The 57,671-nt window shown below is 46.6% G+C and carries 48 protein-coding genes and 2 tRNA genes (1 of these 50 running past the window's edge); 30 read left to right on the top strand and 20 right to left on the bottom strand.

The features are described from left to right. The 4 genes from B5F77_RS03760 to B5F77_RS03745 all read left to right on the top strand — a co-directional run. Positions 1-264, top strand: partial view of a hypothetical protein gene (locus B5F77_RS03760; protein ID WP_087327851.1) — the final stretch only. The gene continues 543 nt to the left of window position 1, outside the view; 264 of the gene's 807 nt are visible here — the last part of the coding sequence; its start codon lies off the left edge, out of view; it ends in the stop codon at positions 262-264. Between the two features lie 149 nt (positions 265-413). After that, positions 414-4,388: a hypothetical protein gene (locus B5F77_RS03755; protein ID WP_087327848.1), complete on the top strand. Its 3,975-nt coding sequence runs from the start codon at positions 414-416 to the stop codon at positions 4,386-4,388. Between the two features lie 169 nt (positions 4,389-4,557). Then, a complete protein-coding gene (gene ung / locus B5F77_RS03750; protein ID WP_087327845.1) occupies positions 4,558-5,220 on the top strand; it encodes a uracil-DNA glycosylase in 663 nt (220 codons plus the stop codon). A gap of 63 nt (positions 5,221-5,283) precedes the next feature. Continuing rightward, positions 5,284-6,243, top strand: a complete 960-nt coding sequence (locus B5F77_RS03745; RefSeq protein ID WP_087327987.1) for a FimB/Mfa2 family fimbrial subunit — start codon at positions 5,284-5,286, stop codon at positions 6,241-6,243. An 88-nt stretch (positions 6,244-6,331) separates the two neighbouring features. On the opposite strand, the gene B5F77_RS03740 is transcribed toward B5F77_RS03745, so the two are convergent. From B5F77_RS03740 to B5F77_RS03730, 3 genes are all read right to left on the bottom strand, one after another. Continuing rightward, positions 6,332-7,546 (bottom strand): PNGase F N-terminal domain-containing protein, encoded by a 1,215-nt coding sequence (locus B5F77_RS03740; RefSeq protein ID WP_239445722.1) that lies wholly within the window; start codon positions 7,544-7,546, stop codon positions 6,332-6,334. Between the two features lie 385 nt (positions 7,547-7,931). Continuing rightward, positions 7,932-10,307, bottom strand: a complete 2,376-nt coding sequence (locus B5F77_RS03735; RefSeq protein ID WP_239445721.1) for a glycoside hydrolase family 3 N-terminal domain-containing protein — start codon at positions 10,305-10,307, stop codon at positions 7,932-7,934. 71 nt (positions 10,308-10,378) lie between these two features. Continuing rightward, positions 10,379-11,536, bottom strand: coding sequence for an FN3 domain-containing metallophosphoesterase family protein (locus tag B5F77_RS03730; protein ID WP_087327984.1), 1,158 nt, complete (start codon positions 11,534-11,536; stop codon positions 10,379-10,381). Positions 11,537-11,761: 225 nt separating this feature from the next. Here B5F77_RS03730 and uxaC point away from each other — a divergent pair, with 225 nt between their 5' ends. From uxaC to uxuA, 4 genes are all read left to right on the top strand, one after another. Next, on the top strand, positions 11,762-13,165 hold the full coding sequence (gene uxaC / locus B5F77_RS03725; protein ID WP_087327836.1) for a glucuronate isomerase: 1,404 nt from the start codon (positions 11,762-11,764) through the stop codon (positions 13,163-13,165). A gap of 24 nt (positions 13,166-13,189) precedes the next feature. Next, entirely contained in the window at positions 13,190-14,602 is a 1,413-nt protein-coding gene (locus tag B5F77_RS03720) for an MFS transporter (RefSeq protein ID WP_087327833.1), read from the top strand. A gap of 461 nt (positions 14,603-15,063) precedes the next feature. Next, positions 15,064-15,876 (top strand): SDR family oxidoreductase, encoded by an 813-nt coding sequence (locus B5F77_RS03710; protein WP_087327827.1) that lies wholly within the window; start codon positions 15,064-15,066, stop codon positions 15,874-15,876. 13 nt (positions 15,877-15,889) lie between these two features. Next, on the top strand, positions 15,890-17,062 hold the full coding sequence (gene uxuA, locus B5F77_RS03705; protein ID WP_087327824.1) for a mannonate dehydratase: 1,173 nt from the start codon (positions 15,890-15,892) through the stop codon (positions 17,060-17,062). A gap of 220 nt (positions 17,063-17,282) precedes the next feature. On the opposite strand, the gene pdxA is transcribed toward uxuA, so the two are convergent. The 11 genes from pdxA to hisH form a co-directional block, all read right to left on the bottom strand. Continuing rightward, positions 17,283-18,386: a 4-hydroxythreonine-4-phosphate dehydrogenase PdxA gene (pdxA, locus tag B5F77_RS03700; protein WP_087327822.1), complete on the bottom strand. Its 1,104-nt coding sequence runs from the start codon at positions 18,384-18,386 to the stop codon at positions 17,283-17,285. 13 nt (positions 18,387-18,399) lie between these two features. After that, entirely contained in the window at positions 18,400-19,416 is a 1,017-nt protein-coding gene (locus tag B5F77_RS03695; RefSeq protein ID WP_087327819.1) for a DUF4837 family protein, read from the bottom strand. Between the two features lie 35 nt (positions 19,417-19,451). Further along, the gene (gene rlmN, locus B5F77_RS03690; protein WP_087327816.1) at positions 19,452-20,486 is read right to left on the bottom strand and encodes a 23S rRNA (adenine(2503)-C(2))-methyltransferase RlmN; all 1,035 of its coding nucleotides are present in this window, start codon (positions 20,484-20,486) and stop codon (positions 19,452-19,454) included. Positions 20,487-20,552: 66 nt separating this feature from the next. Continuing rightward, positions 20,553-21,719 carry a glycosyltransferase gene (locus B5F77_RS03685; RefSeq protein WP_087327813.1) on the bottom strand — a complete coding sequence of 389 codons (1,167 nt, stop codon included), beginning with the start codon at positions 21,717-21,719 and terminating at the stop codon, positions 20,553-20,555. Between the two features lie 9 nt (positions 21,720-21,728). Continuing rightward, positions 21,729-22,886 carry a diaminopimelate decarboxylase gene (lysA, locus tag B5F77_RS03680; RefSeq protein ID WP_087327981.1) on the bottom strand — a complete coding sequence of 386 codons (1,158 nt, stop codon included), beginning with the start codon at positions 22,884-22,886 and terminating at the stop codon, positions 21,729-21,731. Positions 22,887-23,090: 204 nt separating this feature from the next. Then, on the bottom strand, positions 23,091-24,407 hold the full coding sequence (locus B5F77_RS03675; protein WP_087327810.1) for an aspartate kinase: 1,317 nt from the start codon (positions 24,405-24,407) through the stop codon (positions 23,091-23,093). A 69-nt stretch (positions 24,408-24,476) separates the two neighbouring features. After that, on the bottom strand, positions 24,477-25,154 hold the full coding sequence (locus B5F77_RS03670; protein ID WP_087327807.1) for an ATP-binding cassette domain-containing protein: 678 nt from the start codon (positions 25,152-25,154) through the stop codon (positions 24,477-24,479). Between the two features lie 6 nt (positions 25,155-25,160). Beyond that, positions 25,161-25,760 carry a bifunctional phosphoribosyl-AMP cyclohydrolase/phosphoribosyl-ATP diphosphatase HisIE gene (hisIE, locus tag B5F77_RS03665; RefSeq protein ID WP_087327804.1) on the bottom strand — a complete coding sequence of 200 codons (600 nt, stop codon included), beginning with the start codon at positions 25,758-25,760 and terminating at the stop codon, positions 25,161-25,163. Positions 25,761-25,774: 14 nt separating this feature from the next. Beyond that, positions 25,775-26,533 (bottom strand): imidazole glycerol phosphate synthase subunit HisF, encoded by a 759-nt coding sequence (gene hisF / locus B5F77_RS03660; RefSeq protein WP_087327801.1) that lies wholly within the window; start codon positions 26,531-26,533, stop codon positions 25,775-25,777. A 2-nt stretch (positions 26,534-26,535) separates the two neighbouring features. Further along, positions 26,536-27,261 (bottom strand): 1-(5-phosphoribosyl)-5-[(5-phosphoribosylamino)methylideneamino]imidazole-4-carboxamide isomerase, encoded by a 726-nt coding sequence (gene hisA, locus B5F77_RS03655; RefSeq protein ID WP_087327797.1) that lies wholly within the window; start codon positions 27,259-27,261, stop codon positions 26,536-26,538. 12 nt (positions 27,262-27,273) lie between these two features. Next, positions 27,274-27,864, bottom strand: a complete 591-nt coding sequence (hisH, locus tag B5F77_RS03650) for an imidazole glycerol phosphate synthase subunit HisH (protein ID WP_087327794.1) — start codon at positions 27,862-27,864, stop codon at positions 27,274-27,276. A 153-nt stretch (positions 27,865-28,017) separates the two neighbouring features. Between hisH and B5F77_RS03645 the strand changes: the two genes are divergently transcribed. From B5F77_RS03645 to B5F77_RS03640, 3 genes are all read left to right on the top strand, one after another. Beyond that, positions 28,018-28,521 carry a hypothetical protein gene (locus tag B5F77_RS03645; RefSeq protein ID WP_087327791.1) on the top strand — a complete coding sequence of 168 codons (504 nt, stop codon included), beginning with the start codon at positions 28,018-28,020 and terminating at the stop codon, positions 28,519-28,521. Positions 28,522-28,537: 16 nt separating this feature from the next. Then, complete coding sequence (locus B5F77_RS15675) at positions 28,538-28,699, top strand: hypothetical protein (RefSeq protein ID WP_162607945.1); 162 nt, start codon at positions 28,538-28,540, stop codon at positions 28,697-28,699. A 274-nt stretch (positions 28,700-28,973) separates the two neighbouring features. Then, a complete protein-coding gene (locus B5F77_RS03640; protein ID WP_087327788.1) occupies positions 28,974-29,627 on the top strand; it encodes an HU family DNA-binding protein in 654 nt (217 codons plus the stop codon). A 29-nt stretch (positions 29,628-29,656) separates the two neighbouring features. On the opposite strand, the gene B5F77_RS03635 is transcribed toward B5F77_RS03640, so the two are convergent. After that, positions 29,657-30,367 carry a hypothetical protein gene (locus tag B5F77_RS03635; protein ID WP_140392807.1) on the bottom strand — a complete coding sequence of 237 codons (711 nt, stop codon included), beginning with the start codon at positions 30,365-30,367 and terminating at the stop codon, positions 29,657-29,659. Positions 30,368-30,809: 442 nt separating this feature from the next. On the opposite strand from B5F77_RS03635, the gene B5F77_RS03630 reads away from it, so the two are divergent. The 4 genes from B5F77_RS03630 (at position 30,810) to glmM (ending at position 34,845) form a co-directional block, all read left to right on the top strand. Then, positions 30,810-31,376, top strand: coding sequence for a DapH/DapD/GlmU-related protein (locus tag B5F77_RS03630; RefSeq protein ID WP_087327783.1), 567 nt, complete (start codon positions 30,810-30,812; stop codon positions 31,374-31,376). Positions 31,377-31,670: 294 nt separating this feature from the next. After that, complete coding sequence (locus tag B5F77_RS03620; protein ID WP_087327780.1) at positions 31,671-32,714, top strand: bifunctional oligoribonuclease/PAP phosphatase NrnA; 1,044 nt, start codon at positions 31,671-31,673, stop codon at positions 32,712-32,714. 67 nt (positions 32,715-32,781) lie between these two features. Then, a complete protein-coding gene (locus B5F77_RS03615; RefSeq protein WP_087327778.1) occupies positions 32,782-33,363 on the top strand; it encodes a DUF4827 domain-containing protein in 582 nt (193 codons plus the stop codon). 90 nt (positions 33,364-33,453) lie between these two features. Next, positions 33,454-34,845 (top strand): phosphoglucosamine mutase, encoded by a 1,392-nt coding sequence (glmM, locus tag B5F77_RS03610; protein WP_087327773.1) that lies wholly within the window; start codon positions 33,454-33,456, stop codon positions 34,843-34,845. Positions 34,846-34,891: 46 nt separating this feature from the next. On the opposite strand, the gene B5F77_RS03605 is transcribed toward glmM, so the two are convergent. After that, a complete protein-coding gene (locus B5F77_RS03605; RefSeq protein ID WP_087327770.1) occupies positions 34,892-36,547 on the bottom strand; it encodes an FAD-dependent oxidoreductase in 1,656 nt (551 codons plus the stop codon). 368 nt (positions 36,548-36,915) lie between these two features. Between B5F77_RS03605 and B5F77_RS03600 the strand changes: the two genes are divergently transcribed. The 4 genes from B5F77_RS03600 to B5F77_RS03585 all read left to right on the top strand — a co-directional run bounded on the left by B5F77_RS03600 (position 36,916) and on the right by B5F77_RS03585 (position 38,662). Continuing rightward, positions 36,916-37,434, top strand: coding sequence for a hypothetical protein (locus B5F77_RS03600; protein WP_087327766.1), 519 nt, complete (start codon positions 36,916-36,918; stop codon positions 37,432-37,434). Between the two features lie 53 nt (positions 37,435-37,487). Beyond that, the gene (gene dapA / locus B5F77_RS03595) at positions 37,488-38,381 is read left to right on the top strand and encodes a 4-hydroxy-tetrahydrodipicolinate synthase (RefSeq protein WP_087327763.1); all 894 of its coding nucleotides are present in this window, start codon (positions 37,488-37,490) and stop codon (positions 38,379-38,381) included. A gap of 103 nt (positions 38,382-38,484) precedes the next feature. Continuing rightward, a tRNA-Arg gene (locus B5F77_RS03590) sits at positions 38,485-38,558 on the top strand. Between the two features lie 30 nt (positions 38,559-38,588). After that, positions 38,589-38,662: transfer RNA gene (locus B5F77_RS03585), tRNA-Arg, on the top strand. A 461-nt stretch (positions 38,663-39,123) separates the two neighbouring features. On the opposite strand, the gene B5F77_RS03580 is transcribed toward B5F77_RS03585, so the two are convergent. Together B5F77_RS03580 and B5F77_RS03575 are read right to left on the bottom strand one after the other, a co-directional pair. Further along, complete coding sequence (locus B5F77_RS03580) at positions 39,124-42,510, bottom strand: glycoside hydrolase family 2 TIM barrel-domain containing protein (RefSeq protein WP_087327760.1); 3,387 nt, start codon at positions 42,508-42,510, stop codon at positions 39,124-39,126. A 104-nt stretch (positions 42,511-42,614) separates the two neighbouring features. After that, positions 42,615-43,172: a DUF3332 domain-containing protein gene (locus B5F77_RS03575; protein WP_087327757.1), complete on the bottom strand. Its 558-nt coding sequence runs from the start codon at positions 43,170-43,172 to the stop codon at positions 42,615-42,617. 91 nt (positions 43,173-43,263) lie between these two features. Here B5F77_RS03575 and B5F77_RS03570 point away from each other — a divergent pair, with 91 nt between their 5' ends. The 6 genes from B5F77_RS03570 to B5F77_RS03545 all read left to right on the top strand — a co-directional run bounded on the left by B5F77_RS03570 (position 43,264) and on the right by B5F77_RS03545 (position 51,742). Continuing rightward, positions 43,264-45,201 carry an ABC-F family ATP-binding cassette domain-containing protein gene (locus tag B5F77_RS03570; RefSeq protein WP_087327754.1) on the top strand — a complete coding sequence of 646 codons (1,938 nt, stop codon included), beginning with the start codon at positions 43,264-43,266 and terminating at the stop codon, positions 45,199-45,201. Between the two features lie 429 nt (positions 45,202-45,630). After that, positions 45,631-46,992, top strand: a complete 1,362-nt coding sequence (locus B5F77_RS03565) for a hypothetical protein (protein ID WP_087327751.1) — start codon at positions 45,631-45,633, stop codon at positions 46,990-46,992. A gap of 29 nt (positions 46,993-47,021) precedes the next feature. After that, positions 47,022-48,623: an outer membrane protein transport protein gene (locus B5F77_RS03560; RefSeq protein ID WP_087327748.1), complete on the top strand. Its 1,602-nt coding sequence runs from the start codon at positions 47,022-47,024 to the stop codon at positions 48,621-48,623. Between the two features lie 252 nt (positions 48,624-48,875). Next, complete coding sequence (locus tag B5F77_RS03555) at positions 48,876-49,469, top strand: sigma-70 family RNA polymerase sigma factor (protein ID WP_087327745.1); 594 nt, start codon at positions 48,876-48,878, stop codon at positions 49,467-49,469. Between the two features lie 338 nt (positions 49,470-49,807). After that, a complete protein-coding gene (rpe, locus tag B5F77_RS03550; RefSeq protein WP_087327742.1) occupies positions 49,808-50,458 on the top strand; it encodes a ribulose-phosphate 3-epimerase in 651 nt (216 codons plus the stop codon). Positions 50,459-50,491: 33 nt separating this feature from the next. Further along, positions 50,492-51,742 carry a ComEC/Rec2 family competence protein gene (locus B5F77_RS03545; protein ID WP_087327739.1) on the top strand — a complete coding sequence of 417 codons (1,251 nt, stop codon included), beginning with the start codon at positions 50,492-50,494 and terminating at the stop codon, positions 51,740-51,742. Between the two features lie 113 nt (positions 51,743-51,855). Here B5F77_RS03545 and B5F77_RS03540 read toward each other — a convergent pair whose 3' ends face one another. Beyond that, positions 51,856-52,218 (bottom strand): DUF4469 domain-containing protein, encoded by a 363-nt coding sequence (locus tag B5F77_RS03540; RefSeq protein WP_087327735.1) that lies wholly within the window; start codon positions 52,216-52,218, stop codon positions 51,856-51,858. Positions 52,219-52,265: 47 nt separating this feature from the next. After that, on the bottom strand, positions 52,266-52,712 hold the full coding sequence (locus B5F77_RS03535) for a hypothetical protein (protein ID WP_087327732.1): 447 nt from the start codon (positions 52,710-52,712) through the stop codon (positions 52,266-52,268). A gap of 310 nt (positions 52,713-53,022) precedes the next feature. Here B5F77_RS03535 and argR point away from each other — a divergent pair, with 310 nt between their 5' ends. The 5 genes from argR to B5F77_RS03510 all read left to right on the top strand — a co-directional run bounded on the left by argR (position 53,023) and on the right by B5F77_RS03510 (position 57,495). Continuing rightward, positions 53,023-53,472, top strand: coding sequence for an arginine repressor (gene argR, locus B5F77_RS03530; protein ID WP_087327729.1), 450 nt, complete (start codon positions 53,023-53,025; stop codon positions 53,470-53,472). A 12-nt stretch (positions 53,473-53,484) separates the two neighbouring features. Next, entirely contained in the window at positions 53,485-54,045 is a 561-nt protein-coding gene (locus B5F77_RS03525) for a GNAT family N-acetyltransferase (protein WP_087327726.1), read from the top strand. Between the two features lie 127 nt (positions 54,046-54,172). Further along, on the top strand, positions 54,173-55,378 hold the full coding sequence (locus tag B5F77_RS03520) for an argininosuccinate synthase domain-containing protein (RefSeq protein WP_087327978.1): 1,206 nt from the start codon (positions 54,173-54,175) through the stop codon (positions 55,376-55,378). After that, a complete protein-coding gene (gene argC, locus B5F77_RS03515) occupies positions 55,375-56,343 on the top strand; it encodes an N-acetyl-gamma-glutamyl-phosphate reductase (protein ID WP_087327723.1) in 969 nt (322 codons plus the stop codon). Before B5F77_RS03520 ends, argC begins: the two co-directional genes overlap by 4 nt. Before the next feature lie 18 nt (positions 56,344-56,361). After that, complete coding sequence (locus B5F77_RS03510; protein WP_087327720.1) at positions 56,362-57,495, top strand: aminotransferase class III-fold pyridoxal phosphate-dependent enzyme; 1,134 nt, start codon at positions 56,362-56,364, stop codon at positions 57,493-57,495. Positions 57,496-57,671 lie beyond the last annotated feature (176 nt).

Below are 57,671 nucleotides of genomic sequence, written 5' to 3'. Positions count from 1 at the left end.
GGTGGTGGAAATAATTCTTCAAATGGAACTATTATTATAACTGGAGGTGCAGTGAATGCAGCATGTGAGGACTTAGATGGATTATATACATCTGGATATTATGCAGCCGTAGGTGCTGGTATTGGTGGTGGCTACCAAGGAACATGCGATGCTATAGCTATTCTTGGAGGAACCGTTACAGCATACAACACTGTTTCCTATGGTGGAAATACAGGTAATAATATTGGTACTGGATACGATTATTCAGGAAGCAAGCATCCATAATTTTTGGAAAGTGGGATAAAAATACGACAACATCGGTAACATATTCACAAAACAGCATAGACAGAACGCACTTTTTATATGCACTCACGGGAACAGAAGATGCAAGTCAAGGTAGTCAAGGTACTGTTACTCTTCCCGCTGGTACGCAGATGTATCTGACGGCTGCGCCGACGAATGCGACGTTGAATGCCTATACCATGACATTAAACAAAACCGTTAGCCAAATGGATGGTTCTCATACGATTACGGTTTATACAGAAGATGGTAATAAAACTCCGGATGAAGTAATAGCCAATTATGCAGACCTCTATTATGGAGCGAAATGCACAGTGGAAGTACCAAGTAATATCCATTGCACGATGGGGCATCACTTCATGGGCTGGCTGACAAAATCCGGTTCTAATATTGCAACTATTACAGAACCAACACAAATAGATGGAACAGTAACAGTAGAACAAGGCTCAGAGACCAAACAAATATTACGCTACGAGACTAGCGAAAACGATGCGAGCGGTATCGTAAAGACAGATTATTACGCTACTTGGGTAGATAACGAGATGAGTATCTTGGTCAAGACTGAAACTGATTGGAGTACAACCAGTGCACCGGTCGTATCTGTTACACCAACGGAAGCTATTGGTTTGTTAGACTATACATTCAATGCAGGAGGAGATAGCGAAAATACAGAGCTGAAAGTACAGAATGCTGTCGTAGGCTTTTCTACAGTATCAGGAAAAGAAAACATACTGACCGGTACGCCGACATTAGCGCAAGACTATGACCAACCATCCAAAACACTGACTGACATTACAGCAACAGTTAATGTAAAAGATTCATCAAATGAAGGCGTAACGGTTAAGTTCGATCCATTTACTATTTATAAATATGATATGCTGATTACTTCGGCATCGATCAATAGTAATAATCAGCATGAATATACAGGCTTAGACCATAATGGAACAGAAGGAGAACCAGACCATTTACTTACGGTAAAGGGTAAGATTGAGAATGACCCAGAAAATAAAGAATATGTTCTTCGCGAAGGCACTCACTATCGGATTATCAGTTATAAATATAATGATAGTGCTGACGAAACATCTAATACAACAGATGGCGTTAAACTGGTAAATGCTGGTAAGTATTCTGATATTACCATCATGAATCGATTGGACAATGGCGTGAAGTTTGATCCTTCATTTAGTGGTACGACAGATCTGGTTGCACATGCGGATGAAAAGAAAACAACATTATCTGATGATGTAACTATTGCTAAACACAAGATTACCGTAACACCAACAAGCGGACAAAGTTGGACAATAGGAACAGAAGGAAATCCAACCATTAATTATACTCCGGTAGTAGGTTCGCAAGTATTCAGTGGTGAAACAGTAACAGAAAAAGTTGCTTATACAGGCTCTTTAGGGCTTTCAACGACTCAAGATGGTCCTGCTATATCTGGTAATCCAACAAAAAAGGGGACTTATTATATTGTTCAAAACGATCTTGCCCTCGCTGATGATAATAACAGTGGTTTTGATACGGATAATTATGAGTTAGCATTTACTTCAGATGTAACTTACACAGTTCAAGAAACTCTTACAGACAACAATGATATCACAATAGATGTAAGTGCAACAGATATCAGCAACTTAAACGATTGGACGTATGACGGCAAGGAACATACTTTGACAATTACAGTGAAAGATGATACTGACGAATTAACGAAAGATACAGATTATACGTTAAGTCTGACAGGTGGAAGCAGTTCAAGCAGTAGCGGTCAATTGACAGCTAAGAATGCAGGTGAATATACCGTTACGATAACAGGTAAAGGAGAATATACGGGTTCTAAGACTACGAAGTTTACTATTAAGAAAGCTACTATCTCCGCCGTTCAAGCCAACGAACAAACTGTCACATTAGGCAAAGTGGATGAGGAATTCGTATCAGAAGCTACAAGTGAGACAGTGACATTGACTGGTCTTCAGAACGATGAGACTCCAGTATTCAATAACACAGAAAGCAAATCTTCATTGAAGCTGGATGACTCTCAAACATACACTGAGGTTAAAGACTATCCAAACGCCATCATCATCGATAAGTTGGAATTAACAGATGCTGAAGATGGTTCTTTCCTGGCAAGCAATTATAAGTTCGGAACAGATGTTATCACGAATGCAACCAAAGGTACATTGAAAGTGGTAGCAGAGGAAGATATCGAAATCGATTTCCCAAATGATGACGATAGCGATATTACAGTAGATGCCGACGGAAATGGAACGATGGTATATAATGGTAGTACACCAGAGGATATCAATCTGACAATATCTATTAAAGATGATGACACTCCATTGACAAGTGGTAAGGATTATACGGTAAAATACACTAACAATGAAGGAGCAGAAATTAGTGAATCAAACATCCTGAATGTAGGTACATATACAATCACTGTAACTATCATTAAGGGAGGTGATCACAAAGACAGTAAAGCCGTTAAGACGTTGAAGGTAACAGAACGTCCTCTGACTGTAACAATCTTAGAGCAAACGATTGAAGCCAATGGTTCGGTAAATACGAAGATTAGCGATGAAACAGTAAGAGTTGATGGTGAAGTAAAGGGCGAAACAGCAGCATTTAGTGCAAACTCAAGCCTTGCATGCACTCAATCAACACTTACCGCCGGTACAATCTATGAAGATGCCATCACGAAAGGTTCTACATTTGAATTAGGTAATGGTGAAGCAGATAACAACTTCAAAGCAACCAACTATTCATTGCCAGAAACAATAGCTGCTGCCGACTTAATCGTGAAGCAAAGTATAACAGACGGGGGCGATGAAAACGATCCGTATGAGCCAACAGACGATGAGGATCCTGAAATCATCCCAGACGATGGTAATAATGATGGTAACGACTGGAAATGGAACGCAGAAACCCATCAATATGAGTTAACGTATGATGGCAACGAGCATCCGGTTAGTAGTCTGAAGGTGAAGTTTACAAAAGAAGATGGATCGTTTGAATATAAAACTGTAACTATTTCTTCTGGTAATGTTTCTTACAATCCTAACGGAACACCTAAAGATGCCAATACTTATACCGCTACGGTAACAATTAGCGACAATGATTATTTGGACGAAGGTACACTGATTTTGGCGTTGGCTATCTTACCACGTGAAATGCATGTAGACTTTATTCTTCCATCGACTATTGAATCGACGGCACCATTGGCTATCACCAATAGTCGTGTAAAGTATGAAGCACAAAGCGGAATACGCGGATTATTGACAAAAGAACAATATCCAGACATCGAAAGCGGCCAGTTCATCTTTGGTAAGCCCAATGCAGAAGGACTATGTAAAGTTACTATTCAAAACTTTATCCTCGCAACAAGTACAAGCGGTTTCAAACCAAGCAACTATCAGCTACAAATCTGGGATGCTGAAGAAGGTAAATATGTAGATTATAACAATCAAGGTGGTGATATTACCATTATCGACCCTGAAAATCCGGACGAAAATAATCCGAACAACCCAGGCGGAAGCGATAGCGGCGTAGTAGTCGATCCTGATGGCGATGACGACAACAACGATCACGGTCACGGTGGCAACACCCCAGGTGGAGACGGCAAAGTAGACTATTATAATATGTATGTAGACACCGCAGCGACGTGCGACGGTGTGGAACTCTCTTTCAGTAAGAACGTGGTACCCGAAGGCAACCAGGTCAACGTCTATGTAGACAAGATTCTGGAAGGATATAATGCCGACGATATGAAGCTCTGGTTCAAGCGTTCGCTGTATGGCTACTGGGAAGAACTGGAAGAGGGCGTGCAGCCGGGCGAATACATTATATATAATGTGTACACCGACATCTATGTGAAAGTAACAGATGTAAAGAAGGAAGATGCAACCGGCATTGAGGATGTAGAAGGCGCGAAGGTCTATACACAAGACGGCAGCCTCTATGTCTATACACCGAGCCGCTTGCCGGTATGGATCATCAGCATGACAGGCGCGGTGGTACGCAACGAGGAGCAAATCGGTCTCCAACAATATGACCGCCTGAATCGTGGCATCTACATCGTCCGCGTAGGAGAACAGGTATTTAAGATTAGGCTTTAAGCCCAAAAGAAAAAGGCCGACGCGAGTCGCCCCGTTTTAATATGTTTTATTAGTGAATAGAAAAGCGGAAGGGAGCTTTCGGGCTTATCTTCCGCTTATTTTTTCCTTTTTCGTCCATTCTGTTTCCATTTCTTTTCGTAGTTTTGTATCCATAAAAAATCATCCTAACATGAAGGTACAGATAGAAGAAAGTTGGCGTCTCCGTTTGCAAACGGAATTCGACAAGCCCTACTTTGCGGAGTTGGTAGCTTTTGTGAAACAAGAGTATCGCCAAGCGCAGGTATTGCCGCCGGGACATCTTATCTTTCGGGTATTCAATACCTGTCCGTTCGAACAAGTAAAGGTAGTCATCTTAGGGCAAGACCCTTATCCCGCGCCAGGATTATATGATGGCGTCTGCTTTTCGGTACCTGAAGGCGTGCCTATCCCGGGGTCGTTGGCCAATATCTTCTTGGAAATACACCACGATTTAGGCAAAGACATCCCCACCTCCGGCAACTTAGACCGCTGGGTAAAACAAGGCGTGCTCTCGATGAACTCTGTCCTTACAGTACGTGCTCACGAAACAGGTTCGCACCGCAACCAGGGTTGGGAAACATTTACCGATGCCGTCATCCGCAAATTGAGTGACGAACGCGACCATCTCGTTTTCATGCTTTGGGGAAACTACGCGAAAGCGAAAGCTCCTTTAATCGACGCCCATAAACACTTGATACTAACCGCAGCCCATCCTTCGCCCCGTTCTGCCGACCATGGTTTCTTCGGCTGTCGCCACTTCAGCCGTGCGAATGCATTCCTCAAGGCATGGAATATGGGAGAAATCAATTGGTAAATCAGACAACTTTCTACGCGCTTATTTGTTTTACTTATAAATAATCATTTAATACAAATGCGTATGAAAAAATTAGTATGGGGAGTGGTTATCCTCCTGGGTATGCTTACTTCTTGTTCGGAAGAAGAAAATAATTCGTCACAAGATACGGTGATGCAATTAATCAGTCCGCGCGTCAGTGCGATGGTAGAAAACGAGACTTCAAGTTATAGTCCGCTTACCGGCGTCTTGGAGGCTTATCCTTGTCAGAGCCAAAGCTCTATCTATTTCGGGAACTACACGCAAGGGAAACTAACTCCCTTTTATGGATATTATATTATCCAAGATGGACACGTGACGGGAGATAATAACCGCGTACTGAATCTCCCGGAAGGTTCGTATAATATGGTCTATTGGGGAACGCCTAAATACGAAGAGCCCACGTATAGCACGCCCGCTATTTCGGAACCAGGTCTCCAGATTGGTGCGGATTTAGCCCAACTCTATTTTAGCCTGCGCGCCAATGGAGACGGCACGTATATGCCTGTCTTCGACATGGTGCACGCCATCAAGGAGATGGACACAAGCGAAGATTTCCAAGCATCGCTGCAACGGGTTGTAGCGGGATTGAAAGTGATTGTCAAGCGAAAAGACAATGGTATCTTTGATTCGGATATCCTCAAGATGCAAGTGCAGATAGGCGGTATTGCCGAGAAATTGAATGTCTATACCGCCGAACCGGAAAATCAGACGAAGACCGTACAGTTCGATTTGGTCCGTTCGGAAGACGGCACGTCGATGAGCAATGCGACTGTGATGCTTTTCCCCTCTGCTGAACATCCGCAACTCGACCTCCTCATTACGACACAAGACGGCAAAACGCACCGGCTCACGAAAACATTGGAAACGACCCTATCGGCCAATACGCGCCTCACGCTCCAAATCCTCCTCGGAGAGGTTCTTCCTTCCGAACGTAAAGGCAACTTTACTATCGAGAATTGGCGCGAAGCCTCCGAAACGATTGAGTTCATCGTAGAAGAGTAAAAAAAACAGAGACTCGGAAACACGGAGAAATGAATAATTAATCATTAAAAACTCCGTGGTTCCGAGTCTCTGTATTCTTTTTATCCGCTTATTCGTATACCAAATAAGCCGAAACCAGCCAATGGTTCATCTCCTCGCCTACGGCCGGTTGTGCTTCCGGGATATCCACCTTAAACGTATGTTCGCCTGCCGAGAGCGTACCCAGCGGAGCCGTTACCGGAGCTACGTCGCTGCCCGGACACCAGTTCGAACGCGAAAGGTCGGACGAAGCCAACGGTTCTTCTACCATCTTTTCGGCATATCCGTTGTCGCCAATATAAGCTGCCAAACGTTTGATAAGCCAAACGCCCGTCGCCGGATTGAAGCGGCGGAACGAAGCGCAATCATCGCGCCAAGGCACGAAATCGAGCACCGTCTTTCCATCTACCGATATGATATTCTGCCGTTCTACGAACTCATCGCCGCCGCTATGCCCGCCGTGTCCGGTCACGATATACTTCAGCTCGGCGTTGTGGGCCTCTTTCGGCAGGTTGAAGGTCACCTCCATCGCTTTGCGGGCAAAGATATCGGGGTATGCCTGGCCGATGTAATAAACCGTATTCATGAGCGGGACTACGTGGCGCTCAGGCAGGGCGTCGTTTGCCAACTCGCTCTCGTCGATGTCCAAATCCACGCTGATTTTATAGCCTGTCTCGTTCCAAGTATCGATAAACACACCCACGTATGCCTCGCCTTCCAGCAAGGGATAGAGCGGCGTGATGTCTTGCTCCCATTTCACGGAAGTCTCCCATTTCGGGATATAAACCGGACGGCGATGGCCTGTCAACGAGTCCTCCGGCTCACTATAGTAGCCCACGCCGAAGGGCGTCATGAAACGCATCAACTCGACCGTCGGGAGATAATCTGGCCCGGGGACCGTCCCAATCAATTTCTCATATTTCGTACTATCGACCGCGGGGAATTGCTTCTCACCCTTGGCGATATTCAACAAGTTGATGACCGACTCCTTCGGCAGGACGAAGAGCGAGCCGGATTTATCCCAACGGTCGCCATTCGAGGCCAATTCCACGCGCGCCGTGACCGATACATTCCGTTGGTAGGCAGGCAACGTTATCTTCTTTAAGATAATACGGCCGTTCACCAAACGGATAACGCCATCTGCGTTGGCCTCCGTATAATTTCCCAATGAATCGGGATGGAAACAAACCACTTCGTCGTGGAACACTTTCAAATCCGTGTCGCCCATTGCCGGATATTCCTTCGGGCCACACGCTGCCAGCCCTATCAACGACAGGCAGGCCATGCTTTTCGTAAAAATACTTTTAAACATACTATAGACCTTTATTTAATGAATCATTTTATTTCCTTTCTTCTTTTCAATCTCGATAGAGACTCTATCCGGAATACTTTCGTCAAAGTAAGCCCGATAGAGCGTAAATCGGCAGCACTTTCGTCAAAGTAAGCCCGATAGAGCGTAAATCGACGGCACTTTCGTCAAAGTAAGCCCGATAGAACGTAAATCGGCGGCACTTTCGTCAAAGTAAACCCGATAGAGTGTAAATCGACGGCACTTTCGTCAAAGTAAACCCGATAGAGCGTAAATCGGCGGCACTTTCGTCAACACAAGCCTGATAGAGTGTAAATCAAGAGCGCTTTCGCCCGCGCAAAGCCGATAGAGACGCTGCCGCTTACTCGACCGTGAACGTATCCTTCAACCGGATATCTTCCGACGAGGCGCCGATACGGACTTCAAATTCGCCCGGCTCGACACGCCATTCGTTATGCACATCCAGGATTTCGAGGTCGGCGGGATGGAGCACAAACGAGACGCGCTGCGTTTCGCCCGGTTGCAAATGGATGCGCTCGAAACCGCGCAACTGAGAATCATACGGGATGACGCTCGCCACCTTGTCGCTCAGGTAAAGCTGCACCACTTCGTCTCCGGCGCGCTGGCCTGTATTGGTCACATCTACCGAAACATGAATGTCGCTCTGGCTGTGAGGCGTCTCTTGCTCGATGGTCAAATTATTATATTGAAACGTAGTATAACTCAAACCAAATCCAAAAGGATAGAGCGCGCCGTTTACTCGCGTCGACCCCGAACCGTTCGGTCCCGCGAAATATTGCCCGTCTTGCGAACCGGGTTTAAAGGGGAAGTTAAATTCTATCTGTCCGATGCTCTGCGGGAAAGTCATGGGCAAACGTCCGCCCGGATTATACTCTCCAAAGAGCGTGCGGGCAATCGCAGTCCCTCCCACGCAACCGGGGAACCATGCCTCCAAGATAGCCGGGATATTCCGATCGGCCCAATTGATAGTCAAAGGCCGCCCATTAATCAAAACCAAAACGACCGGCTTGCCCGTTGCATGGAGTGCCTCAAGGAGTTGCTGCTGACGGCCCGGGAGGTCTAACGACGTACGCGAACGGCTCTCGCCCGTACAGGTCTCGTCTTCGCCCAAGACCGCAATAATCAAATCGGCCTCCGCAGCCTTTTGGGTAGCCTCCTCAATGCCGGCCTGCTCTTTCGGAGTAAGCGGCGCGGGGATAATCTCGCTATCCGGCCAGAGGGAGTCTTTTACAGCGCATCCTTGGGCGTAGTCCACCTCGGCCGAACCCTTCAGATAGGTTTCGATGCCCTCGTAGACCGTAATATTCTTCAAGCCTTGGGGACCGTAACGGCTAATCATATAATTCGTTTCTTTGGCTAAAGGCCCTACCACCAATACGCGCTTCAACGTTTTCTTGTCCAGCGGAAGCAAACTATTTTCATTCTTCAAGAGGACGAGCGACTGGCGTTGCATCTCCATCACGAAGTCTTCGTGCTTGTCTGCCCCTACGAGCTTATCCGCCAACGAAGGATCCTCGACATACGGATGGTCGAACAAGCCCAATTCGAACTTCACGCGAAGGACTTCCCCTACGCGCTGGTCCAACACTTTCCGGCTCAGCTTTCCCTCTTTCACCAACTTGCGCAACGGAAGGATATAATCAGCAGGAGGCGTGAAGTGCGTACGCACATTCAATCCCGCTTCGACGCATTGCCGTACCGCCTCTTCATACGTATCCGCCACACGATGCTTCGTCTGCACAAATTCGACCGCCTCACTATCGCTTACCACATACCCCCGGAAGCCATACGCCTCGCGCAAAAGTTCGGTCAGGAAATAATAGCTGGCTGTGACCGGCACGCCGTCCCAATCGTTATAACTACTCATGACGCCCATCGGATGCGCCTCTTGGATGACACGCTTAAAGGGATACATAAAGAGTTGATGCAATTCGCGCGGAGCGATATGCGGGTCGGTACGTACGGCCGCATCGCGCCCTCCTTTAGGCACGCTATACGCCGCATAATGTTTCAACGTAGAAGCCGCACCTTGCGACTGGATACCTTTCACCATCTGAATACCCAGCTCGGCAATCAAGTAAGGCTCTTCGCCATAACACTCGAGGGCACGCCCCCAACGCGGATCCCGTGCCACGTCCAAAATCGGCGCATACACATTGGTATATCCCAGTGCTTTGGCCTCTTTTCCGGCAATACATCCCGCTTGATGTACCAATTCGCGGTTCCACGTGCTACCGATACCAATCGGCGCCGGAAAAGGCGTGGCCAAGGTATGATTCAGCCCATGAATGCCTTCGTTGGAGAAATCCACCGGGATACCCAGGCGCGTCTCCTCTACAAACCATTGCTGGATTTGGTTGATAGCCTTCGCATGGTTGCTAAAGGGATAAATCAATTCCGGATAACGCTTCCGTCCGCTTCCGACACCGTTCAATTGCTCGTCGATATTGGCGATGCCGTCCTTCCAGATCTCTTCCTTCCAGCGCGCCGTAGGTAGGGAATCCGTCAGGACGCGCCCAGAGCCATAAAGCGTAGCCAGCTGGCAAGTCTTCTCCTCAACCGTCATTTGGTTTAATAAATCCTGAATACGGGCATCGATATCAGCTTCCGGATTTTCATACGTATCCATCGTCCCATTCTTATTGAAATCTATCCATCCCTCTTTGTAGATGGAATCTTTAGCCTCCGATCCCATGACAAAAAGCGAAGCAGCCATAATGCATAAGTATTTCTTCTTCATTTTTCTTTGCGTTTAATCTTCACGAACACAAAATTAATATTTATTTCTCATTTTTCAATATGCAACCTATCGGTTTCTTTTCCTTCCAAATCATAAATGCGGATATCCAACGCGTTCCCGTCGGCATGTGCTTTGAGCAAGGTATTGTTTGAATTGACAATAATCGGGAAGGGAATGCCCTCTTCGCCTGCATTTTTACGGATATATTCATGCAAATGCCCGCACAGGTAGACATCCGGTTTGGCCTCTTTTAGCAAAGGGAAAAACTTCTGCGCAATATCCAGCTCGCCATGCCAACCACCAAACGGAGGCATGTGGCACACGATGACCTTATAAAGCGCTTGCGTATACAGGTCGCTCTTCAAGGCCGTCCGAAGCCATTCGGCTTGTTGCGTGCGATAAGCATCGTAGGCCGTGATACCATAATATTCTACGTCCGAATCAGGTTTGTCCTCCCCACAATCCAATACGACGAAGCAAACCGGCCCTTGGCGGAACATATAAAACAATTCCTCGGCGCGCGGATTGAAATAATCCTTAAAGTAAGGCGCCATCGGGCCGCGCGTCTCATGGTTCCCTCGGCAATAATACATCGGAATGGAACCCGCGAAAAGTTCCGTAGCCTTGTCCATGAAGCCACTGAAAATCTGTTCTTCCGTCTCGGATACCGATACCATGTCGCCATTGAAAAGGAAAAGGTCCGTTTGCGCTAAGTCACATTGTCCTATCATCGTTTCCAACACGTCATTACGTCCATGGATATCGTTCACCATAGCAAAGGAAACCTCCGGCTTGGAGATGTCGTTCGTAGTAAACGTAAGCGGTTTCTTCCCGTAGACATCGGTCGAGGCGATTTGTCCATAATATACCTCGTGGTGCTTGTGCGACAATACCTCCTGCACGCATACGCGATACCGGTAACGCGTCCCCGGTGTCAATCCCGTCAACCGAATGGTATGGATGCGGTCCGTCACTTTAATACCTATCCGCGTATCATAGAGTTGCGTACGTTTTTCGGCATAAAAATGCGTACCATCGTCGGGAGCTATCTCAATCCATCCTACCGAAGGCTTGTCTGATATCCATACAACCGTAGCTTCCCGTTCTCCCACATTTTGCAAATAAGGCCCATGTTCGATACGCACCGCCATGAGGGGAAGCAACACGCCCCATAGCCATAAGCCCGTTAAAAACATTTTTTTCATGTACTTATATTTCATTTAATCCGTTTATAATTGTAAATCGTCCGAAAGATAGGCATATTTTTCGAAAATTAAGGTTATATTTCCCCGCATTTATACCGATAAATTTGCCTATCCACTTTTCAAGAGTGGGAAAATACTTTCCAAAAAGATATGTGCACCTCTTGATTACTTCCATTATTTGCCCTACTTTTGCCGCGTAATACCATAAAACAGTACCTAATAAAAATGGAATCATTCATTACAAACGATTTTATGCTGACCAACGAGCCAGCACGAGAATTATATCATGAGAGCGCGGAACAAATGCCTATCATCGATTATCATTGCCATTTGGACCCGAAACAGATAGCCGAGAACCATACCTTCCGGAACTTGTCGGAAGTCTGGTTGGGAGGGGACCATTACAAATGGCGGGCGATGCGCGGAAACGGTGTCCCAGAAGAATTCATTACGGGTTCTCGCTCAGACTACGAGAAGTTCGAGAAATGGGCAGAGACGGTGCCCTACACCATGCGCAATCCTTTATATCATTGGACGCACTTAGAATTGAAACGCATCTTTGGAATCGACACACTTCTGAAGCCGGAAACGGCCCGTGAAATTTACGACGAATGCACAGCTCTGTTGCAAACCGAAGAGTTCCGGGCAACTGAACTCATGGAGCGTTGCCATGTCGAAGTGGTTTGTACCACCGACGACCCAGCCGATTCGCTCCGTTACCACCAGCAAATCCAAACGCAAGGGTTAAAGACAAAGGTATACCCGGCTTGGCGACCGGATAAAGTAATGGCGCTGGAACACCCGGAAGCCTTCCGGACTTATATCCGCCAGTTGGGCGAAGCGGCCGGAATGGAAATCCGTACCTACGACGAACTCCTCGAAGCGCTCCATCGTCGGCACGATTTCTTCGCATCGATGGGATGCCGCCTCTCTGACCATGGCCTGGATAATTTCTACGCCGACGATTATACCGAGGCTGAAGTACGGGCTATCTTCCGCAAGGTAATGGAGGGCAAAGATGCCGACGAAGAGGAAATCCGGAAATATAAAAGCGCCATCCTCTTCGAGCTGGCCATTATGGATTGGGAAAAAGGATGGGCACAACAATACCATATCAGCGTTATCCGCAACAACAACACACGTATGTTCCGAGCATTGGGCGTCGATACGGGATTTGATGCCATCCTTGAAGTGAATTGCGCAGCCGCCGGACATAAATTCCTTGACCGGTTGGACCGAATCGGGAAATTGACAAAAACCATCCTCTATAGCCTCCACCCGAAAGACAACGAGGTCCTGGCGACCATGGCCTACACCTTCAACGAAGCCCCCGTACCGGGAAAAATCCAACTGGGCGCGGCCTGGTGGTTCCTCGACCAAGAAGACGGGATGCGCAAACAACTCAATGCCCTCTCGGCAATGGGTTTGTTGAGCCGATTCATCGGGATGCTAACCGATTCGCGGAGCTTCCTCTCCTACCCTCGCCATGAATATTTCCGCCGCATTCTTTGTAACCTCATCGGCGAAGATATCGAAGCAGGCAAACTTCCCCGGAGCGAAATGGATTTCCTTAAGCAGATGGTAGCAGACATCAGTTATTATAACGCCAAGCGGTATTTCGCCTTCTAAATACCTCATATAATATATGAAAAAATGACAAACTACCGCTGGACGATTTGCGCGATGATGTTTCTCGCGCTTACTGTCAATTACCTCGACCGCCAGGTGCTCTCCCTTACGTGGGACGAATTCATCAAGCCCGAATTCCATTGGAACGAGTGGCACTATGGCATCATCACGGCCACGTTCTCGATCGTCTACGCCATCGGGATGCTCTTCGCCGGGAATATTGTCGATAAATTAGGGAGCAAGAAGGGATTCCTGTGGTCGATTGGACTTTGGTCGCTGGGCGCCTGCCTCCACGCTTTTTGCGGTATCGCAACGGAAGCAGGCGTAGGATTGGACAACCGGGCCGAACTGATAGCCGCGACGGGCGACATGGCCGTACTCATCTCGACAGTCAGCATGTATTTCTTCCTTATCGCCCGTTGCATCCTGGCGATTGGCGAATCGGGTTATTTCCCCGCTGCCGTGAAGGTGACGGCCGAGTATTTTCCCAAACGAGACAGGGCGTATGCGACCTCTATCTTCAACGCCGGTGCGTCGATTGGCGCGCTTATCTCGCCGCTCAGCATCCCGCTCCTGGCGAAACATTTCGGGTGGGAACTGGCCTTCGTCCTCATCGGTGCGTTAGGCTTTATCTGGATGGGATTCTGGGTGTTCATGTATACGCCGCCCGCACGGAGCCGGTTCGTGAATGAGGCCGAACTGCATTATATCGAACAAGACAAACAATTGGAAGCTGAGCTCCTCAAAGGAAAACAACAGACCGAGAAGCCCATGCCTCTCCGCCAGTGTTTCCGCTACCGGCAGACGTGGGCGTTCGTCCTCGGAAAGTTCTGCACCGATGGCGTATGGTGGTTTTTCCTCTTCTGGACACCTTCGTACCTCAACACGCAATTCGGCATCAAGACCTCCGAGGGCCTCGGCATGGCGCTTATCTTCACGCTCTATGCCATCACGATGCTCTCGCTCATCGGCGGGAAGTTGCCCACCATCTTCATCAACCGGACGGGCAGCAATCCCTACGCAGCGCGAATGCGGGCGATGTTGATTTTCGCCTTCGTCCCGCTTGTTGTCTTGCTGGCCCAGCCCTTAGGGACGATTTCGCCCTGGTTCCCGGTCATCCTCATCGGCTTGGGATGCGCCGCGCACCAATCTTGGTCGGCCAACATCCTGACGACCGTTAGCGATATGTTTCCCAAGAAAGCGATCGCCACGGTGACAGGCATCGGAGGCATGGCGGGCGGAATCAGCTCGATGTTAATGCAGACCTGCGCAGGAAACCTGTTTGTCTACGCAGGCGAGGCACAGATGGAGTTCATGGGCTTCGTGGGCAAACCGGCGGGATATTTCCTTATCTTCTGCATTTGCTCTGTCGCCTACCTTGTGGGCTGGATTATCATGAAGACGTTGGTTCCGAAATATAAATTAATCACGGATTAAGCCTTCAAACCGGAAATAGGAATAAAAACGGGATATGAAAATGAAGAGGAGAAGTAAAGCAAAATGTACGTGTGTCGAAATAGTACCAAGGAGTAACAGAAAAGCTTCACTTTCCAGCATGCTGGAATCCTTCGCTGCGTTGTCGGGAGACTTTCCAGCATGCTGGAATCCTTCACCGCGTCGTCGGGAAACTTTCCAGCATGCTGGAATCCTTCGCTGCGTTGTCGGGAGACTTTCCAGCATGCTGGAATCCTTCGCCGCGTCGTCGGGAAACTTTCCAGCATGCTGGAATCCTTCACCGCGTTGTCGGGAAACTTTCCAGCACGCTGGAATCCTTTGCCGCGTCGTCGGGAAGGAGGGTGAAATAGGGAATATTATCAAGACGTAACAGAAACTTCATTTTCTCCCATTTTTCATTTCATCACATATACAGAAACATTAAAAACAAACAGAAAAGAAATATGAAAAACTTATTCGACGTGACAGGACGGGTGATGGTCATCACCGGCGCGACCGGCATTTTGGGCCGCGCCATGGTACGCCACTTTGCCGAGCAAGGCGCGTCCGTCGTCATTTTAGGTAGAAACGAAAAAGTAGGGAATGCGCTGGCTAACGAAGCAAAAGCCCAGGGCGGCGAGGCGATATTCCTCCCCACCAACGTGTTGGACAAAGAGGCATTGGAGGAAAACCATGCCGCCATCATGAACCGCTACGGGCGCATCGACGTGCTCATCAACGGCGCTGGCGGGAACCAGGCCGGCGCGACAATTCCGCCCGATAAAACGCTGTTCAACCTCGATATACAGGCGATGCGGCAAGTCGTGGACCTGAACCTTTTCGGAACGGTGCTCCCGACGATGGTCTTCGGACGCGCCATGGCCGCACAACGGACAGGCTCTATCATCAACATCGCCTCGGAAGCGGCCCTGCGACCTCTGACGCGCGTAGCTGGTTACGGAGCAGCCAAGGCAGCCGTGATTAATTTCACCCAATACCTCTGCGGCGAGATGGCTACGAAGTTCGGCCCCGGCATCCGTGTGAACGCCATCGCCCCCGGTTTCTTCCTGACGGAACAAAACCGGACGCTGCTCACGAACCCGGACGGAAGCCTGACGCCCCGCTCGGAAGCCATCCTGGCGCATACCCCGTTTAAGCGTTTCGGCGAACCGGAAGAGTTGCTCGGGACGTTGCAATGGCTTGCCAGCGATGCTTCGAAGTTCGTATCGGGCACGCTGACGGTGATTGATGGAGGATTTAATGCGTATTCGATTTAAATAATAAGCCATTATGTATTTATGTAAACAATCTTGGCGCTGGTATGGGCCGAACGACCCAGTCAGCCTTTGGGATATCCGGCAAGCAGGAGCCACCGACATCGTCCATGCCCTGCACCATATCCCCAACGGAGAAATATGGACGGTGGAAGAAATCCAAAAACGGCAAGCCTTGATTGCCGAAGCGGGACTGACGTGGAGCGTCGTCGAGAGCGTGCCGGTACACGAGCACATCAAGACGCAAACAGGAGACTTCCAACGCTATATCGAGCATTATAAACAAACGTTGCGCAACCTGGCAACGTGTGACATCCGGTGCGTGACCTACAATTTCATGCCTGTATTAGACTGGACGCGTACCGATTTGGCCTACCCCATGCCCGACGGCTCACGCGCTTTGCGTTTCGAACGCGATGCGTTCCTTGCCTTCGACCTTTATCTCTTGAAACGCCCCGCCGCACAAGCGGAATACAGCGAGGCGGAAAAACAACGAGCCCTTGCCCGCTATGAAATGATGGACGAAACCGAAAAGGAACAGCTGACGCGCAACATCCTGGCCGGCCTGCCCGGTTCGGAAGAGAGTTTCACCCTGGCGCAATTCCAAGAAGCCTTAGGCCGTTACCAGGACATCGACGCAGAGAAATTGCGCGACCACCTGGTGTACTTCCTGCAAGAGATTTGCCCAGTAGCCGACGAAGTGGGTGTCCGGTTGGTCATCCATCCCGACGATCCGCCCTATCCGATTCTGGGATTACCACGTATCCTCTCGACCGCTGAAGATTTCCGCCAGCTCGTGGAACGCGTACCCAATCCTTCGAACGGACTTTGCCTTTGCACCGGTTCATTGGGCGTGCGCGCCGACAATGATTTGGTCGCGATGATGTATGAATTCGGAGACCGCATCCACTTCGTACACTTGCGAAGCACGCAACGCGACGAGATGGGCAACTTTTATGAAGCCAACCATCTGGAAGGAAATGTAGACATGTATGGTATGATGAAGGCGCTACTGGAAGTGGAACAACGCAGGCAAACCTCTATACCCGTCCGTCCCGACCATGGACATCAAATGGTAGACGACCTGCGAAAACAAACCAACCCAGGCTATTCTTGCATCGGCCGCCTGCGCGGACTGGCCGAATTGCGCGGGCTGGAAATGGGTATTGCCAAATCACTGTTTAAGTAACCTCCAGCATCTATTGAAAAACGAGCTTTCCGAGAGCCCCTTCCGGATGTATCCGAGAGGGGCTCTCCTATCTGCTCGAGATAAGGTCTGCTATCTGCCCGAGATTACCTGGGTAATCTGCTCGAGATGGCAAAGGTAGTCTGCCCGAGATAACAAAAGACATCTGCCCGAGATAGGAGAACCCCTCTCGGGCAGATGCCAGATATACCCTCTTCTATTCTTATAAAACGCTCTCCTCTTCCTGCGTTAAGTCGAGCTTCTCATCATCTTTCCCCTTCTCGAAATACTGCTTGCGGAGCGGATGTGCGGTTGCCTCCTTATAGCGCAACCGATTCCGGAATATATCCAAAGCGGTATAAATCGCTTGGCGGAAAGAATCCTCGGATGCCAAATTCTTCCCAGCAATATCATACGCAGTCCCATGCGCCGGAGAAGTGCGGACAATAGGCAATCCGGCCGTATAGTTCACGCCATTATCCATGGCCAACGCTTTAAAAGGAGCTAATCCCTGGTCGTGATACATCGCCAAGACGCCGTCGAACTGCTCATACATCCGCGAACCAAAGAATCCATCCGCCGGAAATGGTCCGAACGACATCACGCCCCGACGTTCCGCCTCGGCCATGGCCGGTTTGATAATCTCTTCCTCTTCCGACCCAATCAATCCATCATCTCCCGCATGCGGATTCAAGGCCAACACCGCAATACGCGGCCTGCCTAAAGCGAAATCTTGCTTCAAGGATTGATTGAATATCTGCAACTTCGATACAATCAATTCCTTTGTCACCTGGGCTGGAATCTCCGACACGGGAATATGCCCTGTAACCAAAGCTACACGCAAATTACCCGACATCAAAATCATCAATGCCTTTCTGCCTTCTCCGCAACTCTGCTCCAGATACTCTGTATGACCAGGAAAATGAAACGATTCGCTCTGGATATTATGCTTGTTGATAGGAGCTGTCACCAATACATCAATAGCTCCCTCTTTCAAATCTTTGACAGCAGCCTCTAAAGCCTTAAAAGCAGCCTGTCCTGCTATCGGCGTAGATTGCATTAACTCTACCTTGATATCATCTTCCACGCAATTAATCAGATTCAACCGGTTTACCCCCGCATCTGCCGCTTGCGTAATGATATTCATATTGACCGCCGGTAAATCCAACGCCTTACGATGATAAGCCGCGACCTTCGACGAACCATATATCACCGGGATACACATCTCCGCCATGCGCATATCCTGAAATGTCTTTAGAATCACCTCATATCCGATTCCATTTATATCACCATGGGTAATACCCACTCTAATCATCTGTTCGCTCATATATTTTCCCTTATTATTTTATTGATTCTTTATCTGCGACTTCCATTTCACCTGGCAAACGCAACGTAAACAAAGAAGCCTCCAAGCGACGGATATAATTCCGTTTGTTCGTCTCTGGCGCATAAACAAAACCTTCTACCACCACAATCCGCTGATTCTGCTCATCCAACCGGATATGGCTAACAAACGGTCCCCCCATCATATCGCCTACAACCTTCCACAAACCACGCATTACGCCACAATACTTCCCGTTCACCGTAATCGCCGAATAGCCAACACCGGCACGAGCCTCTGTCGCCATATAAGAATTAGGAAACGACCCTGGCATATTCGCCTTCATGACCGAATCACGCTTAGCTACCAAGTACTCTGGCGTAAAAGTCTCTTTGCTGGTATAAGGAAAAGTATATACAACGATATCCATTCGGCCTGTGTTAGCGTTGTTCGTAGTCCAAAAGAAGTCTGTAGTATCTTTATAAGCTTCCATCTCCTCAGGTACTTTTAATTCGAGGTTATGGTTCGTACGCAATATATTCATCACAAATGAGCTATAAGTCTCTTCCAATAAAGACACCGCTCGATCCATCTCTACTTGAGAGAAATAATCCGTCAAGGCAGAAGGTTGTTCTGCCAAATAATCGACCACAGCTTTATCATTCGGCGCTTTCATGCGCAATACTACTTGCCCGGAAGCCCATGTATCTTTTTCCGTACTCAACGAGACTTTCGTATAAAGGTCTGGATTGACATCAACAATCAAGATATTCCGAACCAACTTTAAAAATCCACTGAATTCGCTTGGCTGCGTATAAGAGACTTTCATGCAAGGTTCCGGTTGCGGAAGATAAGGTATCGGAGCCGACAGATTCTCATTTACCGCTTCCCCCATTGCCCCTTGCCATTGTGCTAAATCCATGACTACTAATACTTCATACGCAAAACCTACGGAACGCGTAACTACCGGACCCGAATGGCACGCCGAAAGACACACGGCCATCACTAATCCCCAAACCTTTATTATCTTTTTCATAAATGAATCCTTATTATATTACCGCACAAATATACTTATTTTCTCTGGGAAACTACTTTCTTTGCGGTAGAAAGCATACCACAAGCTGCAAAAATATCTTCCCCACGGGAAGCGCGAATCGTACAAGTTACGCCATGGCCATTCATTATAGTTTGAAATTGTTCCATTTTTTCCAAATCGCTCGTCTGCAATGGCACATTGGGAATGGCATGAAACCGAATCAAGTTTACTCGGCAAGGAATCCCTTTTAATAACTTCGCCAAGGCATGGGCATGACGCGGACTATCGTTTAATCCTTTAAACACAATGTACTCGAACGAGATACGGCGCTGATGACTAAAATCATATTGGCGCACCAAATCCAACACGCTTTCGATGGGAAATGCCTTTTCAACTGGCATCAACGATAAGCGTTCTTCAGGAAACGGGGAATGCAGGCTGATAGCCAAGTGGCAATCGCTCTCATCAAGGAAACGCCGTAACCCTTTCGCGCCAATGGTTGATACGGTAATCCGCTTCGGACTCCAAGCATAACCATACGGAGCAGTCAGTATCTCCAATACCTTAAACAATTCGTCGGTATTGTCTAATGGTTCTCCCATACCCATGAATACGATATTTGTAAGCCGTTCGTATTCTGGCAAGGCTTGTATCTGATTCAATATCTCGTTTGCAGACAGATTTTTCGTGAAACCCTGTTTGCCGGTCATGCAAAACAGGCAATTCATCTTACAACCTACTTGCGAAGAGACGCAAAGCGTCGCTCGGTCTTCCGTCGGAATATAAACCGACTCCACAAAATTACCCGCCCCCGCAGCGTAAAGGTATTTAATGGTACCGTCCACCGACCGCTGGGCATCAACCGGAGCCGCCAACCCGATCTCATAATTTTCGCAAAGCATAGCCCGCTTGACCACTGCGATATTCGTCATCTCGTCAAGATTTGCTACTCGTTTCTTATACAACCAATCCGCCAATTGTTTAGCTGCATAACTGGGAAGTCCGACCTCAGCCACGACTGCTTTCAGTTCAGGCAAAGTCATTCCCAGTAAACGCTTCTTTTCTTCCATAATTTCATATATTATCTATATTCCTTTTTCATTCGAGTTTTCTAACCTTCCTCCCTTTTCTGCGGTTTATTTCTCGATGACAAACACATAATTCTCTCGCTTCTTAAACCTACTCACCATCTCAATATACAAGGAATAAAACGGATGGAGAAAGTCAAAAAACGGGAACATCCATAGCGATATCTTTTGTTGAAGCCATTTCGAAATCCGGACAAACAAATACCCCTTCACGCCCACATAAAGCATCCATAAGAGAGAGGCCAGCAAGGCAAGTTGCCATTGTCCCCTGATGCCGCTAACGAACAAACCGATATCTGCTCCCAGAAATAACCCAAAACAAATGTCCTCCCATTTGAAAAAACGGTAGAATCGGCAGGTATACAACGACTGCGCGCTCTGACGCATGATACGCCCGTCGGTCCATTCCTTCAAACGTAAGATGCGATCTCGTTTTAAAATGCTATCCGGCTCATACGAAACGCGCGCATTCTCCCTATTGGCCGCCTCATTAATAAACAGGTTATCCTCGCCACTCTTCAGGTAGAATTGATTGTAAAAACCTTTATGCTGAAAGAAAAGCTCCTTGGTGTAAGAAAGATTCTTGTTCGTACCGCCATAAAAATGCTTCCACAATCCTGCCGAAAGATATTGCAATCCGTATTTCAAGTTATCGAAAGCGATGAATTGATCCTGAAAACCTTGCGTATAAGGATAGGCACAAAAGCCCGTCACGAGCTGCGTATGTTCGTTGTAAACCGACATCATAGCCTTCAACCAATTCAAATTAAAAGGTTCGCAGTCCGCTTCCGTAAAGGCTAACCGATTGTAGCGCGCGGCCTTGATACCCAGTGTGAGAGCGAGCTTCTTTTTGGATATATAACGGGCTCCGGGCGGAATATAGGTATAATAAAGCGTCGGATATTCCGCTTTCAGACGGCTCAAGACTTCCCGGCATGGTTCAGAAAGCCCATCACTCACAACTATGACTTCAAACTGAGGATAATCCTGCTGTAAGAAGAGGGGCAGATGGGCTCGAAGTTGCTCTGCAGAATCCTCGGCATACACGATGAGAGACACGGGGAGGAAATCATTCGATGCGGCATCCGAAACGGCATGCCGCTTCCGCCATGGCCATACATACATCCAAAATAGATAAAACAGCTGGCCGAAAAACAGGCTCACAACAGCTACCAACAACCCCACTTCCCCGGGTGTCAATTCCAATCCCAGCATGTTTTTGCCTTAGAATTGGTCTGAGTAGTATGCCTTCGGAAGCGGACGGCAGTTATATTGCGACGCCATGACTTCGCCATAAGCGCCTGCCGAACGGATCGCGATGAAGTCTCCACGATGCGCTTCGTTCAGTTCCACATCTTTTCCAAAAACATCCGACGATTCGCAAATCGGGCCCACTACGTCGTATGTCTCTACCGCACCGTCGCTCGACAAGTTTTCGATGCGATGGTAAGCGTCGTACATCGCAGGGCGAATCAAATCCGTAAATCCGGCATCGAGGATGGCAAACTTCTTCGCCTCGCCCTCCTTCACATACAAGACGCGCGAAATCAACGTACCGCATTGCGCCACCACGGAACGTCCCGGCTCGAAGTGTACTTGCTGTCCCGGACGAAGCTGCAACAGCTTCTTAAACACGGCAAAGTAATTGTCGAACGCCGGGATAGGCAGATGGTTCGGATGGTAATAATCGATACCCAAGCCTCCGCCGAAGTTCAGGTTCTCGACCTGAATACCGCGCGCTTCCAGTTCGTCTTGAATCTCGTTCATGCGGATGGCCAAATTGCGGAACGCGGACATATCTGTTATCTGCGAACCGATATGCGCATGGATGCCCACAAGCTGTACGTGCTGCATGGGTACCATCGCGTCGAGCACCTTGCCCAGCAGCGCCAGATTGATACCGAATTTGTTCTCCTTGAGCCCCGTCGTAATCTTAGCATGGGTATGGGCATCTACTTCCGGGTTGATGCGCAACGCAACGCGCGCCGTCTTTCCCTTCGCCACCGCCCGCTCGTGGATGATTTCCAATTCAGCCAGCGACTCGACATTGAAACAGAAAATACCCGCATCCAATCCCAAATCGATCTCCCAGTCCGCCTTGCCCACGCCGGCAAAGACCACCTTCTCGGCCGGGAAACCAGCCTCCAACGCCGCCCGGACTTCCCCGCCGCTCACGCAATCGGCACCCAATCCGGCGGCCGCGATGGTCTGCAAGATGCGCGGGTTGGCGTTTGCCTTCACGGCATAATGCACGTGGTATCCATACTTGCCGGACTCGGCCTTGACCATCTCCAGCGTCTCGCCCAGCAACTTCATGTCATAATAATAAAACGGCGTCTGTAACGCCTCGAACTTCTCTATCGGAAACTTTCCTTTCAGTATATACATATTCTTCTTTAATTTTCAGTCTAAAAAATAGATTTTGCAGCAATTGCAAAACGGTTTCGCGACACGCGAAGAGGCACTGCAACGACTGCAAAACGGTTTCGCCAAATCCTTTTTCTTAGGATACAGAAAAAGGCTGCATCCATCGCTCTCCCTTTTCGGACCAAACGGAGCGGAACGCAGCCTTCGGTTGTTTCTTTTTTATTTGCGGTTGAACAAATGGTCGCTCAACGCCTGCAGGGCACGCTGCTTGTCGGCCGCCTTGATGAGGAGCGATACGTTGAAGTTGCTTCCTCCGTACGAAATCATGCGGACAGGCACCTCCTTCATCGCGTCGACGATGCGCGCTTCGAAGCCCACGTTGTCCCATTCCAAATCGCCCACGACGCAAACGATGACCATATCCTCGTCGACCGAAACCGTACCATACTTCTTCAAATCCGTTACGATTTCTTCCAGATGCTTGCGGTTGTCGATGGTTACAGACACACCCACTTCCGAAGTCGTCACCATGTCGATAGGCGTCTGGTAATTTTCGAAGATTTCAAACACCTTGCGGAGGAACCCCGTGGCCAGCAGCATACGTCCGCTCTTAATTTTGATAGCCGTAATGTTGTCTTTAGCCGCTACTGCCTTGATTTTCCCCTTCTCCGTCTGGTTGGAAATCAACGTGCCCGGCGCGTCTGGTTGCATCGTATTGAGCAGGCGTACCGGAATATTGTTAATCTTGGCAGGGAGGATACACGTCGGGTGCAAAATCTTCGCCCCGAAATAAGCCAGTTCAGCCGCCTCTTCGAAATGGAGTTGGCGAACCGGGGAAGTACCCGAGACGTAACGCGGGTCGTTGTTGTGCATGCCGTCAATGTCGGTCCATATCTGAATCTCTTCCGCCTTGATAGCCGCTCCGATAAGCGACGCACTGTAATCGCTACCGCCGCGCTGGAGATTGTCAATCTCGCCATACGCATTGCGGCAGATATAGCCCTGCGTAATATAGAGGTCGGCCTCCGGATGTTCGTCGAGAAGTTTCAAGAGCTTTTCCTTGATATACACGGGATCCGGTTCTGCATTCTTGTCCGTCCGCATGTAATCGAGCGCCGGAATCATGACCGAATGAACACCCCGTTCCTTCAGGTAGAGGTCCATCATGCCCGTCGACATCAACTCACCCTGCGCCAGCACCACTTTCTCTTCAAACAGCGTGAAAAGGTCTTTCGTAAAAGAACGAATATGATCGAAATGAACCATCACCAATTCACGTGCTTTCTGCTTATACTCTTCCGTGCTGTAAAGTTCCTCAATATGCCCCAGATATTTGTGCAGGAGGTTGTTAATAATCTCGTTCGCGCCATCCGGATTCTTCTTATACAAATAATCCGAAATTTCCACCAACGAATTGGTAGTTCCCGACATGGCAGAGAGCACAATGATGTTTTTCTCTCCCACAATCAGATTTGCGACATCCTTCATGCGCTGTGCCGAACCCACAGACGTGCCGCCAAACTTTAATACTTTCATTTCCTTTGTCTAATAATTTATTTATTCTCAACCAACCAGTAAAGATGCGGGTGCAAAGTTACGAATAATTTAATTATCCACATCATATAAACAAGCATTCTCGCACTTCACAATACGCGCCGGATAATTATGTACCAGCGTATAGTTGTGCGTCGTCATGATAACGGCTGTTCCTTTCTTACAAATCTCATGCAAAAGGCGGACAATTTGCCCGCTGGTCTCCGGGTCGAGATTACCCGTCGGCTCATCCGCCAAGATGATACCCGGTGCATTAAGCAAAGCCCGTGCGATAACGATGCGTTGCTGCTCGCCACCAGAAAGCTCATGCGGCATCTTATATCCTTTGTTCTGCATGCCCACTTGTTGAAGTACCTCATCGATGCGACGTTGAATATCTCGCTTGTTTCGCCAGCCCGTCGCCCGAAGGACAAATTCAAGGTTCTTCATGACAGAGCGGTCCGTCAGCAATTGGAAATCCTGGAAAACAATCCCCAACTTACGACGTAAATAGGGGACATCCTTTCGCTTTATCTTTCGGAGATTGTAATTCAACAACCGAGCCTCTCCCTTACAGAGGGGAATCTCACAGTAGAGCGCTTTTAACAAACTACTCTTTCCCGAACCTACTTTACCAATCACATAGACAAATTCGCCCGCGTGAAGCGTAAACGAAGCTCCTTGCAAAATCAGATTCTCGTCCCGGCAAATTTCTATTCCATCCAATTGAAGTAAGACCGCATCTTCCATCGTCTCTTATTCTTTATGCCGTTTCTTCAATTCGCGTGCCAAATCCTCGATACGCAAACCTTTGCTGGTGAGGAGTACCATCAAGTGATAAATCAAATCGGCAGCTTCGTATACCAGACGGTCTTCCGTCCCGTTTGTAGCTTCGATAACCGTTTCGACAGCCTCTTCGCCCACCTTCTGCGCCATACGGTTTACCCCTTTCTGGAAAAGCGAAGTCGTATAGGAACCCTCCGGCATTTCCATCCGGCGACGTTCAATAAAGCTCTGAAGGTATTTTAAGAACATCACGTCCTCTTCAATCTTCTCGCCAAAGCAAGTTCCCGAACCCGTATGGCAAACGGGTCCTGCTGGAATCGCCTTAATCAAAATGGTATCGCAATCGCAATCCGGCGTAATGGATACGACTTGCAACGTATTTCCAGACGTTTCCCCTTTCATCCAAAGACGATTCTTCGTCCGGCTAAAAAAGACCACTTTATTTGTTTCCAATGTTTTTTGATAAGCCTCTTCGTTCATGAAGCCTAACATCAGGACTTTATTCGTCATGCTGTCCTGAATTACGGCGGGAAGCAATCCGCCCATTTTCTCAAAATCTAAATTTACCATATATAATCACTAACTTATAGCCTTACATTTATACCTTCACGCTGCAAATACATTTTTAATACATCAATTTGAATCTCCCCAAAGTGGAAAACACTCGCAGCCAATGCCGCATCTGCCTTTCCTTGTAGAAAAGCGTCACGAAAATGTACCATCTGCCCTGCCCCGCCTGAAGCAATGATGGGAATAGGGAGTTCGTCGGCCAAATGTGCCAGTGCTTCGTTCGCATATCCCGTCTTCACGCCATCATGCGTCATGCTGGTAAAAAGGATTTCACCTGCTCCTCTGTCTGCAGCTTCGCGTGCCCAATCGAAGAGGTGTTTATCCGTAGGAATACGTCCTCCGTTCAAATAGCAAATCCAATCATCATCTTCTTGGTTAGCATCGATAGCTACCACGCATACCTGACTACCAAAATGACTCGCTATCTCGTCTATCAACTTCGGATTTCGGATAGCTGCCGAATTAATAGATACCTTATCCGCTCCAGCATTCAAAAGGCGGTCTACATCTTGCAATTCATGAATGCCCCCACCTACCGTAAATGGAATACTGATATGTGCTGCTACCTCGCGTACCAATTCGGTGAATGTCTTCCGTCCCTCATGCGAAGCTGTAATATCCAAATAGACTAACTCGTCCGCACCGGCACGGCTATACATGGCACCCAATTCGACCGGATCTCCTGCGTCGCGGAAATTGACGAAGTTAATGCCCTTCACCGTCTTTCCGTCCTTAATATCCAAACAGGGTATAATTCGTTTTGCTAAACTCATGCTCAATTCCTCATTAATCTTTCCAATTCTTGAAATGAAATACGTCCTTCGTAAAGGGCTTTTCCAAAGATGACTGCCGGTATGCCTGCTTCCGCCAAACGTTCAATATCGGCTATCGAACTAACGCCTCCGCTGGCAATCAAATATACTTCTGGTACTTCGCGTTGTATGTCTTGATACAAATCGACAGCTGGACCTTGCAACATGCCATCTTTACCAATATCCGTACAAATCGTTTTCCGAACACCCTTTTGTACATATTCTTGAATAAACGAAACCAGTTCAAGTGCGGTCGATTCTTCCCATCCTCCGACGGCAATCTTCCTATCTTTGGCATCGGCACCGAGAATAATCCGCTCGCTTCCATACTGCTTCAACCAAGAGAGAAACCGTTCCGGTTCACGGACGGCTACGCTTCCACCCGTTACCATCTGCGCTCCGCTTTCAAAGGCAATGCGTAAGTCTTCGTCGCGCTTCACGCCTCCACCGAAGTCGATGCATAGGTTGGTCCGCGTGGCAATTCTTTCCAATGTCCGGTAATTCACGATATGTCCCGCCTTGGCGCCATCCAAATCCACGACATGCAAGCGATGGATGCCCACATCTTCCAATCGGAGAGCCATCTCCGCCGGGTCTTCACCGTATACTTTCCGCGTTCCATAATCACCTTGTGAAAGGCGGACGCATTTGCCTTCTATGATATCAATGGCTGGAATCAGTTCAATCATCGCTTCGTCTATTTACAGGGTAAGAAAATTCTTCAATATCCGTTCGCCCACCGAACCGCTCTTTTCCGGATGAAATTGCGTAGCATAGAAATTATCCTTCTGGAGCGCAGCGCTAAACGGATGTATATAGTCGGTCGTAGCAATCGTATGTTCGCACAACGGCACATAATAGCTATGCACAAAATAAACAAATTTGCCTTCCAGCGAAACATCCAGCAACGGGTTCTTCACGTTGTTTAACGTATTCCATCCCATGTGGGGCACCTTATCTTCATGTCTTTGAGGAACGAAACGCCGCACATCCGTATTGAAAATACCTAAACAATCTACATCGCCTTCCTCCGAATGGCGACACATGAGCTGCATTCCAAGGCAAATGCCCAATACCGGTTGACGCAACCCGCGAATGAAATCCGCTAACCCCTCTTCATGCAAGAAACGCATGGTTGTAAATGCTTCGCCTACACCAGGGAATATAATCTTATCTGCCTTGGCAAGTGCTTCCTTATCTGCCGTAATCTGGGGCGTAACCCCTAAGCGTCGCAGGGCATAATCTACCGAACGAATGTTTCCTGCATTGTATTTAATGATCGCTACATCCATGTTTGCTCCTTTTCTTTGTTGATGTCAACGTGCAAAAGTAACAATTAATCGCTTATTTGCATCCTCTTCAATGCAAAAAGTTGATAAGAACGGACATAAATTGGAAACTTTATCAAATATCACTATCTTTACACTCGATAAATTCCAATGCATATGAGAACGACATTCATCTTTTTCTTCTTATTGCTTTTCTTTTGTTTCGGCCCGGCCTATTCGCAGGAAAATACAATAGGCATTATCGGGAGTGCTGACGATGCAACGTCTATCCATGTAACAAACGATTACACCTTCCTGCAAAAACAAGGTTTGCGTTTAACGCATCAAATGCAGTTGCTTGCCAATGAGGTAGACTTCGTTTCCGTACATGCAAAAAGAATCAAATCATGGGTCGAAGATATAGGAAAACAATCGTATGACACACCCCGGAAGATATTTTGCATCCAACATCTGCAGACGGAAAAGATCAAAGAGTTGCTTAGCCAATCAGGCGTAACAAAGCCTCTCTTAATCGACCGCCTTTTACGTGCTATCCCTACTCAAATAAACGCACGCGAGGGGTCGGACATATTGGCTGCAACCTCTTTGCTGACTACCGAGGATGCTTTCCTCTATCCTGATTTGAAAGAATATACGCTTTACCTCTATCTATCTATATAAAGGCAACTACCAAAGCATGGTGCTTTTCCGTCCTGGAAAGAATCACATCGTGCTGGCCAATGCCTCTATCGTAGTTCATAAAGGCTTGCAAGCGATAACCACAACCGAAGACGTGAAACGTTTCTTTGCCGAAGTACTTAAGATGAAAGAGGTGAAAGTAAAAGAATTTCTACCTTAAAACAATCCATATAAACAAAGAACAAAACATGAAAGCTTGTTAAAAAAGACATCTTCGTTAAGAAAAACTTGTAAACACGGGAAGAATGTTGTATCTTTACGCTGCAGATACATATCTTTAGGTTAAAGACACATATCTGCAGGTTGAAGATATATATCTTTAGCCTAAAGATAGAGATTTAATCGTAACTTCGGAAAGTTTGGTCCGCCATTCGGAGGATTTTCCTGGATGAGGGGCGGAATTTTCCCTTATATTTTAAAGGAGACAACCCATTATGGCATCGTACGAAATGCAAGAATCAAACCTGCCCAATCAAGAGGGCAAACGCATCCTTTTCCCGCGCATGAAGTTGTGGGGACAGGCTAATTTAGAAAATATCATAGAGAAGATTTGTGAAGCCAGCAGCTTTACTTCTGGAGACGTGAAGGGTATTGTGCAGGCGTTGGCCGAGGAAATCGCATACGAAATGGCTTCGGGCCGCTCGGTCAAGATTGAAGGCATCGGCGTCTTCTCGCCTGCTTTGGGACTACGAAAAGGGGTTGAACGAGAAATGGGCGAAGCTGGAAGTACAAAGCGTAATGCCACGAATATACAAATCGACAATGTCCATTTCAAAGCAGATAAAGAATTGCTTCGGCGAACCAATGCGCATTGCACATTGGAACGCTCGACACGTAAATTCTGTAAATCTTCTACTCAATACACTCCCGAGGAACGATTGGCGCTGGCTAAACAATATCTGGAAACGCATCCCTTCCTTACCGTAACGGATTATTGCCAACTGACAGGATTGCTCCGCGACACCGCAGCTAAAGAGCTGAGACATTGGAAGGCTGAAGCCACATCGGGTATCGGTAGCGAAGGTATCGGTACGCACAAAGTGTATGTGTTACGGAAATCAACCTCCGGCACTTCCTCCGAAAAGTGAGAGGAATCCAAACTGTCATAACGTTTCGGTTACCGTTTCTTGCCAAAAGCCCAACCCAGGTTGATACCTACGTCCCAAATATAATTGGAACCATATCCTCCGGCAGGCACCCCGTCGAGTTGCCGTCCAGTCAAGAAATGGATATTGCTATAAAGCCCTACGAAGAAATTCCGGGTAATGCGATACGAGGATTGTATGTTGGCTCCTATGCCTGCATGCCATCGTGGGTCGCTCTCCAAGAGATGATTCCCGCCTTCGATAGGACGAATATTCGCTTGGGTGCCGATGGCAGAAACGGAAGGCGAGACCTCCAAATTCCAGCGGCTGTAACGTGTCTGGGAAAAGAAACCCAAGAGGTTCACGTTCAGCTGCACCGTATAACGTTGCGTAAACACGTCGCTCTGCAAATCGCCGAAACGCCATCCGTCCCATACATAATCCGCTTGCGCTTCCCGGGAACTCAGATGCACTCTTCCCCATAAAGCCTGCCCTTCCAACGAAAGCACCGGATTGAAACGATACCCTACATACGGAATGGCATTCCATCCAAAGCGTGCTTTATCCGTACCAAAACTCGTAAAAGTACTTACCGCAAACGGGAAACCGGTTTGCACGCCTACATACCATCCCTCCAAATCCTCTTTTGCCAACTGTTTTCCCGTACGCGCCATGCCTTCCAGCGAAAAGGAACCGCACAAAAGGGCCACGAGAACAAAGACTCTTAATTTTCTACCTATCATACCTTTTTTTCTTTTAAATCTGATTCTACACACAAATATACAGGGAAATTATTTCCGATTCCCAGTTGTTGGGATAAAAAAGATTAAGGAATAAAGAGAGCATACATATCGCCCCTACCACATCTCTGAAGCGAATAAATTAAATCGTTCTTTCATCTTGAATAAACAAAAGTGGCACTGATGATAGGTAAAAGCGGCACTGATGATAGGCAAAAGTGCCACTTTTGCTATCTCAATACAAAACAAAGAGATACTCATTGCCAAAGAAAGAGACCAACAAATGGGCATAAACGAGACGGATACCGGGAAAAACGCAACATCCGTAATAAGGTTACTTCCATCCGTAAGATAGTTATAGCCCCACCCAAGACAACCCATTACCTTTGCATACGAACTCAGACAAGGATAGAAAGTATAACAAATAAAGTAAAAAGAAATTTGTATGGACATTTTTGAGAAAGATTTTTCGGGCGCCATGGTTTCGCCCCACGAACCGGGTTATGACCAACTCATCAGCGCCATCTTCGACGACATGAAGCTGGCTTACGAACTGAACACAGGCTATCACACGCCGGAAGAGGTACGCGCTTACCTGAGCCGCATTACCGGAAAGGAGATAGACCCATCCACCACCCTGCTTCCCCCGTTCTATGTAGACTATGGCAAACATATTCAAATCGGCAAAGGTTGTTGGATTCAACAAGGCTGTACCTTCTTCGGACGGTGCGGCATTACCATCGGCGACAATGTATTTATCGCTCCGAAAGTAAACCTGATTACCATCAACCACGACCCGAACCCAGACAACCGCAGCACAACCTATGGCAAGCCCATCATCATCGAAGACAAGGTATGGATTGGTATCAACGCCACGATCCTTCCTGGCGTGCGCATCGGCTATGGTGCTATCGTCGGCGCCAACAGTGTCGTAACGCACGACGTACCGCCTCTGACGGTGGTAGGAGGCAACCCAGCGCGGTTTATCAAAAAGATTGAAATAAAGAAATAAGAGCGAAGCCCCTTCTCAGTGGGTTTCAATCCTCATCCTGTAATCAGAGGCACCTTGCCAAATGGAATGGCAAAGCATTACGGAAAATCTTTGCCATTCCATACGTTTTGCAACGAATAGAGCACGCTTTGACGAGAACACTCGCACTCTAATAGCGTATGGACATATCCTTTCCGACACAACGCACAAGTACATTCCAACATACCATCCTTGGCAGTTTGCAAATATTCCGCCGCAAAGACAAAGATTTTCCAAGAAAAGCGTATCTTTGCCGGACAAACAAGAAAGACTAACATGATTACGAAAATCATTCCGGAAGAAAAGATTCAGAAAGCGAAAAAATATGTAGAAAAAGGAGAACGGTTTGTAATTGTCTCCCATGTCTCGCCCGACGGTGACGCAATTGGCTCGTCACTTGGGCTGTTCCATTTTTTGAATGCTTGCGAGAAAGAGCGCGTTTCGGTCATTGTCCCTAACGATTTCCCGAAGTTTTACAAATGGATGCCAGGAGCAAAAGACATTATTATATACGAGAAATACACAGAGTTTGCCAATCGTTTGCTCCAAGAAGCAGACGTGATTTTCTGCCTCGACTTCAACGAACCGAAGCGAGTTGAGAAGATGGCGGACGCACTGGTGGCAGCTCCTGGACGGAGGGTGTTGATTGACCATCACCTGAACCCGGCAGACTTTTGCCGTTTGACGATTTCACATCCGGAAATTTCCTCGACAAGCGAAATGATTTTCCGCTTCATTTGCCGGATGGGCATGTTCGATTTGATGACGCAAGAGGCGGCCACCTGTATCTATACAGGCATGATGACCGACACGGGAGCGTTCACCTACAATTCAAACAAACCAGAGATTTACACCATCATCTCCGAACTCATTAAGAAAGGCATCGACAAAGACAAAATCTACCGGAATGTATTCCAGGTATATCCCGAATCTCGTTTGCGCCTCCAAGGATATGTCCTTTACCGGAAAATGAAACTTTATCCAGAGAAACGCACCGCATTGATTACACTCTCGATGGAGGAATTATGGCGATTCAATTACAAATCAGGCGATTCGGAAGGATTCGTCAATATGCCCCTCAGCATCGAAGGGATTTGTTTCAGTGCCTTTATCCGCCAAGATAAAGAGTATGTGAAGATTTCGCTTCGTTCGGTGGGAGACTTTCCTTGTAATGAATTTGCCTCGACCTACTTTCATGGAGGAGGGCATAAGAACGCTGCCGGCGGGGAATATTATGGCCGGTTGGACGAAGCCGTCCAGATTTTCGAACGCGCATTAGAAACGTTTAATCCAAGTTTAACAAAAGAATACGACGAATAAAGTGCCAGGATTTTTTGAGAATCCGTATCTTTGCGCTCGAAATTATTCATTATATAATAAAGAATCAATGAAGAAAATAGTTGGATGGGTATTGCTTGGGTGTGCTGCATGGGCTTTCTCGGCATGTGACGACAACAAATCGTATGCCGAAATGCTGAAAGATGAGCGGGATGCCATCGAGCGATTGATTGATGAAGAAGGAATTGTGGTGTTGGACGAGTATCCAGCTGATGGCGTATTTGCCGAGAACGAGTTCTATTTGATGGACAATGACGTGTACATCAACGTTATCGACTCGGGTAACGGAGATCACATGGGTTCGCGCCAGAATGTGATTTGCCGCTTCAAGGCGCGGGTTTTCATGAACGATACACTTGAATGGGACGGGTTTGCCAGCAGTGCTTTCCCGGTGACGATGGTATGTTCGTACTCTTCGTACTATAATACGATTCAAGCTTATGCCTCGTCCGAGGACGGGAATAACTACCTTAGCAACTTCGTAAGCGAAGGATTGGCCTCCGGTTTGCAATATGTAGGTGATAGCTCGGAAGTGAAACTCATCGTACCTTTTAAGGTCTCCTCATCGATGTTCTTGCAATCGGGCGACCCGGTTTATTACGAGCGAGTTCGATATATCTTCGAGAAATAAAAACGATTCTCGTTGGATTCGCCAAGGAAAACAGTTATAATTGAAAACGATTCCAATTGAAAATAATACATTGTTTAACTATATTATACTATGACACTGATTAAGTCTATTTCCGGCATACGAGGGACTATCGGAGGAAATCCGGAAGAGGGTCTCAATCCGCTGGCTATCGTGAAGTTCGTAGCCGCGTATGCCACTTTCATTCGTAAGAATACGAAAGTAACAACCAACCGAATCGTGGTCGGACGAGATGCACGAATCTCTGGCCCGATGGTGAAACACGTCGTATTAGGTACCTTGATGGGGATGGGATTCGACGTAGTAGATATCGACCTGGCCACTACTCCTACGACGGAATTAGCCGTCACCATGGAAGGAGCTTGCGGAGGTATTATCCTGACGGCAAGCCATAATCCCAAACAATGGAACGCGTTGAAGCTCCTGAACGAGAAGGGCGAATTCTTGAATGCAGCCGAAGGGGCTGAAGTATTAGCCTTGGCGGCTAAAGATGAATTTACATTCGCCGACGTAGACCATTTGGGAAAAGTAATTACAAAGACAGATTATATCCAAAAACATATTGACGCAGTCCTGAAATTGGATTTGGTAGATGTAGAAGCTATCAAGGCAGCCCACTTCAAAGTGGCGGTCGATTGCGTCAATTCGGTAGGGGGTATTGCCATTCCTGCCCTATTAAAGGCATTAGGTGTAACGCAAATAGTAGAACTGAATTGCGATCCGACAGGACATTTCGCCCACAATCCAGAACCACTGCCCGAGAACTTAACCGATATCTCCAATTTAATCCGGACAGAGAAGGCGGATGTAGGTTTTGTAGTCGACCCTGATGTAGACCGTCTGGCCATTGTTTGCGAAAATGGAGAGATGTTTGTCGAAGAATACACCTTAGTAGCCGTAGCGGATTACGTATTGAGCCGCACGCCGGGCAATACCGTTAGCAACTTGAGTTCGAGCCGGGCACTTCGCGATGTAACGCGCCGTTATGCTGGATGCGAATACAATGCTGCCGCTGTGGGCGAAGTAAACGTTGTAGCCAAGATGAAAGAGACGAATGCCGTCATCGGAGGTGAAGGAAATGGCGGTGTCATTTATCCAGCAAGCCATTATGGACGTGATGCATTGGTTGGTATCGCTCTCTTCTTGACTCACTTGGCTAAGAAGCAGATGAAGGTAAGCGAACTGCGTGCCACATATCCTCCTTATTTCATCTCGAAACAAAAGGTGCAATTAACACCCGAAATCAATGTGGATGCTATCTTGACAAAGGTAAAAGAGAAATTTGCTCAATATGACATTACCGACATAGATGGCGTGAAAATTGACTTCCCCGACAAATGGGTTCACCTACGAAAGAGTAACACCGAGCCGATTATCCGCGTATATGCCGAAGCTCATACCATGCAAGAGGCGGAAGAAATCGGAGGCGAATTAATCCAGATTATTCAAGAAATGGTAAAATAAAAGATAAAGCCAAGGTCTGATTCAGCGACCTTGGCTTTCTTTTTCTCTAATAATGGGTGGCAATATACCATGTTTTATAGCCTCCCGAAAGATTACGTAGTTCATTAAAGCCATTCTGAGCTAAGATTCGATAAGCCACATAACCACGTAAACCCACCGCACAGGTAAGGACAATCATCACACCACGCGGTAACTCCTGCAAATGATCTCGAAGTTCATCCAACGGGATATTGATGAAACCGGGAATCGAACCTTGGGCAAACTCTTCGCGTGTCCGGACATCAATCTTGACAGTAGCTCGCCGCAGGTATTTCACTTCACGCCATGTCATGATACGAACCTTACCTTTCAAAATGTTATCCGCTACGTAACCCGCCATGTTCACTGGGTCTTTGGCCGAAGAATAAGGTGGTGCATAAGCATGTTCCAGCTCCATTAGGTCTTGTACCGTGCCTCCATGTTGAATTGTTTGTGCCAACATCTCAATACGTTTATCCACACCTTCCGTACCAACCACTTGTGCCCCCAACAAAACACCCGTCTCAGGAGCAAACAAAATCTTTATCGATAAAGGAGATGCCCCCGGATAATAACTGGCATGAGAACTACCATGCGTATAAGAAGCAATGAATGGTATCCGTTCCCGTTGCAAAAGTTTGGCATTGGCTCCGGCGGATGCGACCGTCAAGTCGAATACCTTCGCAATGGAAGTCCCCATCGAACCTTTGTAAATTTCTTTATTGCCAAACACCAAGTTATCAGCTACGATACGCGCCTGCTTATTGGCCGGTCCTGCCAGTGGAATGTGAACGGATTGATGGGTAATAAGATGTTCAACCTCGATCGCATCGCCCAAGGCATAAATATCCGGATTGGAGGTTTGAAGGTAAGGATTCACCAGAATACCTCCACGCTTGCCTATTTCCAAATGTGCCTCACGGGCTCGCAAGGTCTCTGGGCGTACACCAATACTCAGAATGACCAAGTTGGCAATTATCTTCTGTCCGCTTTTCAATTCAATCTCTACATGGTCGTCATCATCCGTATCTTCAAAACGAACCACGCCATCGCCCAGCACCAACTCTACGCCTTTTTCGCGCAAATGCTTATGCACAATAGCCGCCATCGAATAGTCCAATGGAGGCATCACTTGCGGAGTTGATTCGACAATCACCACCTCCAAACCTGCTTTCTGCAAGTTTTCCGCCATTTCCAAGCCAATAAAGCCGCCTCCTACTACGACGGCCTTCTTGGGTTTTCTATTTGTAATGAACTTTTTAAGGAAATCTACGTCTTGCAAACTACGCAACGTAAATATCAAAGGGTTGCTTATTCCGCCAATCGAAGGCTGATAAGGGAAACCACCGGGCGAGAGCACCAATTTGTCGTACTCCTCTTCATACTTCTCACCTGTACGGATATTCTGCACTACGATTTTTTTCTTGTCTGGAAATATGCGCGTAACCTCTTGGCGTGTCCGTACGTCAATCCGGTAACGCGTCCGAAATCCCGCCTCGGTTTGTACTAACAGGTCGCCCCTGTCCGCTATGGTTCCTCCTATATAATAAGGCAAACCGCAATTGGCATACGAAATAAACTTTCCCCGTTCAATGAGGATGATTTCCGCCTGCTCGTCCATTCTTCTTAAGCGCGAGGCTACTGTCGCTCCTCCAGCTACGCCTCCGATAATTACATATTTCATGGTTGTATACGATAAATGTTTTAGAGAAAACAAATCCTCCCCTGCATTTGTTTAATTGCCTCCCTGTTTTTCCGGTTTTCCTGGGCAAAAAACGGGAATATGCCCGATGGAAATAGGCGAAAGTACCGATATATTCTTTACGTATCGACGATATTTTTATATCTTCAACATAAAGATATATAAATATCGACGATATTCGTACAAACATCGACGATACGTAAAGAATAGATAGTTACTTATCGAAGTTTTCACGCCGGGTTTCCAAGTTTCTCCTCCTGTCGCGGAAGTTTTCGGCTCCTATTGTTCAGAAAAGAAACTTTTCCTACCTTTGTCGGGAGGTTGAACGAAGGAAAAAGAACAAACAAAGCATGATTTTGTCCTACTATTTTATCCGGAAACGGATACAAGAGCTGTTGAAACATCCTCAGGCGCGTCGGCGTCGTTTCTTCGCATGGAACGAGGTAAAAAGCCTGTGTATAATCTATTTACAAAAAGACTGTGCGGAAGCGGAAGCGTGCATAGCACAACTGGAAGCCATGGGGAAAAAGGTACATTGCCTCGTATTCGCCCCAGATACACAGGTTTCTTCTACGGGAAAAGAGGCGCAGTTGGTATGCACGAAGGCAGACATGAACCTATGGGCTTTTCCTTCTGAGGCCATCGAAAAGCATTTTTGCGCAGAGCCATGCGACATGTTGCTCGATTTAGTGCCAGACGAGCACTTGCCCCTCCAATATCTCGAACTAAAGCACCCGGCACCCTTCAAGATAGGCATCAAGAAGACATCGGACGGACTTTATGATTGCACGTTGGAGGTACCGAAACGCGATATTCGTTACATATTCGCACAAATGCTACATTATTTGCAAACATTCCGTTCAGCATAACTGAAATTTGTTTACTTTTGTGGGATAATATAGAGATTTGGCAATTACAAATTATGGCAGATATAAATTTGAAAGGAATGGGCGTAGCACTGGTTACCCCCTTCAAAGCAGATGAAAGTGTGGATTACGAGGCATTGGGCCGATTGGTAGATTATTTGCTCCAAAACGGAGCTGATTATCTGGTCGTATTGGGTACCACGGCCGAGACTCCAACATTGACCGAGGAAGAAAAGGACGAGATTAAGAAATTGGTGATAACGCGCGTACGACGCCGTATCCCCATCGTATTGGGCGTAGGAGGGAATTGTACGCGGGCGATTGTAGAGAAGCTGAAGCACGACGATTACGAAGGTATCGATGCGATTCTTTCGGTAGTGCCATACTATAATAAACCCTCTCAAGAAGGCATTTACCAACACTATAAAGCCATTGCCCAAGCAACGGAGCTCCCCATTATCCTCTACAACGTGCCGGGACGGACGGGCGTAAACATGACGGCCGAAACGACGCTCCGCATCGCTCGCGAGTTTAAAAACGTTATTGCCGTAAAAGAAGCCTCAGGAAACATTACGCAAATGGACGACATCATTAAAAACAAACCCGCGAACTTCAACGTCATTTCGGGTGATGATGGCATTACCTTCCCTCTCATCACGTTAGGGGCTATCGGTGTGATTTCCGTCATCGGAAATGCTTTTCCGCGCGAATTCGGCCGAATGGTGCGCCTGGGTTTGGCTGGCGATTATGAAAGCGCACGGATTATCCACCATCGTTTCACCGAACTGTTCAGCCTTTTGTTTGTGGATGGGAACCCGGCAGGCGTCAAAAGTATGCTCAACATGATGGGCTTTATGGAAAACAAGCTTCGTTTACCTTTAGTACCCACTCGTATAACGACTTACGAACGAATGCGCGAAGTATTGAATGCCTTGCGCATCAAATGTTGAAAAGAACGAACACGAAAAAATCGAGGAGGAATAAAAAAAATTCCCCAAAAGATTTGCAGATACAAAAAATATCACTACCTTTGCACTCGCAATAGAGAAACAAGGCTCGTTAGCTCAACTGAATAGAGCATCTGACTACGGATCAGAAGGTTATAGGTTTGAATCCTATACGAGTCACTTTTTCAGCGTTGCAAATACATTTTGGACGGCTCGTTAGCTCAACTGAATAGAGCATCTGACTACGGATCAGAAGGTTATAGGTTTGAATCCTATACGAGTCACAAGGCGGGAACTCCATCGGGTTTCCGCCTTTCTTTTTTTAAGCCAAAGCTATTTGGACTTCGAAAACAGTACAAACTTCATTCCATTTTTACTATTTATTCATTCAAGTAAAAATATCAGCAGAGATTTTACTATATTGTCGATTTAGCAAAATCTCGATACTGGATTTTACCGAATTATAGATTTAGTAAATTCCAGCATAGAGATTTTACTATTTTGTATAATTGGTAAAATATATTCCAGAGATTTTACTATATTATAGATTTAGTAAAATCTCGAACAAAAAATTTACTTATATATAGATTAGATAAAATATCATCCTCATTTTTTACTCAATATGAGCTTTAGTTAAAAATGGAAGTTAGCCAGAAGAGAAAACAAAAAAGGGGACCACCTTTCCTCCCGCTTTCGCGAAGAGGCAATGATCCCCAAAGATCGAATATGAACAAAGTGTTAGAAGCTATTTATAGCTATAAGCCGCCTTTTTGGCTGCATTATTGGCTTTCGCTCCTGGAATAAACGTAAAGCCCCACGTATATTCTTGGTCTGCCGGAAGTGTATATTCGGGTTCAGGACGCGAATACCAACTATCGTATCCAGCCAACCCTTGCTGCTTCAAATCTACACATACCTCTACGAAATCACGCGGAATGATATCTGTCGTATGTGTTTGACGTGGCTTGTCATACGGACCTATTTCCGGACGGTTTGCAATTTCCTCCGCAGAGAAGTTATTCCATTGGAAAGGCTTATCCGTTGCTTTCCCGCCATCGAAGTCTTCCACGCTGTTACGCAAGGCATTGAACTCCATCATATCATCGGCTACAAGCAAAAGATTTTGTCCTTTTCCGCCCAAAGCTAACCAACGTGTGTCGCAATGATGTCCATTTTCTTGCGGACGAGCATAAGGATAATAAAGCGCTTCGGCAGTACTCTTATATTGCCCGATAGGATAACCCGCTTTACGATCCCAATAATTCTCAAGCGGACCACGTCCGAAGTATTCTACTTGATCCATGGTTACTGGCAAACGGAAACGGACACCAATACGCGGAACTACCATTTTATCACGCTCGCTCACTTTATCGTCATCGCGTCCCGGAGAGAAAGTAGCCGTAGCCGTAGCTTCCGACACTTCAATTTTCACACCATCCAGATGAGCAGGAGTAAAGCGAGTTGCTACGTTCATCACACCATCCGGATAAATCTTATAAGTAATGTAGAAATTATTCCCAGCCGGCAGTTTGTATTCTACTTTCACCACAGCTGTATTATCTACAATCTCACCCGTCGCATTCGTGACATTGAAATTACGGCTTGAAAGTTCCCAGATTTCCAAACGAGCCGGGTTGCCACTACCATAATCATTATCATTCGGAGCACGCCAGAAGTTAGGCTGAATGCCGAAACCTTTATCAAAATACTCTTTGCCTCCTACTTTGTAAGAAGTTACCATGCCAGATTTCTTATCAAATACAAAGTTTACTTTCGAAGAAGAAACTTTCACTTCATTTCCATCTGTAGTAACGTCCAGCTTCGGACCATTCGCTTTATAAGCCATTTTTTCTACCGTCTCGACCGGAAGGATAAATTGTTCGTGCGCAATATCATATCCCGCAGGAATCAATCCATCCGCTTTCGTAGTAGTTACCACAAAATCCAAAAGATAATCCACGCCAGCTTGAGGTTTCAAAAGATTACCTAACGGTATCGTGATTTCTTTCGATGTCTGAGGAGCTAAATCCAGAGTCATTTTATTCCCTTTCAACAACTTATTATTAGCCTTAACCGTATAAGAAATCATAAAGTCTTTCAAGCTCGTAAAATAGAAACGGTTCTCCACCCGGATAATTCCTTTCTCCAAATCTACAGCTTCAAACCATACATTCTGGTGGGTATATTTCACCTCTTCCATTCCCGGATGCGGTGTGCGATCGGCCGCAATTACGCCATCACACACAAAATTACCATCACTCGGCATATCTTTTCCATAATCTCCACCATATGCAAAATAACGATTCCCATTAGCATCCGTTTTCCACATGGCATGTTCTACCCATTCCCAGATAAAACCACCTTGCAAGTTCGGATACTTATAAATCGCACGCCATTGATCCCAAAGATTTCCAGTTGAATTACCCATCGCATGCGCATACTCAGAAGGAACTATAGGACGGTCACTCCCTTCTTGTCCAATCTCTTCCAGCCAAGCGGCACTGGGATACTGAGGCACATACATATCCGTATTCCATTCCCATTGAGCACGCTCATAATTGACCGGACGGTGCATCATATCCTTTTCTTTATCCTTCAAATAGAGATATGTTTGATAGAAATTATATCCATTTCCAGCTTCATTCCCCAACGACCAGATTGTCACACAAGGATGGTTTTTATTGCGTTCATACATATTCTCAGTACGTACCATGTGCGGTTTCAACCATTCAGGATTGTTACCTAACGTACCTCCTTTACGGAGATTATAATACATACCATGCGATTCAATATTCGCTTCATCATAAACATAAAATCCATACTCGTCACAAAGTTCATAAAAGCGTCTATCTTGAGGATAATGCGAAAGGCGGATAGCGTTGATGTTATGTTGTTTCATCAATTCAAGATCTTTGCGCATCAACTCTTCTGGCACATACTTACCTGTCTCCGGATTTGTTTCATGAATATTTACCCCTTTGAATTTGATAGGTTGTCCATTGAAAAGGAACACCACATAAGGCTTTCCATTACCAGCAATTTGCGTTGTCTCTTTAATTTCAAAACGACGGAAACCTACATTCTGAGGAACAACCTCCACCACTTTTCCATTCTCTTTCACCGTCATCAAAAGTTTATAGAGATTAGGATGTTCCGCATTCCACGTAGTTACATTTGGCATTTCCTTCTCGAAAGAGGTCGTAGTGATGGCATTTGCCTTCGCACTCACCTTATTCGTAGAAGTAGCTACCACCTGTTTGTTGGCATCCAAGAGTTCATATACCACTTCGATATCCTGCGTTTGACTGGTATGGTTCTTAATATCTACCGACAACTTAAAGATACCATTCTTATAGGTATCATCCAGCGTAGAAATCACGCGGTAATCCTTTACCGCCACCTTCGGTTGCGACCAGAGGAATACATCTCGTTCAATACCGCTCATGCGCCAGAAATCTTGGCATTCAAGGTAAGAACCTGTACACCAACGGAAGATTTTCACGGCTAATTCGTTCTTACCGGGTTGCAGATAGGAATTGATAAGGAACTCGGCCGGATTCTTTGAATCTTCACTATAGCCCACTTCCTTTCCATTCACATAGACATACACGCCAGCTTTCGCTCCCGCGAGTTGCAGATAAATATCACGTCCGTCCCATCCTTCAGGTACTTCAAACGAACGACGGTATACACCTACCGGAATATCATCGGGCAATTTCGGAGGTTGCGGATTACGTGGCTTGAATTCATATCCATGATTAATATAAATAGGTACGCCAAACCCTTGCATCTCCCAGCTTCCCGGCACTTTGATATCAGCCCAATCGGTTGTACTGGTTGAAGGATCCGTAATGTTGGCAGGCAACTGGCGGTGCGAATCCGTATAATAGAACTTCCATGTCCCGTTCAGCAACTCGTAGTAAGGGCTATTTTCATATTGCGAAGTAAGCGCTGTTTCACGGTCACCATACGTCATGAACGACGCCCGAGGCGCTTCTTTGTTCACCCCCACTACCTGAATGTCTTGCCAATAAGGTAATGCAGGAGGATTCGTGTCGGCCGCCCACGCCGAGCTTACAATAAAGCCCGAAAGCAGGCCGGCCAGCATTGTTTTTTTCATTGTAATTTTCATTGTTTTTTTATAACTGTATTTTATTGTATTGATAGTTACATTTGAATGTAATTATAGTTATAATCCAAAACGATTCTCGTTATAATCCCATCCGATTCCAACGATTATCGCGCGGCATAATAACCATAATTCTGGGCTACTTGCTGGAAAGCCATCACACCGGCTTGGCTCAATTCGACGTTCATCGACTGCCCGTCGGGGAGATACATAACCACATCCTGCTCGCCTGTAAACTTCATCAGCTTGTATGCCTCTCCATTGGCTTCTACGCTCCAAGTCTTTTCTGCGTCATTGTAAACCAAATCTACGGCCGAATCCTTATCTCCTTCCTTTTCGATATGGTATCCATCCGTTTGGGTTTCTACCATATAGGTACCATTTTCCGTTTGAATAGTCTGCACCTTCCCGGCATCGGCCACCGGATTACTGCCACTCCAAAATTCAATAGAATTAAGAATAAGAATATCGGCCAAGCAAGAAATTTCATAAACAGGGATGATATGGAATACGATAAATACCACCTCGTTCACAAACTTGCTATTAATACCCTGATTCCAACTTAACAATTTGTTTGTCAATCCAAACGAACCAATACAAGATGTAAAGGTCATACTACCGGCCAATGCAACCGCTACACACAATGTTAAACTTTTCTTCTTCATGGTGTCACAAATTTTGATGTTAATAATATGCGAAGATAGAAAAATCTTTTCATGTGTTGTATCTTTGTAGCCGAATTTAAAGAAAAAAAGTATGATTTCAGTCGAAGGTTTACGCGTAGAGTTTGGGGGATTTACCCTCTTCGAAGATGTTTCATTCGTTATAAATAAGAAAGATAGGATTGCCTTAGTGGGTAAAAACGGGGCAGGAAAATCAACCCTCCTTAAAATATTAGCCGGACTTCAATCGCCTACAGGCGGCATCGTCAGCATACCCAAAGAAACGACTATTGGCTATTTGCCTCAGCACATGCAACTAAAGGATACACGCACCGTACGCGAAGAGGCCGAACAGGCATTCGACCATCTGCATGAGATGGAGCGTGAAATGGAACGCCTCAATGCCCAATTAGCCGAACGGACGGACTACGAATCGGATGCTTATCATAAACTCATCGAACAGGTGACGCATCTTTCCGAACAATTCCAAATGGCAGGAGGGACCAATTACCATGCGGAATTGGAACGTACGCTTTTAGGTTTAGGTTTCCGAAGAGAGGATTTCGACCGCCCGACGAGCGAGTTCAGCGGAGGATGGCGCATGCGCATCGAATTGGCCAAGCTCTTGCTGCGTCGTCCGGATGTGCTTCTTCTCGACGAACCTACGAATCACCTTGATATCGAATCCATCCAATGGCTCGAAACCTTTATCGCCACCCGGGCCAATGCCGTGGTACTCGTTTCACACGACCGGGCATTTATCGACAATACGACCTCTCGCACCATCGAAATCGAACTGGGGCATATTTATGACTATAAGGTAAAATATTCCGAATATGTCGTGCTCCGAAAAGAAAGGCGCGAGCAACAACTCCGTGCGTACGAAAACCAACAAAAGAAACTGGCCGATACAGAAGCCTTCATTGAGCGGTTCCGATACAAAGCCACTAAATCTTCGCAAGTGCAATCACGCATTAAACAATTGGAGAAAATCGAACGCATCGAAGTAGACGAAGTGGATACAGCTATGCTGAATTTGAAGTTTCCTCCGGCTCCTCATTCGGGAGCTTATCCGATTATTGCCGAAGAGGTTTCAAAGCGATATGGAGAACATCTTATTTTCGAGCACGTGAATTTTACCCTTCGTAGAGGCGAGAAAGTCGCTTTCGTAGGACGGAATGGCGAAGGTAAGTCTACGTTAGTTAAATGTATCATGGGCGAAATCCCGTTCGAGGGTTCTTTAAAGATAGGATATGGCGTAAAGATTGGTTATTTCGCGCAAAACCAAGCCCAGCTCTTGGACGAAAACAAAACCGTTTTTGAAACCATCGACTATGTGGCACAAGGAGATATCCGCACGAAGATACGCGACATCTTAGGCGCGTTCATGTTCGGAGGCGAGGCTTCTGAGAAGAAAGTGCGCGTACTATCAGGGGGTGAACGAAGCCGTCTGGCTATGATTCGCCTTTTGCTCGAACCCGTAAACCTCCTTATCCTCGACGAACCTACGAACCACCTCGATATGCGCTCGAAAGATGTCCTGAAGAATGCCTTGAAGGAATTCGACGGGACGGTCATCGTCGTCTCGCACGACAGGGAATTTCTCGATGGATTAGTAGAAAAAGTATATGAATTTGGTCATCAACGCGTCAAAGAACACTTAGGCGGCATTTACGACTTTCTTGAAAAGAAAAAACTCGAAAGCTTGCAAGAGCTGGAAAAGAATACTACGATGCAAAAGCAAACGAATGCCGAATCTCCCAGTTCGAGTGATTCCAAACTTAATTACGAAGCACGCAAAGAGTTGAACCGCCAAATCAAACGGCAAGAGAAACTGGTAGCCGAAGCTGAACATCGCATCGAAGAGCTGGAGCAATCCATCACCGAACTCGAAACTCGCCTCGCTTCGCCCGAAGGAGCTTCCGACCCTTCCCTTTATACTCAATATGCCGAACAAAAGCGCGCTTTATCGGAAGCCATGGACCAATGGACGGAACAGACCCTACAATTAGAAGAAATGAAGGGAGCTTAAAAAAGAAAACACACGGGAGATTCTCTATCTTTAGGCTAAAGATATATATCTGCAACTTAAAGATACGTATCTGCAACCTAAAGATATGTATCTTTAGCCTAAAGATAGAGAATTGCTCGGATGTTTCTGTTTTTTTATCAGGCAGGGCGTACTATTGTCCGGAGATGGATATTTTCTCATGCAGCTATTTGTTTCCGCTGTGCATCTTCTTATTAAATAGGGGAAAAGGCAAAAGGCTTGTAATGAATGTTAAAGTCTTCCCTTCTTAAAACACAAGCCGAAAGAAATGCGTTATATTTGTAGCTAAATGGGCTATATTTGTAGATGAAATGAAAGCGAACGTAGATTTTGTACCGTATCCTAATTAAACGAGGCAAGCATGGCAAAGTCTAAATCATACCAACAACAAAAGCAAAAGGAGATAACGATATGAAACGAATAAAATTAACATCTTGGTTAGCAATGCTTCTGCTCTCGGGCGGTGTCGTAGCGCAAGAGCAATTTTTTGACGACATTTATTATTCGGGTTCGAATAAAGATCATAAAAAAGTAGAGGAAGCAGAAGCGCAAGACGAACCGGTGAACACGGAAGACACCGTGTCCACGGCAGCCTATACACGTGTGGCTTCAGATACCGATGAATGGGATGTGGATGCATATAACCGACGCTATTCGCCGGATGAAGTATCCAACGAAACAATCGCGTTGGGCGACGACCAAATTGTAGAACGCACGCAAGTATCGGTCGAGGAAGAACCGGAACGCCGTTCGGATTTGGAATATACGGAACGCATCATCCGTTATCATTCGCCCAGCAAAGTGTCCATCGTAGGAGCCGACCAAGTGGATTTATACCTGGACGACGGCTATTATGCCTACGATTATGGCACCGATTATAGCGATGGATACACGAACGTATCGGTCAACCTCAACTTTGGCTCGCCTTGGTATTCGTGGGGTTGGTACGATCCTTGGTACCGTCCGTGGGGTTATTACTCCTCTTGGTGGTATCGTCCTTACTATTGGGGTTGGGGCGGATGGTATGCAGGCTGGTACGATCCTTGGTTCGACCCGTGGTGGGGTCCTTCGTGGAGTTGGGGAGGCTGGTATGGAGGCTATTGGGGACATCCTCATTACCATCACCATTTCGCTTATGCTCCTTCTTACCATTATCGGAACGGACGCTCAGGATATGAACGAGGCACAGGTCGCCCGGCCGCAAATGTGAACGGATTACGCAACGAGGGTGTCTATACGAGCGGACGGAATGCAGGGCATGTGACCTCAAGCTCGGGCAGAGGTTCGGGGCGTTACGCTTCTTCGAATGCCACTTCATTGAAATCGAATGGCATCAGTAGCGGACGGGGTTCAGGACGTTATTCGTCGTCCAACTCGACTTCGCTCAAGTCCCAGAGTTTGAATAGCGGACGAGGCTCCGGGCGTTCTTCTTCCATTGGACGCAGCTCAGGTACGACTTCCACACGGAATAGCGCCATCTCCTCTTCTTCACGGACACGGATGAGTACAGGCACCTCTTCCTATTCAAACGGACGTTCGGCTGGCCGTTCTTCTTATTCGACGGGAAGAAGCTCGTTCAATAGCCGGAGTACATTGAATAATAATCGGAATAGCCTCTCCGTACCGCGGAACAACACGCGTTCGTATAGCACGCCATCCTATAATAGCTCCCGTTCGAGCGGTTCAATCAGCCGGGGAAGTAGCTTCGGTGGCGGACGTTCAAGCGGAGGAAGCGTAGGCGGAAGCAGTCGTGGAAGCGGACGAGGAAGATAATACATAGTAAAGTTGAAAAGATTTAGAAGATGAAAAAAGTATTGACAATCGCATCGGCGTTGGCCCTTTCGACCAGCTTCGCTTTCGCGCAAGGGCTAACGGATGCTTATAAATATGTAAACAACGGAGACGTAACAGGTACGGCCCGTAGCATGGCCATGGGAGGCGCATTCGGTGCCTTGGGTGGAGACATATCTGTCATGAACCACAACCCCGCCGGATTGGCCATCTATCGGAGTTCGGAAGTCGTGGCCACGATCGATGTTTCCAATATGGCCTCCAAAAGCAATTGGCAAGGCAATAATATCGAACAAAAGGATACCAAGTTCAACTTCGACAACATCGCCTACGTAGGTTATTTCCCTACCGGCCATGACGATGGATTAGTAAGTTGGAACGTCGGATTCTCGTATAACCGACTCAAGAACTTTTCGCGGAGTTTCCGGATGGGAATGGGCGGAGGCATGCCCTCTTCGCTTACCGATTACATAGCTGCCCGGGCCAATGTAGGCGGATTGACACCGGATGATTTGGTAGCCATAAAGGATAACAACGGGAATTATACCTACGATCCTTATAATTATGTAAGCGATTGGCTCTCTGTCTTAGGTTATGAAGCCGGCTTTATCAAGCATAACGGAGGCGCGTATGAATCGGTCCTAAATTCAACAGGATTGAATTATAATTGGGACAATACCGTATTAGAAATGTACGAATCAGGAGCGATTGACCAATATGCCATCGCTTTTGGTACAAATATCTCCGATTTCCTGATGCTGGGTGTTACGCTCTCGATTACCGATCTAAACTACGACCTGAGCTCCTATTACGCTGAAGACTACAATTCCACGTCCGACTTCAAAAGTTTTACAGATATATGGAATGGTTTATCGACGGATGGAACTGGATATGGCATCAATGTCGGTGTCTTGGTTCGCCCGATCGACTTCCTTCGCATCGGCGTGGCTTACAACTCGCCTACTTGGTATAAGATGACCGATAGCTATTTTGCTAAAGCCAATTCGGATATCGAAGGAACACCAGCAAGGATAGAAAACATAACCACGCCTGAGAATGCGGTGACCGACTATAAATACCGCACACCCGACAAGTGGTTATTCAGCGCGGCCGCCATCATTGGGCAAGTAGGTTTGATCAGCGTCGATTACGAAATGACAAACTACCGGCGGATGAAGATGTACGACCGGAATGGAACCGAGAACCTCTCGACCAACACCGCCATCAACCAGCTTTTGGGCATTTCCAATACGATACGCGTCGGAGCAGAAGTGAAGGTCACGCCCCAATTTGCTGTCCGTGCGGGCTATACTTGGACAGGTAGCGGCCTGGGTGATGCGTTGAAAGAGGGCAATACCGAGGTGGTAACCGTCGGGACGATTCCCCATTACACGCTCGACCAAGGCATAACGAACTATACCGTCGGGTTTGGATATCGCTTCACGCCCCAGTTCTATGCCGACGTGGCCTGCGTCTTCAAGACCATGAAAGAGGATGTCTATGCCTTCTCTCCTATTTATTCCAACGAAGGAGACTTGCTGGCAACACCGACATCAGCCTCATTGAAGACAAACACCACGCGCGTAGCGTTGACACTTGGTTATAAATTCTAAGATCCATAACGATAAATCCATCCGATTATAGGCATAAACGAAATGGATTATAGTTATAGATTTCGTCCTTAAAAATCCTTTGTTCGTACAAGAAAGTACGGGCAAAGGATTATTCTTTGAAAAAAGAAAAGAAAAAATTTGGTCGTTTCAACCAGATTGTATTTCTTTGTAGCAAATAAATATATGTTTAACTCTTAAAAACGAATCGCCTATAGCATAACATTACGCAAGAAACTAAAAAATATAGCAGTAATGAATACATTGGATTTGTTGACAGATGAAAATCTGGTCATCCTTTATGCGGAAGGTAATAACGCTGCCTTCGACGTATTGTTGAATCGTCATAAGGCAAGCATTCATTCCTACATTTATTTCATTGTTCGGAATAAGGAATTGGCAGAAGACTTATTCCAAGAGACGTTTGTAAAGGTCATCATGACCATCAAACAGGGTCGTTATACGGAGAATGGAAAGTTTAAAGCATGGATTACACGGATTGCTCACAATTTGATTATAGATAACTTCCGCCAAGAACGGAATGAAAATACCATATCGAATGATGAGGTGGAAGTAGATTTGTTTAACAACGTAAATCTATGCGACCGTACGATTGAAGACCAAATGGTAGAACATCAAGTCTATGCCGATATCCGCAAGCTCATCCGCTTTTTGCCAGAAAATCAGCGGGAAGTGTTGGAAATGCGTTATTATCAAGATTTGAGTTTTAAGGAAATTGCCGATTTGACGGGAGTAAGCATCAACACGGCTTTGGGAAGGATGCGCTATGCCATCTTGAACCTTCGTCGCATGGCAGACGAACATCACATCGAGTTGTCTATTGCTTAAGTTTGGATAAAAAATCGAGTCTTTTTGTACAATATAACCGAAAGGCATTCGTTTTATAATTGTAATTGGAAATAAATAAAACGAATGCCTATGAAGAAAGTCTCTACATCTTGTATTACTGATTCAAAGGGAAAAGACAAACGGGCCGAAGGTATAAACCCAAGCGAACGGACACTTGATTTTTTGAGGCAATTTGCCCGCACATATCATGCTGAACCTACATTGGATGTACGCTTGTGTGGCTTTATATTGAATTAGTAAATGAAATAAAAAGGGAATGCCAGACGACGCATTCCCTTTTTTTGTACCTTTGCCGAAAATAAAATAAATAACAAACAATGAAACATCTGATTGCTCCCTCTTTGCTCTCTGCAGATTTCATGAATCTAAGGCAGGAAGTCGAAATGATAAACCATAGCGAAGCGGATTGGCTCCATTTAGATATTATGGATGGGGTGTTTGTGCCCAACATCTCGTTTGGTTTTCCAGTCTTGGAAGGATTGAAATCTATTTGCAAGAAACCTATGGATGTCCACTTGATGATTGTCGAACCGGGAAAGTTCGTGCACGAAGTAGCCGAGACGGGCGCTTACATGATGAACGTCCATTACGAAGCTTGCACACATCTGCACCGAACCATCGCAGCCATCAAGGAAGCAGGTATGAAAGCTGGCGTGACACTCAACCCGCATACGCCCGTTTCCCTGCTCGAAGATATTATCCAAGATGTCGATATGGTATTGCTCATGTCTGTAAATCCGGGTTACGGTGGACAGAAATTCATTGAGCATTCGGTAGAGAAAACGCGTTGCCTTCGCGAAATGATTACGCGGAAAGGATTGAATACGCTCATCGAGATTGACGGCGGTGTGAATCTTGAAACGGGCAAACGCCTGTTGGAGGCGGGAGCGGATATCTTGGTCGCCGGAAGTTTCGTATTCAAGGCGCCGAACCCGATAAAAGTAATTCATGATTTAAAAGCTTTATAAAAGACTTCACAACTCAAACCTCAACTATGAATAATGGCAGAAGAATTTCAGAAGCGACCCTTCGCGAGGTTGCTTATCCTTTGGATTAGTGGGATATGTATCGCAACGTACGTGCCTTTTCCCGGGTGGATAGGAATAGGCGCGGCGTTGTTCTTTTTTCTCTTTTTGGTTCTGACGAAGCCTGTCGAGGCACGCCTTTCGTTCGCGTCGCGAGGGAATTGGGGCATGCTCTTCGCCGTTTTTTTCTTGTGTTTATCCATTGGATATGTCCGCTACCGGTTACGTTGGGAAGGTACCGATGAGTTATCAGCTTGGCAAATCTATTTCCGGGAATGGCAACTCCGCCTGCTCGCTTCGTTGGATGTTTTGGATTTGGCAGAACAAGAAAAGAACGTGCTGGCCACACTGACGTTAGGCTATCGCCAGCATTTGGATTGGACCATCCGCGAGCGGTTCAACTTCTCGGGCGCGGCGCACATCTTGTCGGTGAGCGGCTTTCACGTCGGCGTCGTGTATGCTTTTTTACGGGCTTGTTTGTTTTTTCTTCCCGAACACACGCTATTTCGGTACGTGAAGCAAATACTTTTGCTTATGGGGATTTGGGGGTTTACCTTGCTGGCCGGAATGGAATCGCCTGCCGTCCGTTCAGCCTTGATGCTTTCGTTCTACTTGGTCGGGAAGCTGCTGGTACGACGCGCGGATTCATACAACACCTGGGCGGCGTCTGCCTTCTGCATGTTAGTCTACAATCCATTCTACCTGTTCGACTTAGGCTTCGAGTTAAGCTACCTCGCCGTGCTTTCCATCCTCTTCTTTTATCGCCGGATTCGCGGATGGTTCGCCCTGCGAAATCCAGGTTTGCAAATGCTTTGGGACTGGGTGGCGGTCAGTCTCGCCGCACAAATCGGGACGCTTCCGCTCTGCTTTTACTATTTCGGGCAGATATCGTCTGTCTCGATGCTGGTGGCCCTGCCTGTCACGGTCTATTCCATACTCCTTATTCCCTGTGCTTTATGTTGGATTATGCTTTATCAGTTCGGATGCGCATGGAGTTGGGTCGGTACTGGTGTCGCCTGGCTCACCTCCTCCTTCTGTCACTTCATCGACCGCATGGGACGCATCCCGCCACTCGCCGCAAGCCGTCCCTTTACGCCACTCCTACTCGCCCTTTCCTACGCCACGCTCCTCGCCTTCTGCATCTACTTATATAATAAGGAGAAACGCTACCTATTTGCCACCTTGTCTCTCCTCCTGCTCTTTTCGCTCGCCCTCCTTCTTTTTTAACCCTGAAACCTTCGTCTGGCTTTATTTATTTCGATCAGAATGACGCAGAGGAATATAGAAAGGCGCGAAGCATTCATAACCTCGCGCCTTTCGCTCCTTCGTTTTCTTTGTGTTTACATCAACAACGTTATCTCTTCCGGGAACTTAATTACCACCGGCTCCAGGCGTGGCGGATTCCCTTCCCCATTATAATAGGTCTCGATGCGGAGCGAATATTTCCCTTCTGTCAAGTATTCCGTCATCGTAAATTCGATGTGGGTGACTGTGTTCAACGTGATATTCGCGGCCGGCACCTTGTCATCGAGCGGCTCCTCAGACCACGTGGAAGCAAGAATCAAATCGCCCGCCGCGTCGCCTGATTGATTTAATAAAGTAAGTCCTGTGCCTTCGATAACTGTCGTTTTCCCCTTCTTAATTATTGTATGCACAGAGAACTCGGAAAACACATTATTAAATAAACTCTTAATACGTAACATTTGATGTTCGATGTTCCATATTTACTAAACAGAAGGCTTGCTATCCTCTACCATAATCTCTTTAACTTCTGTATCATTTCCGTTACCTGTTTCAAGGTTATCGTTTTCACATCTATATTTCCAAACTGTTTCTTTAATTCTGCAATCTTAACTCCTTTATTCAATACTTCTAAAAATTCAGGATATGATTCAAATACAAATTCTTTTGTCTTTTCCCAGTTATACTTTGGTTCATTCTCTTTTTTGATTTGCTCTGAAATTCTTATACACACTTTGTTACCGATTATATACGATTCATCCCATTCATCATATATCTTTCTGTATCCATAGATATCTATTAGACTTAATCTAATCTCATAATACTTATTTTTATTTCGTTCGGTACTACCTATTATTATACTACTTTTAGGTTCAAGATCTCTATAACCACTAAAACCTTCACAAGTAACATTAAAAAGGTCATAATTCTCAACTTGCTTTTTCTCTGTTTTCATATCTTACTATTTTTAGTATTACTTTTTTGCAGGTAAGATAAGAAGAATATTTCATATGAGCAAAAATCGAAATAGAAAATGTAAAAAAAATTCCAAATTGGAATCCGCACCCTCCCCACCATCTTTTTTATAAAAGGAAATTCGTATCTTTGGAACAACTAAAAAATCCGAAATGCGGCACACCTCCCCATCGTAAAAAAACGGGAAACATTCCCGTTGTATTCATTTTTCCAGAAAAAGAGAATCAAATTTGTATATTTATTCAATTCTATTGCCTATCTTTGCAGCCTCGATTGAATATTTATACAAAATGAGCACGAAGAAAGAGCGTTTGGAAACGATTGGACGAATTATCGGAGAAGAGGCGATTTACAATCAAGAGCAGTTGATGAAGCGCTTGAATGAGGAGGGTTTTGTGGTGACGCAGGCTACGCTTTCACGCGATATTCGTCAGTTGAAAGTAGCCAAAGTACATGATGCCAACGGGATGTATGTCTACCGATTGCCCGAATCTCAGACGTTCACACCCAAGCAAGCTCCGGAAACGATAGCACCGAATATCGAATTCTCAGGGAATTTGGCCGTTATTAAGACGCGCCCCGGATATGCCATGGGTATCGCTTCAGACATTGACACGCATGCACCGAAGGAAATCTTAGGTACTATTGCAGGCGACGACACGATTCTCGTCATCCCGCGCGAAGGGTTCAACCGGCAAAGTGTCTTGGAGGCATTGACTCATTATATAATAAGAAAATAAGAACAAATAAATATGGAACAACAAGTAGAAGTAGACGTGATGATTGCCGAGGCTTCACACGAGGTGTATGTAGACACGATCTTGAAGACCATTGAAGAGGCGGCAAAAGTACGCGGTACAGGCATTGCCAAACGGACACACGAGTACGTGGCACAGAAAATGAAGGAAGGAAAAGCGGTCATCGCGTTGGCGGGAGACCGATTCGCGGGGTTCAGTTACATCGAATCGTGGGGGAACAAAGAGTATGTCACGACATCAGGATTGATTGTCCATCCGGATTTCCGCGGACTGGGTATTGCTAAACGTATCAAAGAGATGACGTTCCAATTGGCTCGGATGCGTTGGCCTCATGCGAAAATATTCAGCCTGACGTCGGGCGCGGCGGTGATGAAGATGAATACGGAGTTGGGCTACGTTCCCGTCACTTTTGCCGATTTGACAACCGACGAAGCCTTCTGGCGCGGATGCCAAGGATGCATCAACCACGACATTCTGGAGCGTACCAACCGCCGCTATTGTATCTGTACCGGAATGCTTTACGACCCAGATGCACACAAAATGGAACATCAATAAAAACACAATACTAAAAGTAAAAAATAAGAACGTGAATGAACGGATTTAGTACGATGAATGAAACAAATGACGGCGTCAATTTTTTCCATTCTCCATGCTTCATTCTTCATTCTTAATTAACGAAAATATGGAAAAGAAGAAGAAAGTAGTTGTCGCATTCAGCGGCGGATTGGATACATCTTTCACGGTGATGTATCTGGCAAAAGAAAAAGGGTATGAAGTATATGCTGCTTGTGCCAATACGGGCGGATTCAGTGCCGAGCAATTGAAACAAAACGAAGAAAATGCGTACAAACTGGGTGCTACAAAGTATGTAACACTCGATGTAACGCAGGAGTATTATGAAAAGAGCCTCAAGTTTATGATTTTCGGGAATGTGCTCCGCAATGGGACCTATCCTATTTCTGTAAGTTCTGAACGTATCTTCCAAGCACTAGCGATTGCCCGTTATGCCAACGAGATTGGCGCAGACGCGATTGCTCACGGTTCGACGGGGGCCGGAAACGACCAGGTGCGTTTCGATATGACGTTCCTCGTACTGGCTCCGAACGTGGAAATCATCACGCTGACGCGCGATATGGCGCTAAGCCGCGACTTCGAAATCAATTATTTAAAGGAACATGGTTATGTAGCAGACTTCACGAAACTGAAATATTCTTATAATGTGGGCTTGTGGGGTACGTCGATTTGCGGAGGCGAAATCCTCGATTCAGCCCAAGGCTTGCCCGAATCGGCTTATTTAAAGCAAGTAAAGAAGACGGGCAGCGAGCAACTCCGCCTCACGTTCGAGAAGGGTGAGCTGAAAGCCGTCAACGATGAACGCTTCGACGACCCGATTAAAGCTATCCAAAAAGTAGAAGAGATCGGCGCAGCATACGGTATCGGACGCGACATGCACGTGGGTGACACAATCATCGGCATCAAAGGGCGTGTCGGATTTGAAGCTGCTGCTCCGATGTTGATTATCGGTGCACATCGATTCTTAGAAAAATACACTTTGAGTAAGTGGCAACAATACTGGAAAGACCAAGTAGCCAACTGGTACGGCATGTTCTTGCACGAAAGCCAATACTTGGAACCGGTAATGCGCGACATCGAAGCAATGCTTCAGGAATCCCAACGCAACGTAAACGGTACGGCTATCCTCGAACTCCGTCCGCTTTCCTTCTCGACCGTCGGCGTGGAATCTCCAGACGATTTGGTGAAGACGAAGTTCGGTGAGTATGGCGAAATGCAAAAGGGTTGGACAGCTGAAGACGCCAAAGGCTTCATTAAAGTACTCTCTACGCCACTCCGTGTCTATTATACGAACCATAAGGACGAGAAAATATGATTAAAGTAGGAATTATAGGGGGGGCAGGTTATACAGCAGGCGAACTTATTCGCCTGCTGCTCAACCATCCGGATGTAGAAATAGCCTTCATCAACAGCACAAGCAACGCCGGGAATCGCATCACAGATGTACACGAAGGGTTGTATGGAGAAACAGATTTGCGCTTCACTTCCGAACTGCCTCTAGACGAAATCGATTGTCTTTTCTTCTGCACAGCGCATGGCGATACGCGGAAATTCATGGAGTCGCATACGGTTCCGGCACATGTAAAAATCATTGATCTTTCGATGGATTACCGCATCAAGAGCGAAGAGCACGATTTCGTATATGGTTTGCCGGAATTGAACCGCCGGGCGATTTGTGAAGCGAACCACATTGCCAATCCGGGTTGCTTTGCGACTTGCATCCAGTTGGGAGTGCTTCCGCTGGCCAAACATTTAATGTTGAACTCGGATTTGCACGTGAATGCCATTACAGGTTCGACGGGCGCGGGCGTGAAACCATCGGCCACGTCGCACTTTAGTTGGCGGAATGACAATATCTCCATCTACAAACCGTTTACGCACCAACATTTGGCTGAAATCAACCAAAGCTTGGTACAATTACAGAACAGCTTCAAGAGCCAAATCAACTTCATTCCAGTACGAGGCAATTTCTCGCGAGGCATTTTTGCAACCACATATCTGGATTGCAAAATTGAGTTGAGCGAAATTCGTCGTATTTACGAAGAATATTATAACGACCATTCATTTACGTTCATCGTCGACAAAAATCCGGACTTGAAGCAAGTGGTCAACACCAACAAGTGTCTCATTTACTTGCAAAAGTATGAAGACAAATTGTTGATTGTATCGATGATAGACAATCTGCTGAAAGGTGCTAGTGGGCAAGCACTCCACAACATGAATCTGATGTTCGGATTGGAGGAAACGGTGGGGTTGCATCTAAAGCCATCAGCGTTTTAATAAAGAAGGGAAACTAATATGAAACTATTCGACGTATATCCATTATTTAACATAGAAATCGTACAAGGCAAAGGTTGCCATGTGTATGATAAAGAGGGGAACGAGTACCTCGACCTTTATGGCGGCCATGCTGTTATTTCTGTAGGCCATAGCCACCCAACATATGTAAAGGCTATCAGCGAACAGGTAGCTAAGCTCGGATTTTATTCAAACTCCGTCATCAACAGCCTGCAACAAACGTTGGCAGACAAGCTCGGTGTGGCATGCGGCTACGACGAGTATGCACTCTTTTTGATTAACTCCGGCGCCGAGGCGAACGAGAATGCGCTGAAATTAGCATCGTTCCATAACGGAAAGCGCCGCGTACTGGCTTTTAAGCACTCTTTCCACGGAAGAACATCCGCTGCAGTGCGAGTAACGGATAATCCGAAGATTATCGCTCCAGTAAATGAAGGGCTAGACGTTACCTATCTTCCACTCAACGATCCTTACGCCGTAGAGGCAGAGTTGAAGAAAGGAGATGTATCGTCTGTCATCATCGAAGGCATCCAAGGTATAGGTGGAATTCAGCTGCCAACGGACGAATTCATGCGCAGCCTCCGCGAACTTTGTACCAAATATGAAGCTGTGTTGATTCTTGACGAAATCCAATCCGGATATGGACGAAGCGGAAAATTTTTCGCACATCAATATGCCGGTATTCGTCCAGACCTCATCACTATGGCCAAAGGCATTGCCAACGGTTTCCCGATGGGTGCCGTGCTGATTAGCCCGATGTTCAAACCAGTGTATGGCATGTTAGGAACTACGTTTGGTGGAAACCATCTCGCCTGTGCAGCCGCCATCGCTGTATTGAATATTATGAATGAAGAGAATCTCGTTGTCAATGCCGGAAAGGTCGGTGCTTATTTGATGGAACAACTCCGTCAACTTCCGGGCATCAAGGAGGTGCGCGGTCGCGGCTTAATGATTGGAGTAGAATTTGAAGAGTCCATCAAAGAGATTCGCTCGCGCCTCTTATTCGACGAGAAGGTATTCACAGGCGTGGCCGGAACGAACACCATCCGTCTCCTTCCGCCGCTTTGCCTCACGCTAGACGAGGCTGCTGAGTTCATTCGTCGTTTCCGCCACGTATTGGGTTTGAAAGCGTAAGAAACGGATTTGTTCTTTATTTTGACGATTCATTTTATATTTTTAAGGGGCTGTGTCAAAATAGACGCAGCCTCTTTTTTATGAATAAAGGCTTCTGGATGGCGTCCGTATGAATGTAATAGTTTGCCTCCATTCGTTGTTTCGTAGCGAAAGCCTCGCGTAACTCATGGCGAGAC

It is taken from the genome of Parabacteroides sp. An277 (assembly GCF_002159645.1).
In the GTDB taxonomy this organism is placed as follows: domain Bacteria; phylum Bacteroidota; class Bacteroidia; order Bacteroidales; family Tannerellaceae; genus Parabacteroides.
Note: the sequence above shows the minus strand (reverse complement) of the source record. Positions and strands in the feature narration are given on the sequence as shown.

Bases quoted from the DNA above. Each gene is read 5' to 3' on its own strand.
- B5F77_RS03555 (WP_087327745.1), top strand. From the start codon at position 48,876: ATGAATACATTGGATTTGTTGACAGATGAAAATCTGGTCATCCTTTAT.
- B5F77_RS03645 (WP_087327791.1), top strand. From the start codon at position 28,018: ATGAGAACGACATTCATCTTTTTCTTCTTATTGCTTTTCTTTTGTTTC.
- glmM (WP_087327773.1), top strand. From the start codon at position 33,454: ATGACACTGATTAAGTCTATTTCCGGCATACGAGGGACTATCGGAGGA.
- B5F77_RS03695 (WP_087327819.1), bottom strand. From the start codon at position 19,416: ATGAAAAAGATAATAAAGGTTTGGGGATTAGTGATGGCCGTGTGTCTT.
- B5F77_RS03510 (WP_087327720.1), top strand. From the start codon at position 56,362: ATGAAACTATTCGACGTATATCCATTATTTAACATAGAAATCGTACAA.
- ung (WP_087327845.1), top strand. From the start codon at position 4,558: ATGAAGGTACAGATAGAAGAAAGTTGGCGTCTCCGTTTGCAAACGGAA.
- pdxA (WP_087327822.1), bottom strand. From the start codon at position 18,386: ATGAGCGAACAGATGATTAGAGTGGGTATTACCCATGGTGATATAAAT.
- B5F77_RS03535 (WP_087327732.1), bottom strand. From the start codon at position 52,712: ATGAAAACAGAGAAAAAGCAAGTTGAGAATTATGACCTTTTTAATGTT.
- B5F77_RS03580 (WP_087327760.1), bottom strand. From the start codon at position 42,510: ATGAAAATTACAATGAAAAAAACAATGCTGGCCGGCCTGCTTTCGGGC.
- rpe (WP_087327742.1), top strand. From the start codon at position 49,808: ATGAAACATCTGATTGCTCCCTCTTTGCTCTCTGCAGATTTCATGAAT.
- B5F77_RS03520 (WP_087327978.1), top strand. From the start codon at position 54,173: ATGGAAAAGAAGAAGAAAGTAGTTGTCGCATTCAGCGGCGGATTGGAT.
- B5F77_RS03565 (WP_087327751.1), top strand. From the start codon at position 45,631: ATGAAACGAATAAAATTAACATCTTGGTTAGCAATGCTTCTGCTCTCG.
- argC (WP_087327723.1), top strand. From the start codon at position 55,375: ATGATTAAAGTAGGAATTATAGGGGGGGCAGGTTATACAGCAGGCGAA.
- uxaC (WP_087327836.1), top strand. From the start codon at position 11,762: ATGGAATCATTCATTACAAACGATTTTATGCTGACCAACGAGCCAGCA.
- B5F77_RS15675 (WP_162607945.1), top strand. From the start codon at position 28,538: ATGGTGCTTTTCCGTCCTGGAAAGAATCACATCGTGCTGGCCAATGCC.
- B5F77_RS03570 (WP_087327754.1), top strand. From the start codon at position 43,264: ATGATTTCAGTCGAAGGTTTACGCGTAGAGTTTGGGGGATTTACCCTC.
- B5F77_RS03720 (WP_087327833.1), top strand. From the start codon at position 13,190: ATGACAAACTACCGCTGGACGATTTGCGCGATGATGTTTCTCGCGCTT.
- rlmN (WP_087327816.1), bottom strand. From the start codon at position 20,486: ATGGAAGAAAAGAAGCGTTTACTGGGAATGACTTTGCCTGAACTGAAA.
- B5F77_RS03640 (WP_087327788.1), top strand. From the start codon at position 28,974: ATGGCATCGTACGAAATGCAAGAATCAAACCTGCCCAATCAAGAGGGC.
- B5F77_RS03740 (WP_239445722.1), bottom strand. From the start codon at position 7,546: ATGGCCTGCCTGTCGTTGATAGGGCTGGCAGCGTGTGGCCCGAAGGAA.
- B5F77_RS03615 (WP_087327778.1), top strand. From the start codon at position 32,782: ATGAAGAAAATAGTTGGATGGGTATTGCTTGGGTGTGCTGCATGGGCT.
- B5F77_RS03710 (WP_087327827.1), top strand. From the start codon at position 15,064: ATGAAAAACTTATTCGACGTGACAGGACGGGTGATGGTCATCACCGGC.
- B5F77_RS03730 (WP_087327984.1), bottom strand. From the start codon at position 11,536: ATGAAAAAAATGTTTTTAACGGGCTTATGGCTATGGGGCGTGTTGCTT.
- hisIE (WP_087327804.1), bottom strand. From the start codon at position 25,760: ATGGTAAATTTAGATTTTGAGAAAATGGGCGGATTGCTTCCCGCCGTA.
- B5F77_RS03755 (WP_087327848.1), top strand. From the start codon at position 414: ATGTATCTGACGGCTGCGCCGACGAATGCGACGTTGAATGCCTATACC.
- B5F77_RS03575 (WP_087327757.1), bottom strand. From the start codon at position 43,172: ATGAAGAAGAAAAGTTTAACATTGTGTGTAGCGGTTGCATTGGCCGGT.
- B5F77_RS03745 (WP_087327987.1), top strand. From the start codon at position 5,284: ATGAAAAAATTAGTATGGGGAGTGGTTATCCTCCTGGGTATGCTTACT.
- B5F77_RS03635 (WP_140392807.1), bottom strand. From the start codon at position 30,367: ATGATAGGTAGAAAATTAAGAGTCTTTGTTCTCGTGGCCCTTTTGTGC.
- B5F77_RS03685 (WP_087327813.1), bottom strand. From the start codon at position 21,719: ATGCTGGGATTGGAATTGACACCCGGGGAAGTGGGGTTGTTGGTAGCT.
- hisH (WP_087327794.1), bottom strand. From the start codon at position 27,864: ATGGATGTAGCGATCATTAAATACAATGCAGGAAACATTCGTTCGGTA.
- B5F77_RS03630 (WP_087327783.1), top strand. From the start codon at position 30,810: ATGGACATTTTTGAGAAAGATTTTTCGGGCGCCATGGTTTCGCCCCAC.
- B5F77_RS03605 (WP_087327770.1), bottom strand. From the start codon at position 36,547: ATGAAATATGTAATTATCGGAGGCGTAGCTGGAGGAGCGACAGTAGCC.
- B5F77_RS03560 (WP_087327748.1), top strand. From the start codon at position 47,022: ATGAAAAAAGTATTGACAATCGCATCGGCGTTGGCCCTTTCGACCAGC.
- B5F77_RS03600 (WP_087327766.1), top strand. From the start codon at position 36,916: ATGATTTTGTCCTACTATTTTATCCGGAAACGGATACAAGAGCTGTTG.
- B5F77_RS03540 (WP_087327735.1), bottom strand. From the start codon at position 52,218: ATGTTACGTATTAAGAGTTTATTTAATAATGTGTTTTCCGAGTTCTCT.
- argR (WP_087327729.1), top strand. From the start codon at position 53,023: ATGAGCACGAAGAAAGAGCGTTTGGAAACGATTGGACGAATTATCGGA.
- B5F77_RS03675 (WP_087327810.1), bottom strand. From the start codon at position 24,407: ATGAAAGTATTAAAGTTTGGCGGCACGTCTGTGGGTTCGGCACAGCGC.
- B5F77_RS03620 (WP_087327780.1), top strand. From the start codon at position 31,671: ATGATTACGAAAATCATTCCGGAAGAAAAGATTCAGAAAGCGAAAAAA.
- dapA (WP_087327763.1), top strand. From the start codon at position 37,488: ATGGCAGATATAAATTTGAAAGGAATGGGCGTAGCACTGGTTACCCCC.
- B5F77_RS03735 (WP_239445721.1), bottom strand. From the start codon at position 10,307: ATGGCTGCTTCGCTTTTTGTCATGGGATCGGAGGCTAAAGATTCCATC.
- B5F77_RS03670 (WP_087327807.1), bottom strand. From the start codon at position 25,154: ATGGAAGATGCGGTCTTACTTCAATTGGATGGAATAGAAATTTGCCGG.
- hisF (WP_087327801.1), bottom strand. From the start codon at position 26,533: ATGAGTTTAGCAAAACGAATTATACCCTGTTTGGATATTAAGGACGGA.
- B5F77_RS03545 (WP_087327739.1), top strand. From the start codon at position 50,492: ATGGCAGAAGAATTTCAGAAGCGACCCTTCGCGAGGTTGCTTATCCTT.
- B5F77_RS03525 (WP_087327726.1), top strand. From the start codon at position 53,485: ATGGAACAACAAGTAGAAGTAGACGTGATGATTGCCGAGGCTTCACAC.
- uxuA (WP_087327824.1), top strand. From the start codon at position 15,890: ATGTATTTATGTAAACAATCTTGGCGCTGGTATGGGCCGAACGACCCA.
- hisA (WP_087327797.1), bottom strand. From the start codon at position 27,261: ATGATTGAACTGATTCCAGCCATTGATATCATAGAAGGCAAATGCGTC.